The organism is Bacillus sp. GW821-FHT11D08, assembly GCF_058808515.1.
On the sequence record NZ_JBXARS010000004.1, the window covers coordinates 1 to 57,671 of the forward strand.

Below are 57,671 nucleotides of genomic sequence, written 5' to 3' on the forward strand. Positions count from 1 at the left end.
CCTTGATTAAAGAATTCGGCGAGCTGTACGCAGGCCGTTCGCTTGCGCCGATGCGCCTTCAATATAAAGACTATGCCGTCTGGCAGCGGTCATTTCAGGAGAAAGAAGGGTACCAGAAGCAGGAAGCCTATTGGCTGAAGCGGCTTGAAGGAGAGCTTCCGGTGCTTGAGCTTCCGGCTGACAAGCCCCGTCCGGCTGTCAGAAGCTTTGCGGGCGGCAGCGTATCGTGCACGCTTGACGCTGAAACGGCATCCGGCCTTCACCGCATCGCCCGGGATCACGGCTCCACTTTGTATATGGTGCTTCTCGCCGCGTACAATACGTTACTCGCGAGATTGAGCGGGCAGGAAGACATCATCGTCGGCTCGCCGATTGCCGGGCGTCCGCACAAAGACCTTGAACCGATTCTCGGCATGTTCGTCAACACGCTGGCCATCAGAACGGAGCCGAAAGGAGACAAACGGTTTACCGATTACTTGGCGGAAGTCCGCCAGGCGGCGCTTGAAGCGTATGAGCATCAGGACTACCCGTTTGAAGAGCTGGTGGAACGGCTCGGGGTGCAGCGGGACACAAGCCGCAATCCGCTGTTTGACGCCATGCTTGTCGTCCAGAATATAGAGCATGAGGAACTGCTGTTGGACGGTTTGCATATTCAGAATGCGGACGTGTCCCGTCCGGTTTCCAAATTTGATGTCACTCTGCAGGCTTCTGAAGGCGGGGGACAGATTCATTTTCTGTTTGAATATGCGGCGTCTTTATTCCGGAAAGAAACGATGCAGCGCTGGGCTTCCCACTTTATGACGATGCTTGAACACATTGTCCGTGAACCGGAAACTTCTTTACAAGCGATCAGCATGCTGACTGCTCCGGAACGGAACCGGATTCTTTCGGACTTTAACGGCATGACGGATCAACAGCTGCCTGAAAAAACAGTTCATGAACTGTTCATCACCCAGGCGCGAAAAACACCTGATGCCGCGGCCCTTATCAGCGGGGAAACATTGATCACATACAAAGAATTAGATGACTGGTCGAATAAAATCGCCAGAGCCCTGCAAAAACGGCAGATCGGACCTGATGCAGCCGTCGGCATTGTGATACCAAGATCGCCGGAACAAGTAGCGGCAGTCTTCGGGGTTTGGAAAGCCGGAGGAGCCTACGTCCCGATAGATCCTGAATATCCGGAGGAACGCAAGCAATATATCATCTCAGACAGCGGCACAGCGCTTCTCCTTACCGCACACGGTGCGATAGAACAAGTGCCTGATCGTTTTAACGGTGAAGTGCTCGCACTGGAGGATATCCAAGAACAGGATGCTTCGCCGGTCCAGTCATTATCAGCACCGGAAGATTTGGCTTACATCATTTATACATCGGGAACGACAGGCAGGCCGAAAGGGGTTATGGTCGAACATCGATCCGTCAGCCAAACCCTTCAATGGCGAAGCGGATTTTATGATCTGAATGAGAAAGATACGATTCTTCAGCTCTTTTCATTTTCATTTGACGGGTTTGTAACAAGCATGTTCACACCGCTGATTTCCGGTGCGAAAGCGGCCGTTTTAGCCGAAGATGAAGCAAGAGATATTCTTGCTATTAAACACTATCTTGCATCTTACCGCATCACTCACATGATCATTGTTCCCGTACTGTACCGTACACTGCTTGACGTACTGGAGCCGGGGGATGCAGAGTCTCTCAGAATTGTCACATTAGCCGGAGAAGCCGTCGACCAAAACATTATCAGCCGCAGTTTATCAGTTTGTCCACACACGGAGCTTGCCAATGAGTACGGCCCGACGGAAAACAGCGTCGCCACTACAGCGGCAAGACATATAGAACAAAGTGAGAACATCACGATCGGCCGTCCGATTGAGCATTCACACGTTTATATTTTAAACGGAGATCATCCGCAGCCGATCGGTGTAACGGGAGAACTTTGCATTTCGGGTTCCGGCCTTGCAAGAGGGTACCGCAATCTTCCTAAGCAAACGGCCCGAGCCTTTGTCCAAGACCCGTTCCAGAAGAACCGGCGCATGTACCGCACGGGCGACCTGGCAAAATGGCTGCCGGACGGCACGCTGCAATATATCGGCCGAATGGACGAGCAAGTCAAAATCAGAGGCTACCGGGTGGAACTGAAAGAAATTGAATCCGCCTTAACAGGCATAAAAGGTGTCAAAGAAGCAGCCGTCACCGCTCTGCCCGCATCAGCAGGCCAAACGGAACTATGCGCTTATATCGTGACAGAAGAAGGAACAGAAAGTGAAACCGTGCAGCAGGCGCTCAGAAATGAAATGCCCGCTTATATGGTGCCGGCGTTCTTTGAAACACTTGAAGCCCTGCCTGTCACACCGAACGGGAAGCTTGACCGCCGTGCGCTTCCTGAGCCGCGGAAAAAAGCGCACACCGGACGGGCATTTACCGAGCCTGAAAGCGACATGGAAAAAGAGCTTTCCGCGATTTGGAGCGAAGTGCTCGGAACTGAAAACATTGCCGCGGATCAATCATTTTTTGAACTGGGCGGCGATTCCATCAAAGCCCTGCAAGTATCAGCCCGATTACATCAGGCAGGAAAACAGATCGCCGTAAAAGATATTTTCAGCCGGCCGACAATTAGGGAGCTGGCGCCTTATGTCCGTACAGAGCGGCAGCCGGTCAGCCAAGCTCCTGCAGAAGGAGAAGTGAAGTGGTCGCCGATTCACAAATGGTTCTTCACACAAGACATGAAGGAAGCAAATCATTTTAACCAGTCCGTCATGCTGACGAGAGCAAATTCAATAGATGAAGGGGCTCTGAGGAAAACGTTAAAAGCCATTACCGTACATCATGATGCCTTGCGCCTTGTCTGCATAAAAGACGAAGAGAAAGGTCTTCTCCTCTTCAACAGACCGGCTGACCTCGCAGATGAGCAGCTTTACAGCCTGACCATATTAGAAATGGAAGGCGATGAGCATGAGAAGGAACGTTTTGTAAAACGCCGCGTCGCAGAGCTTCAGAGAAACATGGATTTAGAGAACGGGCCGCTGGTACAGGCGGGGCTGTTCCGCTCTGAAGCAGAAGATTACTTGTTTCTGACGGTCCATCATCTCGCTGTCGACGGGATATCATGGCGGATTTTATTGGAAGACTTGGCTTCTGCTTATGAACAGGCCATCTCTGGACAGGAAATCAAACTCCCTCAGAAAACCATGTCATTCAAAACATATACGGAGCAGCTGGCCGATTATGCCGAAAGTAAACAGCTTCTTCAGCAGGCGGAGTATTGGCGGGAGATTGAACACTATGAAACAGAAAGTCTTCCTTACGAACAGGCAGATTTATCTCAAACTCCTGCAAAAAAACGGAACACGGTATCCTTCACTCTGACAGAAAGTGAAACGGACGCCCTGTTGAAAGATGTACACAGCGCCTACAATACGGATACGCAAGATGTGCTTTTGGCTTCCGCCGTGCTTGCCATTCAAAAGTGGTCGCCGCGGCACGCTTTGAAAATCGCCCTTGAAGGACACGGACGCCAATCGGAGCAGGCAGGTGCGGACATCAGCAGGACAGTGGGGTGGTTCACTTCCATTTACCCGGTGCTTTTCCGGAGCGGAGCTTATGAACCTCTTGAAGAATATGAAATTCGCACATTGAAAACCGTCAAAGACACATTGCGGCGCATTCCGGATAAAGGGAACGGATACGGCGTCCTCAAATATTTAACACCGCCGAAGCTTGCCGGGATGACTTTCGGGAAAGCACCGGAGATCAGCTTTAATTATCTCGGACAATTCGATGCGCCCGGCGGGAACCCGGCAGAAACGGAACAGCCTGACGCGTTTCAGTTTTCTCCTTTGGGAGGCGGAGATGATGTGACAGATACATGGAAACGGGAGCAGTCACTTGAAATCAGCGCGATTGCGGCAAAAGGCCGGATGACCGTCAGTATTTCCTATGAAACGGAGCGCTTCCGGCAAGATACGATCGAACGGCTGTCCGAAAGCTGCCGGTATTATCTCCTGAAACTGTCGGAACACTGCCTCAGCAAAACCGATACGGAGAAGACCGTCAGTGACTTTGATGATCGGGAGCTGACTGAGGAAGCATTGCAGGATATTGCCGACTTACTCAGCTTCCACTAAACCGAGCGGGAGGAACACATGGACAAAACAAAAAATATCCAAAATATTTATCCCCTCAGCCGAATGCAGGAAGGAATGCTTTTTCATTCCTTTCTGCAAAAGGAGGGGGCTGCATATATCGAGCAATCCGTCTTCACCATAAAAGGCCGGCTTCGTCCGGAATTGTTTGAGCAAAGCGTACAGTCTGTCATCAGCCGCCACGATATTTTCAGAACGGTTTTTTTACCTCATGTCGCTCAGCTGAACGGCCCCCGCCAAGTTGTGCTGCGTGAGCGGGAATTCCGGCTGTACCGCGAAGATCTTACACATTTGGACGAAGCGGAACAGAGCATCTATTTACAGCGATTTAAGGAACGTGACCGCTTAAAAGGCTTTGACTTGCAAAAGGATATGCTGATGCGTGTTTCTTTGTTTAAAACGGCTGACGAAAAATATGTATGCGTCTGGAGCCACCATCACATCCTTATGGACGGCTGGTGCCTCGGCATCGTCCTTCAGGAATTCATGCATATGTACCGGGCGATTGAATCAGGCTCACCCGTCACACTGGCACCCGCAAAGCCTTACAGCACTTATATTACATGGCTGACTGATCAGGACAAAGACGCGGCTTCTGAGTATTGGAAAGGATATTTAGCAGGCTGCGAGACACCCTCAGGACTCCCGAAAATATCGGCCCGTCCCCAGGAAAAAGGCTACCGCAAGGAAGAGCTGCTGTTTTCTATAGATCAAAACCTGACGGACAAGCTGAAAACCATCGCCAAAGAAGAGGGCGCTACGCTCGCGGTTCTTATGCAGACTGTATGGGGCCTGATGCTGCAGCGCTACAACCGGACGGACGATGCCGTATTCGGCGCCGTCGTATCAGGGCGGCCTTCCGTCATTGACGGCGTGGAAAGCATGATCGGGTTGTTTATCAATACCGTTCCGGTACGCATTAAAACGGGTGACGAAAGCTTTAGAGAACTGCTGGGCCGCTTGCAGAAAGAAATGCTTGATTCAGAGGCGTTCAGCTATCATCCGCTTGCTGACATCCAATCGCAGACTGAGCTGAAACAGGATTTAATCGACCATATTATCGTGTTTGAAAATTATCCGATTCAGCAGCAGATGAAAGACGCGGAAAAGGAATCGGATGCACCGTTCCGGATCGGGAATGTCAACGTTTCGGAACAATCGGGCTACGATTTTAACCTCATCATAGCGCCTGGCGATGAGCTGCTCATCAAATTCAGCTACAATGCGAACGTTTATGATGAAGTATGGATAGAGAGCGTAAAAGGACACTTGGAAGAAGCTCTGCGCGGCGCCGCCTTCAATCCCGATGTTCCCGCTGATCGGCTTCCGATGCTCGGACAAAAGGAAAAATCAAGAATAATCGGCGAATTTAATGACACGAAAACAACTTATGAAAGAAATGAAAGCATCATCAGCCTGTTCAGCCGACAGGTGAAGAAAACCCCGGACCATCAGGCGCTTCACGCCGGCGGGCTGACGATGACGTACCGGGAGCTCGATGAACGGTCAACTGCATTCGCCCGCACCCTGCTGGAAAACGGTCTGGCGCCAAAGGGAATTGCCGGGATTCTGGCCGAACGCTCACCGGAATTTGTCATCGCTGTTCTCGCTGTATTGAAAGCGGGAGGGACGTACCTTCCTCTTGATGCAGAACTGCCAACCGACAGGATCGCCGATATGCTCACTGAGAGCGGAGCACAGCTGTTAACGGTACAAAAAGGAATTGAGACTGACATTGACTTTTCTCACATCATCTCTATCCCGGCTGCAGCTGAAAAACAAACACCTGATGCGGGAAAACTGAATACCGATACAGCACCTGATGACCTTGCCTATATTATGTATACATCCGGTTCAACAGGAAAACCGAAGGGCGTGATGATTTCCAACCGAAACGTCGTATCGCTCGTGTCAAACAGCAATTACACGTCGGCTGGCATGTCGGACCGTCTCATTCTGACAGGGTCCATCGGTTTTGATGCAGTGACGTTTGAAATCTTCGGAGCGCTTTTGAACGGAGCATGTCTTCATGTGGTTGACCGCTCGACAATGCTTGCCCCTGAGAGGTTCGGCAATTATCTTTCTTCCAACCGTATTACGATTCTGTTTTTGACGACGGCGCTCTTTAACCAGTTCGCCCAGGCAGATCCGGAGATGTTTTCTGGGTTGCACACCTTATATGTCGGCGGAGAAGCATTGTCCCCGGCGCTCATCAATAAGGTCAGACACCGCTGTCCGAATCTCAGCCTTTATAACATATACGGACCGACGGAAAATACGACGTTTTCCACCTTTTACGAAATCAGGCACGATTTTTCTCAGCCGATCCCGATCGGAAAACCGATCAGCAATTCAACCGCGTATATCATTGATAAAAATGGCGGACTTGCGCCGATCGGCGTGCCCGGTGAGCTTTGTGTCGGCGGTGACGGGGTTGCCAAAGGCTATTTAAACAGGCCTGACTTAACAAGTGAAGCATTTGTCAGCCACCCGGTTCATCCTGAAGAAAAGATCTACAAAACAGGCGACTTGGCACACTGGCTGCCTGATGGAAGCATCGGATACATCAGCCGTATCGACCGTCAATTCAAGATTCGCGGGAAGCGGATCGAGCCGGCCGAAATCGAAGCACGCTTGACTGAAATCGATGGAATCAGGGAATCGGCAGTCATCGTAGCAAAAGAAGGACAAGAAGCAATCCTTTGTGCGTATTATACAGGCGCACATGTTGAAGAAAGAGCCATTCGATCCCTGTTGGCCAGGTCGCTTCCCGACTATATGATTCCTCAGTATGTGATGAAGCTTGACCGTATGCCGCTTACCGCAAACGGCAAAGTGGACCGTCGCGGGCTGCCTGCGCCAGAACGGAAAAAAACGTCATCAAAAGCCGTTCCGCCACGAAACTGGGTAGAGCGTGAGCTGATCGACATTTGGACGCCGATCCTCGGCTACAGGGAGCTGGGCATACAGGATGACTTCTTTGAGCTGGGCGGCCATTCTTTGAAAGCATTGCAAGTGATTCATCAGCTGAAGACCAGGCAGCAGATGGATGTGCCGATTGAAATGATATTTGAATATCCGACAATTGAACAATTGGCTGAAAAGCTGTATTCAAACACACTGACAGAAGCTGCAGAGCAGCATATCAGCAGACTGAACCAGTCGAAAGGCCGCAATCTTTTCTGTTTTCCGCCTATCTCAGGTTTCGGCATTTTCTTTAAAGATCTTGCGGCGGCATTAAATGGACGGGCTGCTGTGTACGGTTTTAACTTTATTGAAGAAGACAGCAGAATGGAACAATACATTGATAAAATGCTGGAAATCCAGCCGGAAGGCCCTTATATACTCTTCGGATATTCGGCAGGCGGCAATACGGCATTCGAGGCGGCAAAAGCGATGGAAAAGCGCGGCTTAGAAATCAGCGACGTCATTATCGCAGACGCGTACAGAAAGCTTGACACATTGCCGCCGCAGCCAACAAACGCAACAGCCGAAAATGTCCCGGAAGCCGTCAGGGAAGCGGTCATCCGAAAAACAGAGCGCTATCAAACGTACTGGGCGGAACTGATAAATGACGGCCAAATCGCGGCAAACCTCCATTTTATCGAGGCCGGCATAAAGGAAGAGCACAGTGATAAGACCGAGCCGATGAAATGGGAAGGCGCCACAACGGGACTCTATCAGGAATATCAAGGCGGGGGCGCCCATAAAGATATGTTTGAACCCGCCTTTGCACAGCAGAATGCTGAGGTCATACTGGACATCATTGCAAACAGCGGAAGACGCTTGGCGCGGAATCTGTAACATCCGGCAGAATGGTTCAGTATGACAGAGGGCAAGATAGGGGAATCAAACCAGTTTTTTTGGAGGCTTTGACATGACGAACCTATCTTGGCTTACGTATGTAATGATCATTCTTGCCAGCTACCGGCTGACCCATTTGATCGTATTTGATAAGATTACGGAATTCATAAGAAAACCCTTTATAAAGCAAGAAAAAACCGTCGATCAAAACGGGCGCGCCGTCCAAAAAAAAGTCCCTTCCTCCGCATTCGGTTATATGCTGCAATGTTATTGGTGTGCGGGCGTCTGGTGCGCCATATTGATCGGCATCTGCTACTTGGTCTGGCCCCGCTATGCACATCCGGTTATTTTCATTTTGTCCATCGCCGGAGCACAGGCCATTCTTGAAACGTGTGTCGGCGTCGGAACGAAGGTCATTGACGTGCTCGCCGCTATGAAACATAAAAAGTCCTGAAGCGTTTTGATTCGCTTTAGGACTTTTTTCTTTCCTTTTTAGGCTGAGAGGAGCAAAGCAGGCTTTCTGATTCACCGCCCGGAATGCTTCGGAATACCGTAAAGCAGAGAGGGGGAAAAACATGAAAAGCTGCCGTTTTAGCATGATATGGTTTTTGGCCGTTGTACTGACAGCCGGCATCTTTACATTCTCAGCATCCGCACAAGCAAGCGGCACTCAGCCGGAGAGAGAAATGAGAGCCGTATGGATCGCGTCTGTCACCAATATCGACTGGCCCTCTAAAAAAGGGCTGTCACCGGAAGAGCAAAAAAGAGAATACAGCAAGCTGCTGGATGACGTTCAGGAGATGGGAATGAACGCCGTTATCGTCCAAATTAAGCCTGCGGCTGATGCTTTTTATCCATCAGATTACGGGCCTTGGTCAGAGTATCTGACAGGAACACAAGGCAAAAATCCCGGCTACGATCCGCTTGCTTTTTTAGTTGAAGAGACACATAAACGGAATCTTGAATTTCACGCTTGGTTCAATCCTTACCGGATCACGATGAATCACACAAATTTGAATGCGCTTTCAGATGATCATCCCGCGCGTTCGCATCCGGACTGGGTCGCTGCATACGGAAAACAGCTGTACTATAATCCGGGCATTCCGGAAGTAAGACAATTTATAACGGATGGAATCAAAGAGGTGGTCAGCCGTTATGACATTGATGCGGTTCATATGGATGATTATTTTTATCCTTATAAAATTGCCGGACAGGAATTCCCCGATCAGGCGGAATACGAACGGTACGGAAAAGCTCACTTTGCATCAGTTGATGACTGGCGCAGGGATAACGTCAACCGGCTTGTAAAAGAAATCAACCAAACCATCAAACGAGAAAAACCTTATGTCAAATTCGGAATCAGCCCGTTCGGCGTATGGAGAAATGCCGCAGATGACCCGACAGGCTCCGAAACGGCCGCAGGGGTGCGGAACTATGATGATTTATATGCTGATACGAGAGAATGGATCCAAAAAGGATACATTGATTACATCGCACCGCAAATTTACTGGAGCATCGGATTTAAAGCGGCGGCATATGACGTCTTAGCGGATTGGTGGGGAAAAGAAGTGAACAATCGGCCGGTGCATTTATATATCGGGCAGGCAGCTTATAAAATCAACAACAACGCTGATCCGGCCTGGGCCGACCCGGGGGAATACGGAAGGCAGATTACTCTAAACAGGGGATCAGCATGGATAAAAGGCAGCATGCATTTCAGTTTAAAGGATTTAAACCGTAATCCGCTCGATGTAAAAAACCGTTTGATCAAAGACATGTACAGCCGGCCCGCATTAATTCCCGAGATGCCTTGGCTCGGACATTCCGCTTTAAAAAAACCGGCTGTCAAACGGGCGGAGAAGAATGCTTCCGGCCATACACTCTATATCGAAGATGCGAAATCCAACGGTAAAAAAACGGCTTATTACGCCATTTACCGCGCAGAAAAGGGAAAGCAGCCTTATTTAGTGGATACAGTCAGAAAAACATCGTCACGGACGCAGACATTTTCAGATACTGATATTCGGGCGAAAGAAGCCTGCACCTATTTCGTTACTTCCGTTGACAGGCTTCACCATGAGAGCCGTCCCTCCGCAAAACGGACAATTAAATAGCCATTATTAAAAAAACTGACAGTTGCGGCGCTGTCAGTTTTTTTGCAGCGGATGAGTCCGAATGTTCAGACTTTATTTGGATGGAATGAATAAAGACCCCCATTAATAAAATGTAGAAAGCAGCAGAAGGAGGAAGGTTAATGAATTTTCAACTGACAAAAGAACAGCAGATGGTGCGCGAAATGGTCAGAGATTTCGCCAAAAATGAAATTGCCCCGAAAGCCCATGAGGTTGATCAATCGGCCGTCTTCCCGATAGACACATTTAAAAAAATAGGCGAACTCGGGCTGCTCGGAATTCCGTTTCCGGAAGAATACGGCGGGGCGGGCGGTGACACCATTTCATATGCAGCAGCGGTCGAAGAAATCGGAAAAGCCTGCGGCAGCACGGGGCTGAGCTACGCGGCGGCCGTGTCACTCGGCGCAAGCCCATTATACTATTTCGGTACTGACCAACAAAAGCAAGAACATCTTATTCCGCTTGCTTCGGGAAAAGCGCTCGGATCATTCGGGCTGACAGAGCCGAATGCCGGTTCCGATGCCGGCGGAACCCAGACAAAAGCCGAGAAAAAGGGCGATGACTATGTGATAAACGGAGAGAAATGCTGGATCACAAACGCAAATTACGCCCGCACGGTCATTGTCACCGCCGTTACGGGAAAGAACTCCGCCGGAAAACCGATCATTTCAGCTCTCATCGTCCCGACAGACACACCGGGATTTACGATCACAAATCCGTACGACAAGATGGGTGTGAGAGGGTCGGATACGGCCGAACTTGTGCTGGAGGATGTCAGGGTGCCTGCCGATAACCTGCTCGGTGATCCTGAAAAAGGTTTTAAACAATTTTTATATACATTAGACGGCGGGCGGATCTCGATTGCGGCACTGGCTGTCGGTATCGCTCAAGGCGCACTGGAGGCATCGCTGTCATATGCGAAGGAACGCAAGCAGTTCGGCAGTCCGATATCGTCATTTCAAGCCATTCAATTTAAGCTGGCCGATATGGCGATGGAAATTGACCTTGCCAGACAGATGGTGCTTAAAGCGGCATGGCTGAAGGATCAAAACCTGCCATTTACGAAAGAAGCTGCATTCGCCAAGCTTTATGCTTCAGAAATGGCCGTCAGAACATGCCTTCAGGCCATCCAAATTCATGGCGGTTCCGGTTATATGAAGGAATGCGGTGTCGAACGTATGCTTCGTGACGCAAAGCTGATGGAGATTGGCGAAGGAACGTCAGAAATTCAAAGAATGGTCATCGCAAGACAGCTTTTGAAGTGAAATGAAAACGTTTACTAAGACAGGGATGGAAGGGGGGCAGGTCATATGGCTGAACTTATCCATTTAACAGCCGGAAAGCTGCTTGAGCGGACCGCGGAGCTTTTTCCGGATCGTGAAGCGGTTGTTTACCCTGAGCGCGGCCTTCGTTATACGTATGCCGAGTTTGACCGGTTATGCCGGCAAACCGCAAAAGGGCTGATGAAGCTGGGAGTTGAAAAAGGAGATCATGTTGCCATATGGGCATCCAACATTCCGGAATGGCTCGCGGCGCAATTTGCAACGGCGAAAATCGGCGCCGTTCTGGTCACCATTAATACCAATTTTCAAATCGCAGAGCTCGATTATCTGCTGGCACATTCAGACGTCTCGGCCCTGATAATCATGGATTCCTACCGGCAGACATCTTATGTTGAGATGGTGAATAAGCTGATTCCGGAGCTGAAAACTTGTGAGCGCGGCAGGCTGCGTTCGAAACGTTACCCCTTTTTACGGACGGTGTTATATATCGGTGATAAAAGCCCGCCCGGGATGCACCGTTGGGATTCTTTGCTGAAGGATGCCGAAGCTGTAACGGATGCGGCGCTTGACGGAAGGATGGACAGCCTGAAAAAGGATGATTGCATCCATATGCAATATACATCAGGTACGACCGGATTTCCGAAAGGCGTCATGCTCTCACATTTTAATATCGTAAATAACGCGGCCAATATCGCAGAATGCATGAAGCTTACTTCATGTGACCGTTTATGTATTCCCGTGCCGTTTTTCCACTGCTTTGGGTGCGTGCTCGGCGTGCTGGCATGTGTTTCCGCGGGTGCGGCGATGATTCCGATCGAACAGTTTTCTCCGCCGGCCGTTCTGAAAACGGTGGAGCAAGAAGCCTGCACGGCTCTGCACGGTGTACCGACGATGTTTATCGCCCTCCTAAATGACAGCCGTTTTTCTGAATATGATCTTTCCCACGTCCGAACCGGGATTATGGCAGGCTCGCCATGCCCGGCGGAAGTCATGAGAGAAGTGATCGGCAAAATGGGGATGACCGACATTACAATTGCCTACGGACAGACCGAAGCATCACCTGTCATTACGCAGACAAGAACAGATGATCCGTTTGAAAGAAGAGTGGAAACAGCGGGGCGCGCGCTTCCCCATATCGAAGTCAGAATCGTTCGGCCCGGAACATCCGGAGAAGCCGCCAGGGGCGAACAAGGAGAGCTCTGCACCCGCGGATATCATGTTATGAAAGGCTATTATAAAAATCAAGAAGCGACCGAAGAAGCGATAGACAAAGACGGCTGGCTGCATACCGGTGATTTGGCGGTCATGGACGAGGACGGGTACTGCAAAATCACGGGCCGTCTGAAAGACATGCTGATTAGGGGCGGCGAAAATATCTATCCGCGCGAGATTGAGGAAATGTTATATCGGCATCCCGCGGTAGCAGACGTTCAGGTCGTCGGCGTTCCTGATCCGAAATACGGAGAAGAGGCCGCGGCGTGGATCAGGCTCAAAGACGGACAAACCGGTTCCGCAGAAGACATCAGAACCTTTTGCAAAGAACATATCGCCCGCTATAAAGTCCCCAGGTACGTTTTGTTTACAGATGAATATCCAATGACAGCCTCAGGAAAAATTCAGAAATTCAAGCTGCGGGAAAAAACGATTGAAGAGCTCAAGTTAACTTAATGAAAAAGGAGTGCTTCACATTTGTTTAAAAAAGTCCTGATTGCCAACAGAGGAGAAATCGCCTTACGAATTATCCGCACCTGCAAACGTCTCGGCATCCCCTCGGCAGCTGTGTATTCAGAAGCCGACCGGGACGCGCTGCATGTAAAAGCGGCTGATGAGGCCTATCCGATCGGTAAATCGAGAGTAAATGAAAGCTATTTACATATCGACAGAATCATAGAAGCCGCCAAATCCGCCGGAGCGGACGCCATTCATCCGGGCTACGGGCTTCTGTCAGAAAACAGCCTGTTCGCCGAACGCTGCCGGAAGGAACAAATCACATTTATCGGTCCGCCCGGTGATATCATCGCCAAGATGGGCAGCAAGATTGAAGCCCGAAAAACGATGCAAAAAGCAAAGGTCCCGATCGTTCCCGGTGTTTCAGAGCCATTGCCCGATGTTCACTCCGCCTTAGCCGAAGCCCGTGCCATCGGTTTTCCGGTCATGCTGAAAGCGTCCGCAGGAGGAGGCGGAATCGGCATGCAGATCGTACATTCAGAAGAAGAGCTGGCCAAAGCGTTCGAAGGAAATCAAAAGCGGGCCGCGTCCTTTTTTGGAGACGGCGCAATGTACATGGAAAAGGTCATTGAAAATGCCCGTCATATTGAAATTCAGATACTCGCAGATTCTTTCGGCAACACCGTTCATCTGTTTGAACGTGACTGTTCAGTCCAAAGGCGCCACCAAAAAGTGATAGAAGAAGCGCCGTCGCCGTTTGTTGACGATGAATTAAGACAAAGACTCGGTGAAACCGCCGTTAAAGCCGCAAAATCGATCGGCTACCAAAATGCAGGCACAATAGAATTTCTCGTCGACCAAAAGAAACAAATCTATTTTTTAGAGATGAACACAAGACTGCAGGTGGAGCATCCGGTGACAGAAGAAATTACAGGACTGGATCTTGTGGAAGAACAGCTGAAAATTGCCGCTGGGCAGGCGCTGCCTTTCTCGCAGAAAGATATCAACCACCGCGGTCATGCGATAGAAGTGCGGATTTATGCGGAAGATCCGGTCACCTTTTACCCGTCACCCGGTACCATCTCGTCTTTTTCCGTTTTAAGACACCCGTCAGTGCGACACGAATGCGCCGTCGAAAAGGGAAGCGTCATTTCTCCGTTTTACGATCCGATGATTGCCAAAATGGTCGTCACGGCGAATACGAGAAAACAAGCCATTGAACAACTGAAAACCGCCCTTGGCGAATATCATGTAGAAGGGATTAAAACCAACATTCCGCTGCTGACAAAAATTGCCTATTCAGAAGTGTTTGAAAAGGGCGAGGCAACAACCGGTTTTTTACAAACAATGAACGAGGGGGCGTCCAAATGAGCGTCATAAAAATTCAAATGGCGGGAAACCTGTGGAAAATTCATGTGAAACCGGGTGATGTCATTGAAGAAGGACAGGAAGTGGCCATCTTGGAATCTATGAAAATGGAAATTCCGATTATCGCTGATGCAGCGGGTACGGTGAAAGAAGTAAAAAAATCAGAAGGTGATTTCACTGATGAAGGAGAGGTCCTGATTGAACTTCAATAAAACGGGAGGTGCAGCATGAACTGTCCGAAACATGTCCGCATCAATGAAGTAGGACCGCGTGACGGCTTGCAGAATGAATCGGCGTGGGTGGATACAGAAGATAAGATTGAGTGGATCAATATGCTGTCAAAAACAGGCCTTCCCTATATCGAAGTGACATCATTCGTGCTTCCGAGATGGATTCCGGCTCTTCGTGACAGCCTGGACGTCGCAAAAGGCATTGCCAGATCTGAACATACGGTCTACGCGGCTCTCGTTCCGAACCTCATCGGACTGGAGCATGCGGCAGAGGGCGGAATCGATCAGGCATGTGTATTTTTATCTGCAAGCGAAACCCATAACCAAAAAAACGTAAACAAACCGATTGACCGGACCGTTCAAGAGCTCAGGCGGGTTATTACTGAAGCAAAAGCTGAAAAAATGGCGACGAGAGCTTATCTGTCCACTGTGTTCGGCTGTCCGTACGAACAGAACGTGCCGGTCGAACAAGTCATCCGCCTGTCAGACACCCTGCTCGAAATGGGTGTTGATGAAATATCGCTCGGCGACACGATCGGCGCGGCAAACCCCTTGCAGGTCATAGCCGTGCTTGAAGCCCTTTTGCCGAGAATTCCCGCCTCAAAAATCGCACTCCATTTCCATGATACAAGAGGAACGGCTCTAGCGAATATCATTCCCGCTCTTGATATGGGCATCACATCCTTTGATACTTCCTCAGGCGGGCTTGGCGGCTGCCCGTACGCCCCTGGATCAGCAGGAAACGCTGCCACAGAAGACGTCATTTATATGCTCGAACAAATGGGGATTGATACCGGGACGGACATGAATAAACTTCTTTATGCCGCCGGCTGGATCGCGGATAAAATAGGCAAAGACCTGCCAAGCAGAAACCTGCAGGCATTCAGAACGAAATGAGAAAGGAGAAGCCATGGGAGATTGCGTCTTGTATTCCGTCTGTCAAGAAACGATCGGTCTGGTCACGCTGAACCGCCCGCATGCGGCCAACTCGCTGTCTTCAGAAATGATTGATCATTTACAGCGTGTGATTGAAGACATCAAAAACTCGCCATCCATTCGTTGTGTCATTCTCACCGGCACCGGGAACACATTTTGCGCCGGTGCTGATTTAAAAGAAAGAGCGGGGATGAATCATGAACAAGTTAAGCAAAGCGTCAGGCGTATCGGTGAAACGGCCGCATCCATTGAAGCTCTCCCGCAGCCGGTCATTGCAGCGCTGAACGGAACCGCTGTCGGAGGAGGCCTTGAACTCGCCCTCGCCTGCGATATCAGAATCGCCGTCAGCCGGGCGGGCCTCGGCCTTCCTGAAACAGGGCTTGCGATCATTCCCGGAGCGGGCGGAACGCAGAGACTGCCCCGGCTTATCGGCCCCGGCGCGGCAAAAGAATTGATCTATACCGGCCGAAGGCTTTCTGCCGAAGAGGGAAAAGACATGAAGCTGATCGAGCATGTTTGTGAAGCCGATGAACTTATGGAAAAAGCAAAAGCACTGGCCGGCCGCATCGCCGCTAATGGACCGATCGCCGTCAGACAAGCAAAATCCGCGATAAACAAGGGTCTGGAGACAGATCTCAATACAGGGCTCGAAATCGAACGAAAAGCATATGAACAAGTCATCCCCACACTTGACAGAGAAGAGGGCCTGCGCGCTTTTAAAGAAAAAAGACCCCCTGAATACAAAGGAAAATAAAACATGGAGGGACTCGGATGGATTACGAAAAAGAACGGCAGACACGCAGCAAAACGATTGAAAAGGGAGGAGCCGCGAAATATCACGCAAGCAACGAAAAGAAGGGAAAACTTTTTGTAAGAGACAGGCTGAAGCTTTTATTCGATGACGGCATATCCGTTGAAGACGCTTTTTTCGCCGAGTGCATGTCAGACGGACTTCCGGCAGACGGGGTCGTTACCGGGATCGGCACCATCGGCGGCAGAACCGTTTGTGTGATGGCAAACGACTCAACCGTAAAGGCGGGCTCGTGGGGCGCGAAAACGGTGGAAAAAATCATCCGCATTCAGGAGACGGCGGAAAAGCTTCAGTGTCCGCTCTTGTACTTAGTCGATTCCGCAGGTGCGAGAATTACGGATCAGGTCGACATGTTCCCGGGCAGAAGGGGAGCCGGCCGCATCTTTTATAACCAAGTAAAGCTGTCGGGCCGCATTCCGCAAATCTGTTTATTGTTCGGCCCTTCCGCTGCGGGCGGCGCTTACATTCCGGCCTTTTGCGACATTGTCATTATGGTTGAGGGCAATGCATCCATGTACTTAGGTTCCCCGCGTATGGCAGAAATGGTGATTGGCGAGAAAGTATCGCTTGAAGAAATGGGCGGCGCCCGTATGCATTGTTCCGTATCAGGCTGCGGTGATCTCCTCGCCCGGACGGAACAGGAAGCAATCATGATGGCGCAGACATATCTCAGCTACTTTCCGGCAAATTATACTGAAAAAGCGCCCGTCAACAAATCTAAGAACCCGAAAGCTTTTGAAAAACCGCTCTCAGATGTCATCCCGGCACATCAAAACGCACCGTTCAACATGATGGATTTAATTGAACGTGTCATTGATGAAGACTCATTTTTTGAGATTAAACCGTTATTTGCGCAGGAATTAATAACGGGGCTTGCGCGGATTCACGGACAGCCGGTCGGCATTATCGCCAATCAGCCGCGTGTCAAAGGCGGGGTTTTATTTCTCGATTCGGCGGATAAAGCCGCAAAATTTATCGCTTTGTGCGACGCATTCCATATTCCGCTTCTGTTTTTAGCAGACATTCCCGGATTCATGATCGGAACGAAGGTTGAGCAGGCGGGCATCATCAGGCATGGCGCAAAAATGATCTCCGCAATGGCGGAAGCGACTGTTCCGAAGCTTTCCGTTATCGTCAGAAAAGCCTACGGTGCCGGATTATACGCGATGGCGGGGCCTGCTTTTGAACCGGACTGCTGTTTAGCGCTTCCGACTGCGCAAATTGCCGTAATGGGTCCTGAAGCAGCGGTGAATGCGGTCTACGCAAACAAAATCAGTGAGCTAGCCCCTGAAGAAAGGCCGGCTTTTATTCAAGAAAAGCGTGATGAATATAAGGAAGACATTAACCTTTACCGACTTGCCTCTGAAATGGTGATTGACGGCATTGTTCCTGCTGATTCCTTGCGGGAAGAACTCAATAAACGCCTCACTGCTTACATGTCCAAACAACTGACATTCACACACCGGAAACACCCCGTATACCCGGTATAAATAAAAAAAAGACTGCATAGATCCGGCTCGCAGCCGCTCTTATGCAGTCTTTTTTCATAGTCTTGATCTCATTTTCTTCACAACAAAATAAACAACAATAAATACGAGAGCCAATATAATGATCGGAGTTGTATACATTCCGGCATAGCTGTCTACGTCTTTCCACTGTCCCCCGAGCTGATACCCGAGATAAACGAAAATGACAGACCACGGAATAATGGCAAGCGTCGTCAATATGACAAACTTGGAAAGAGGCATTTTCGCAAGGCCGGCCGGGATGGAGATCGCATGTCTGACGACCGGGATAAACCGCGCCGAGAACACAACGCCGGCGCCGTAACGGCGAAACCAGTTTTCCGCAACATCAACATGATGCTTTTTCAGAAGTAAGTACTTGCCGTACTTGTCCAAAAACGGCCGTCCCCCATAACGGGCGATCCAGTAAATAAAGCACTGCGCGATCGTTCCCCCGATCACACCGGCGACAATGGCGCCGATAAAGCTGATCGTGCCTTCTGACACCATATAGCCTCCGTAAGCCAGAACGATTTCACTCGGAATGATTTCGATCATTAATCCGAGCGCAATCCCTAAATAGCCCATACTTGTCAGCCAGGATAATATTTCACTAATAAAATTGCCCACACTGTTCACAACCTCTTTATCTTTTTACCCAATTATATGACTGATTGACAAGCAAAATGGTTACAAATTATTTTTTAACGCACGATTTCTTCAGATTCTCTTTTTAACACCTCTTCTAAATAAGCTAAAAGTTTCGGTCTCATTTCTTCCCGAAGAAGCCCGATCTCCGTGCCGGCCTTAAAACAGCCGATTTTATCTCCTATATCAAACCGGCTTCCTTCAAGCTCCCGCGCGTAAATGCTTCGGGTGCGGCACACTTCGCGCAGCGCGTCTGTCAATTGGATTTCGTTGCCCGCGCCTCTTCCGATCGTCTTCAGCGTTTTAAAAATAGCAGGGGTTAATATGTAGCGGCCCATCACGGCAATATGAGAGGGCGCCTTTTCAACAGCAGGCTTCTCAATCAGATCCTCAACCTGGTACACATGACCGCTCTGCCGCCCCGTCTGTATAATACCATATTTGCTGACATCAGCAGGATCGACGGGCTGTACGCCGACCGTTTCTGTGCCGTGTTGGTTATAGACGTCTATGAGCTGTGAAAGAGCGGGAGTGTCAGATACCATAATATCATCACCTAATAGAACGGCAAAAGGCTCATCTCCGATAAAATGCTCCGCACACAGCACCGCATGTCCTAATCCGAGCGGTTCTTTCTGACGGATGTAATGAATATTGGCCAAATCGGCAATCCGCTGCATTTCCTTCAGCGTCTCCGTTTTGCCTTTTTCCTGCAGATTGAATTCCAATTCCGCCGACCGGTCAAAATGATCTTCAATCGAGCGTTTGTTTCTCCCTGTAATAATCAGTATATCTTCAATTCCTGACGCTGCGGCCTCTTCGACAATATATTGGATGGCCGGTTTGTCGACAATCGGCATCATTTCTTTCGGCTGCGCCTTTGTCGCCGGCAGAAATCTCGTTCCTAAACCGGCTGCGGGAATGACCGCTTTTCTCACTTTTTTTCTCATTCATCTTCACTCCTGATCCTGTATGTTTTTCAGCGAATCTCCAAATACCCAGATTCGGTTTCCGATAAAATTCATCATCATCCCGCCGATAGTGGCGGCGAACTTACTCACCAATAGCGAACAGCCGCCTTTTTGAAACGCGTAAAGCAGCAAAAAGGTGATTCCCGACGCGGCAAGATTAATCATGAGAAATCGCATGATCTCTTTCCCGTCAGCCTTGCGTTTTACACGAAACGTCCACTTCCGGTTCCATACATAGCTGTTGATGATCCCTGCCGAATAGGAGCAGATCTGCGCCGGAAGATAGGGGACATGACAAGCGGCGAGAAGAAAGAAGACACCAAAATCGATCAGCGTATTGCCGACGCCTACAGTGCAAAAACGGCCTGCTGTCTTTACTTTTTCTTTCAGCATAACGGTGACCTCCCCTCATAATAAGATGCGGTTCGCTGTCCTATTTGTTGATATGGATTACTTTAGCGGACAGTGTTGAATAAACAATTACTAAAATATGAACAAAACATGAAAACGTAATGAGACTTTGCAAAACTTATTAAGTTAACAGTTTGATAGTTTAGGTTGACATATTCCGCGAAGGGCACTAATATTCTGTATAAGTGTTAACCTTAAATTTATTTTGGTTAACATTAATTTTCAAAGTAAGAGAAAGGAGGGGAATATATGCGGGAAGAAACCTATTACAGCGTCAGAATGAGAGCTTCCCGAAACGCCCCCCATGAGCAGGGCGGAAAACACATTTCCGGCGGAGAACGGCTCATCACTTACAGCGGTTTACAGGAAGCGGTAGATGGCTTATTACATAAAGGCTTCTCGCACTCAAGAGGGATACCTGATTTTATGCAGATTCAGCTTGAAAGTATTAATGAACCGATCGAAACGATCCGCCCTTTGCCGGTTGCTTTCCATCAAACAGACACGCCGGAAAAAGGACAAGCAATCGCCCGCAAGCTTCTGCAAAAGGCGGGGATTCCCCCGCACATGATAGAGAAAGCGTACGAAAACATTGCGGAATATGCAGAAGCAAGAGGAGCGGTCCTGTTTGATATCCGGGCAGGAAAACGCATTGACGGCAGAGGAAATAGAGGTGTGCGGGTATCCCGAGTGGATTGGCCGTCACATGATTTTCAAAAATGGGCTTTTACTCACAATATGCCGGAACATTCACGAATAAAAGAAGCACATGCCATCGCGGCAAAAGTTTGCGCACATCCGGGGATTATTGCTGAATTGTGCTGGTCGGATGACCCTGATTACATAACAGGCTACGTTGCCGCAAAGAAGCTGGGATATCAGCGGATTGCCAAGATGAAGAATGCCGGAGATGAAAGCGGCTGCCGGATTTTCTTTACAGATGGCTCCATAGATACAGAGAGCTGTATCCATTTTTTAGAGAAGCAGCCTGTATTCATTCAGCGGGAGGAGAACATATGAAACAATCAATGATTGAAAAAAGCAAACAGCATCTTTGGCTGCCCTTCACACAAATGAAAGATTACGATGAAGATCCGTTAATCATTGAAAGCGGAAACGGGATCATGCTGAAAGACATCAGCGGCAAAGAATATTATGACGGCTTTTCTTCAGTATGGCTCAATGTACACGGCCACCGCAAAAAAGAAATGGATGAAGCGATTCAAAAACAGCTTGAAAAAATCGCTCATTCGACCTTGCTGGGTATGACGAACGTTCCCGCAACAGAACTTGCCGAGATGCTGACAGGCATCACACCGGAAAAGCTGACACGCGTTTTTTACTCCGACAGCGGAGCGGAAGCAATGGAAATCGCTCTGAAAATGGCCTTTCAATACTGGAAAAACATAGGGAAACCCGAGAAACAGACGTTTATTTCTATGCAGAACGGCTATCACGGCGATACGATCGGAGCCGTCAGCGTCGGCTCCATAGAACTTTTCCACCATGTGTACGGCCCGCTGATGTTTGAAAGCTACAAAGCCCCGATTCCGTATGTATACAGATCTGAAAGCGGCGACCCTGTACAGTGCCGGGATGAATGCCTTCACGCGCTCGAACAGCTGCTTGCAAAGCATCACGAAGAGATTGCCGCACTTACGATTGAATCGATGGTGCAAGGCGCATCCGGCATGATCGTCATGCCTGAAGGCTTTCTGGCAGGCGTACGAAAGCTGTGTACGGCATATGATGTGTTAATGATCGTTGACGAAGTGGCGACGGGGTTCGGCCGCACCGGAAAAATGTTTGCCTGTGAGCATGAAAATATCCAGCCGGACTTGATGGCGGCAGGGAAAGGCATTACGGGAGGCTATTTGCCGATCGCTGTGACGTTTGCCACAGAAGCCATTTATGAAGCCTTCTACGATGACTACGACAAAATGAAAACATTTTTCCACGGCCATTCCTATACAGGAAATCAGCTTGGCTGTGCCGCGGCAATTGAAAATCTGCGTTTATTCGAATCAGAGCGCATCGTTGAACAAGTCGCCGAAAAATCAAAAACGGCAGCGAAATTTCTTCATGATCTGAAGCAGCTTCCTCATGTCGGCGATGTCCGCCAGCTCGGTTTCATGTGCGGCATAGAGCTTGTGCAGGATAAGGGGACAAGACAGCCTTATCCGCCTGAAAAGCGGATGGGATACAAGGTGTCCTTAAAAATGAGAGAGCTTGGTATGCTGACACGGCCGCTCGGAGACGTCATCGCCTTTCTGCCGCCGCTTGCCAGCACAACCGATCAGTTACAAGCCATGATCTCCATTATGAAAGAAGCGATAGCCGAGGTGACCGGCCGTGGATTTTGACGGATGGCTCCTCGGAAGGCTCGATGCGGTGAAAAGAGACGGGCTGTATCGGACGCTGCGAACACAGGAAACCGCTCTCAAAACCAAGGGGCAAAAGCGGCAGACCTGGGCGTCCAATGACTATTTAGGCCTGTCAAAAGATGAGCGGCTGATCACAGCCGCGCAAACGGCGCTGATCCGGTTCGGAGCGGGAAGCGGCGGCTCACGGTTAACGACAGGAAATACTGTGTGGCACGAAAAACTTGAACACACAATCGCGGACTTTAAACAGACGGAAGCGGCTTTATTGTTTTCAAGCGGTTACTTGGCGAATATCGGCGTGCTTGCCTCACTGCCTCAAAAAGGCGATGTCATTTTAAGCGATCAACTGAACCATGCGAGCATTGTTGACGGCTGCCGTTTATCAAAAGCGGAAACCATCGTGTACCGCCATATTGATATGGCTGATCTTGAGAAAAAACTTGCCTCCGTCCAGGCTCGGAACCGCCGCTTTATCGTCACAGACGGCGTCTTCAGCATGGACGGCACCATTGCGCCTCTTGACCGCATAATGGCGCTTGCAAAGCAGTACCAGGCATTTGTGATAGCAGATGACGCGCATGCAACCGGTGTACTCGGGGAAAACGGCGGGGGAACCAGTGACTATTTCGGTGTTTGTCCTGATGTTGTCATCGGCACATTAAGCAAAGCTGTAGGAACGGAAGGCGGTTTTGCCGCGGGATCAAACATTTTCATTGATTTTTTGCTGAATCAGGCGCGGACGTTTATTTTTCAGACGGCCCTCCCGCCGTCAATTTGTGCGGCTTCGCATACGGCATTTGACATCATATCAGATATGCACGATACGCGCCGTGAGCTGCAGTCGTCTGTCAAAACGATAAAAACGCGTCTGGCCGATATGGGCTTTACCGTAAGAGGCGGAGATACACCGATTATCCCCGTTATCATCGGTGATGCAAAAACAGCGGTTTCAGCCGCTGCACTGCTGGAGAAAAAGGGAATCTGCGCCCCGGCCATCCGCCCGCCCGCCGTTCCGGAAGGCGAAAGCAGAATCAGGCTGACCGTTACGGCGGATCGCAGCTTACAGGATATAGACGAGCTGACAGAAGCATTTGATTCCATTAGAAAAGAGCTGAATATAAACAAATGAGAAGTTTTTTTGTTACAGGAACAGATACCGGCGTCGGAAAAACCATCGTTTCTTGCGGTCTTGCCGCGGCATTCCGGCAGAAACAGGCGGATATCGGAGTGTTTAAGCCGTTTTTAAGCGGTGTGCCGCGGACTCATCCGGAAAGTGACACCTCGCTCTTGAAAGACATGTCACAAACCGCACTGTCTCATGAAGAAATCACGCCATTTGAATGGAAAGAGCCGCTTGCCCCGTACACGGCCGCCATGCTTGAGGGGAAATCCGTGAGCATGGCGGATGTCATGGCCCACTGGAGTAAGATCAAAAATCGTCATGAGTGTTTCATCGTTGAGGGGGCAGGCGGCATTTCCGTCCCGCTTGGTGAAAATTACTTAGTCAGTGATCTGATAAAAGCCATGGAATTGCCGGCGGTGATTGTCACCAGGCCTGATCTCGGAACCATCAACCACACATATTTAACCGTTGAATATGCGAAAAACATGGGGATAGAGGTTCTCGGCATTATTATCAACGGCGTAAGGAGCCGGCCGGGGCTGGACGAAAAGACAAACCCGAGCATGATTGAAACATTATGCAAAGTTCCGATTTTGGGAATCACACCGAAGCTGGATCACGTTTCACCGGAAAACATTCAACACATGATTGAGAAACATATAGATGTTTCCTCTTTCATGAATCTGACACAAATGGGGAGATAAACATGAATCAATGGATGGATCTTGCAGAGAGAGTGCTGGACGGGGCGGAAGTAACGAATCAAGAAGCGCTGGCCATTTTAAATTGTCCTGATGAGGATCTTTTATTGCTGATGCATGCCGCTTTTCATATCAGAAAACGATTTTACGGAAAAAAAGTAAAGCTGAATATGATTATGAATGCCAAATCAGGCCTGTGTCCGGAAAATTGCGGGTACTGTTCACAATCTTCAATATCAAAAGCGCCGATTGAGTCTTACCGGCTGGTGGATAAGCATATATTGCTAAAGGGGGCAAAACGCGCCCACGACCTGAATATAGGGACATACTGTATCGTCGCCAGCGGGCGGGGACCGTCAAACAGAGAAGTAGATCAAGTTGTTGATGCTGTCAAAGAAATTAAAGAAACGTACGGTTTAAAAATCTGCGCATGTCTCGGTCTGCTGAAGCCGGAACAGGCAGAGCGGCTGAAACAGGCAGGAGTAGACCGGTACAATCATAACATCAATACATCACAAAGGAATCACTCAAACATTACGACCTCCCACACGTATGACGACAGGGTCAATACAGTGGAAACGGCGAAACAATCGGGGATGTCACCTTGTTCTGGTGTCATCGTCGGCATGAAAGAGACGAAACAGGACGTCATTGATATGGCGAACAGCTTAAAAGCGCTTGACGCCGACAGCATCCCGGTTAATTTTCTGCATGCGATTGACGGAACTCCGTTAGAAGGGGTAAGCGAATTACACCCGGTGTATTGCCTGAAAGTACTCGCCTTGTTCCGTTTTATCAATCCGTCAAAAGAAATCCGTATCTCAGGAGGCCGGGAAGTCAACCTTCGTTCGCTGCAGCCGCTGGGACTTTACGCCGCAAATTCGATTTTCGTCGGAGATTACTTAACGACAGCAGGGCAGCATGAAACAGAGGATCATCAAATGCTCCATGATTTAGGTTTTGAAGTCGAATCCGTTGAAGAAATGAAAGCCGGCCTGCAATCCGCCTGCAATACGGAGGTATAAGATGACGGCGGACCTATCGATTGCACATCCGTCTCTCCATGCGGATTCGGATTTTTGGAATGACCCTTACCCGTTTTATGACAAACTGCGATCCATTGATCCTGTTTATAAAGGAACCGTATTAAAATATCCGGGCTGGTATGTCACCGGGTATAAAGAAGCGGCAGCGATTTTGAAAGACATTCGGTTTAAAAACCGCATTCCTCTTCCGGAAGCTTCAACGAAATATCAAAATCTATCGCATATCCAGCACGATATGCTGTTATTTAAAAATCAATCAGACCATAAACGGATGCGGATGCTTATCGGTAAAGAATTTACCGCAAAGACGGCGGAATCACTTCGCCCCTGTATAAAAGAAACGGTTCATGACTTGTTGGATCAAGTCCAAATCAAAAAAACCGCGGACCTTGTTTCAGAGTTTGCCTTTCCATTGGCAAGCCTTATCATTGCGGAGATACTCGGAGTGCCGAAAGAGGAGAGATATCAATTCAGACAATGGACGGCAGACGTCATTCACGCCATTGATCTTACCCGATCAAGAAAGACGTTAGTCAGAGCAAGCGACACCGCAGGCAGGCTGACGTCATATTTCAAAGATTTGATTCACAAGCGGAAAGCGCACCCTCAGCAAGACTTGATCAGCAGGTTTATTATGGAGGAGCAGCTTTCAAAAGAGGAAGTGCTCGCGACATGTATCTTACTTGTCATAGCCGGACACGAGACGACGGTAAACCTCATAAGCAACGGTGTGTTTACTTTATTGAAACACCCTGAACAGCTTAGCGCACTGAGAGAAAACCCCTCGCTTATTGAAACTGCAGTTGAGGAATGTCTGCGCTACGACAGCCCCGCGCAGCTGACGGCACGCACCGCCTCAGAAGACTGCGAAATAAATGGGAAGACCATAAAAAAAGGAGAGCAGGTATATATCCTTTTAGGTGCAGCCAATCGCGATCCAAGCATATTCGATCAACCTCACAAAATGGATATCCAAAGAAAACCGAACCCGCATCTTGCATTCGGAAAGAACTCCCATTTTTGCATAGGCTCCTCATTAGCGCGCATCGAAGCACAAATTGCAATTCTCACACTGTTTGAGCGGATGCCTAAGCTTCGGCTGGCTGCACACCGCCTTGAATACCGCAAGCTCATTGGTTTTAGGTCGCTCAAAGAGCTCCCGGTTGTCATTGGCTGAATGACCATGCAGGAGGGCCGGATTTTATCGGTTCCTCTTGCAGGAAATAAATGAAAGAAAAAAGAATACATATTTATAAAGCAAAAATCCTCTCTGATCCATCTCACTATCCCTAAAAAAACTCACTGCTCAGCCAATCAATCTAATACAGCAAGAGTCTCCCTTTTTCGCCAAAACGGAACATTCACCATGATGCACATTTTTTCAGCCTCAGAAACTGTGCAAAACCGGCATGTTTTTGCTTTATTTTCTCGATTTTTTGTAAGCGCTTACTAATATTGAGCAGAAAAGAGGGGGATTTGTGGACATTGTTATTATTTTATTGGCATTAGGCATGCTGATGTTTGCGGCTTACCGGGGCTTTTCAGTCATTTTATTCGCCCCGATTTGTGCGCTGTTTGCCGTGCTCCTGACAGATCCAAGCTTCGTACTTCCTTTCTTCTCGAATATATTTATGGAGAAGATGGTAGGATTTATTAAGCTGTATTTTCCCGTATTTCTTTTAGGGGCCGTTTTTGGCAAGGTTGTTGAAATATCCGGGCTCGCCGAGTCGATTGCAAAAACAATCGTCAAGCTTGTGGGAGCAAAAAGAGCCATTCTCGCCATCGTCTTAATGGGTGCGATTTTAACGTACAGCGGCGTCAGTCTCTTCGTAGCGGTGTTTGCCATTTATCCGTTTGCTAAAAACCTATTTATGAAAGCTGATATTCCCAAGCGTCTGATACCCGGTACGATTGCATTGGGCGCCTTTACATTTACAATGGATGCGCTTCCCGGCACACCGCAAATTCAAAATGTCATTCCGACCGCTTTTTTTAAAACAAACATTTATGCCGCTCCCTGGCTCGGACTGATTGGTGCAGCATTTGTGCTTACGGCCGGAATGATTTATTTAGAATCCCGGCGCAAAAAAGCGGCCAATGCCGGAGAAGGCTATGCTGGATTTCAATCTGAAGTTTCCGCTGCAGAGGAATCGTCAGGTCTGGCTAATGAAACACATACGCCTGTTTTACCGCAACCCAGCCCCGCGCGGCAAGTGCTCGCCTTTGTTCCGCTTATCCTTGTGGGAGTCATGAACAAATGCTTCACGATGTGGCTCCCGCATTGGTACCCTGACGGATTTGATTTTGCGCCGCTCGGCTTAGAAGCGTTCGGGAAGATTGACCTTTCCTCCGTCACTGCGATCTGGTCAGTAGAACTCGCACTGTTCATCGGAATCATGACCACGATTTTGTTCGATTGGAAAAAAGTCCTCTTCAATTTGAAAGAAGGACTGAATGAGGGCATCGGGGGTGCCTTGCTGGCGTCGATGAATACAGGAGCCGAATACGGATTTGGCGGCATCATTGCGGCGCTTCCCGGCTTTAAAATGGTCAGCAGCGGCATATCGCAGACGTTTACTGATCCGCTCGTCAACGGAGCGGTGACGACCACTGCGCTTGCCGGGATTACAGGATCGGCATCAGGAGGAATGGGCATCGCTTTAAGCACGATGTCAGCAGCGTATACAGAAGCAATCAATACATTCCACATCCCGCCGGAGGTCATGCACCGGGTGATCTCGATGGCCTCCGGCGGGATGGACACTCTTCCGCATAATGGCGCCGTCATTACGCTGCTCGCGGTCACCGGGTTGACCCACCGCCAATCCTACAGGGATATCTTTGCCATTACCGTCATTAAAACAGCCGCTGTGTTTGTCATCATCGCCATTTACAGTCTGACAGGCCTTGTGTAGCCAAAACAGAAAGGGGAAACGAATATGGGAAAAGGAAAAGTGATGGACTCTTATCAAGATGCTGCTGCACTGATCAAGGACGGAGACACCCTCATCGCAGGAGGCTTCGGCCTGTGCGGCATTCCGGAACAATTAATTCTCGCGATCAGGGACAGCGGCGTAAAAAACTTGACCGTTGTCAGTAATAACTGCGGTGTTGATGATTGGGGGTTAGGCCTCTTGCTTGCAAACCGGCAGATCAAAAAAATGGTCGCATCCTATGTGGGAGAAAACAAAACCTTTGAACGGCAGTTTTTAAGCGGAGAGCTGGAAGTCGAATTGGTGCCCCAAGGAACGCTCGCAGAAAGAATTCGCGCGGGAGGGGCGGGCATTCCGGCGTTTTACACACCTGCGGGCGTCGGAACATCAGTAGCCGAGGGAAAAGAACATAAGACATTTGACGGACGCACCTATCTTCTGGAGAAAGGGATTACAGGGAACGCCGCCATCGTAAAGGCCTGGAAAGCCGATCCTCTGGGCAACCTGATGTTCAGAAAGACGGCGAGAAATTTCAATCCGCTCGCTGCAATGGCAGGCAAAGTGACGATTGCAGAGGCTGAAGAAATCGTCGATGCCGGAGAGCTTGATCCGGATCAAATTCATACGCCGGGTATTTTTGTGCAGCACGTGCTGCTCGGCGGGATTCATGAAAAACGGATTGAACGCCGCACCGTCCGGCAAGCATGATAAAGGAGGCTGACAGAATGAGAGATAGCAGAAAACGAATGATCAAACGGGCTGTAAAAGAAATTAAGGACGGAATGAATGTGAACTTGGGGATAGGGATGCCGACGCTTGTAGCCAATGAGATACCGAATGATTATAACGTCCTGCTTCAGTCTGAAAACGGCTTGCTCGGGATCGGGCCTTATCCGGCGGAAGGAACGGAGGACCCCGATCTGATCAACGCGGGAAAAGAAACCATCACCGAAGTAAAGGGAGCCTCGTATTTTGACAGTGCCGAATCCTTTGCCATGATTCGCGGCGGCCACATTGATGTAGCGATCCTCGGCGGGATGGAAGTGTCCGAACGGGGAGATTTGGCGAACTGGATGATCCCAGGAAAAATGATCAAAGGAATGGGCGGCGCCATGGACTTGGTCCACGGAGCAAAACGGATTATTGTCATTATGGAGCACGTTAATAAATATGGGGAATCTAAAGTGAGAACGGAATGTACGCTGCCTTTAACCGGCAGGCAGGTGGTCGATCGGCTGATCACAGATTTGGCTGTATTCGATTTTCATGATGGCCGTATGACGCTCACCGAACTGCAGGAAGGTGTAACAATGGAGGAGGTCTTTGAGAAAACAGAAGGTCATTTTACTGTCAGCCAGTCGTTAAAAAACGGGGTCAGACCAAAATGAGGAGGTGCCGTCATGCATTCATTGCTTATTGAAAAAACAGCCGTTGTAACAGGAGCAGCCGGAGGAATCGGGCTTGAAATCGCAAAAGAATTCGCCCGTGAAGGAGCAGCCGTCATCATATCTGATATAAACGAACAAGCGGGGAAAGAAGCGGCGGCAAGACTGAAAGATAAAGGCTGTGAAGCAGTCAGCATCACATGCGATGTAACAAATGAAAAGCAAGTGGCCGACATGCTGCAGACGGTCGAGAAACAATTCGGACGTCTCGATATCCTTGTGAATAATGCGGGCATTCAGCATGTCGCGCCCATCGAGGAATTTCCCACCGAACAGTTTGAACGGCTCATTCGTCTCATGCTGACTGCGCCATTTATCGCAATGAAGCATGCATTCCCCATTATGAAAAAACAGCAATTCGGTCGAATCATTAATATGGCGTCTGTTAACGGACTGATCGGTTTTCACGGGAAAGCGGCATATAACAGCGCCAAGCACGGCGTCATCGGTTTAACGAAAGTCGGCGCACTTGAAGGCGCGGGTGACGGCATCACCGTCAATGCGCTTTGTCCGGGATATGTGGACACTCAGCTTGTCCGCAATCAGTTAAAGGACATTTCCGCAACAAGGAATGTACCGTACGAGCGGGTGCTTGAGGACGTCATCTTTCCGCTCGTTCCCCAAAAACGGCTGCTGTCAGTGAAGGAAATCGCTGATTACGCCGTATTTTTGGCCAGCGACAAAGCAAAAGGGGTCACAGGTCAGGCCGTAGTCATGGATGGCGGGTATACCGCTCAATAGTTCTTATACTTTTTAAAAACAGCCGCTCTGAACGGCTGTTTTTTTATGCCTGAAAACCTTGTTCAGTCAAAAGGCCAATTTACTGCGTCAATCGGTATCCGGGCAGGGTCATTCGCATGTTCTGCGGCGTATTTCGTCCTTGCGGATTTTCCCCATCCAAATCCATCTCTTGCACCACATTTATAATCAAGCGCCATCAGTTTACAATCCTTCACAGATTACAAATGATTTTTTACAATAAACAGAAAATATGTAATTTCTGACACAATAATGCCAATAGCCCTAAAACATATGAAACATGAAGAGCGCGTCCGAAGTGAAGAAGAGCCGGTAACAGGCTCCACCCCGGCTTTCATCATCTCTCTTTAAGACTGATTTTCGGTGAAATCCCCATGTTTTATTTATGAATAAATATATCTAATTCGTTTGTGAAAACGAACAATAACTCCTCCGAAAGTATTCTATACACATTTGTTATAATCATGCTAGGATGTTAGATAAAGGGATATTTTGTAGGATATTGTATCCCCTGTTCAATATGATCGGAGGAATCTCATGAACAATCTTGCCTTTTTATTTCCTGGACAAGGGTCTCAATTTGTAGGAATGGGCAAACAATTTTGGAATGATTTTGTGCTCGCAAAGAGATTGTTTGAAGAAGCGAGCGATGCGATCTCCTTGGATGTAAAAAAACTGTGTTTTAACGGAGATATGAATGAATTGACAAAGACAATGAACGCGCAGCCCGCTATTTTAACGGTCAGTGTGATTGCTTTTCAAGTGTATATGCAGGAAATAGGGGTGAAGCCCCGCTTCCTGGCAGGCCATAGCTTAGGCGAATATTCAGCGCTTGTCTGTGCCGGCGCCCTTTCTTTTCAGGATGCCGTTACACTTGTAAGGGAGCGGGGAATTCTTATGCAAAATGCGGATCCCCAGCAGCAGGGGACGATGGCCGCCGTGACACAGCTCTCTCTCCAAACCTTGCAGGAAATATGTTCGAAAGTATCGACGGAAGACTTTCCGGCAGATGTAGCCTGCATGAATTCAGAACAGCAGCATGTGATTTCCGGACACCGGCAAGCTGTGGAACGTGTCATCAAGATGGCGGAGGAAAAGGGTGCGGCATACACTTATTTGAATGTCAGTGCGCCTTTTCACAGTTCGATGATACGATCAGCCTCCGAACAATTCCAGACTGTATTACACCGGTATTCCTTCCGGGATGCCGCATGGCCGATCATTTCAAATGTCACCGCGCGCCCTTACAGCAGCGGAAATTCGATCAGCGAACATCTCAAGCAGCACATGACGATGCCGGTTAGATGGACAGAATCGATGCATTACTTGCTTTTACATGGAGTCACAGAAGTCATCGAAATGGGTCCGAACAATGTCTTAGCCGGTCTGCTGAGAAAAACAACGAATCACATTGTACCTTATCCCTTAGGACAGACATCTGATGTTCCCCCGCTTTCCAATTCAACGGAAAGAAAGAAACATATTGTCCATTTACGCAAAAAACAACTGAATAAATTGATGATTCAATCCGTCATTGCGCGAAATTACAACAAGGATTCAGCGGATTATTCCAATAGGACGACGCCATTATTTACGCAAATCCAAGAGCTGAAAGAGAGAATGAAAAGGCATGAAGACGTGCTTTCAGAACAAGAACTCGAACATTCGATCCATTTATGCAAATTAATTTGTGAAGCTAAACAGCTTCCGGCTTGGGAAGAATTGCGGATTTTAAAATAAAGCGCCCAGGAGGGGACCTATGTATACCAGACAATTCCAAACCTTAGTAGATGTCATTCGGGAAAGAAGCAATATCTCTGATCGCGGGATCCGTTTTATCGAATCCGATAAAAACGAGACGGTTGTCTCTTATCGCCAATTGTTTGAAGAGGCGCAAGGGTATCTTGGCTATTTACAGCATCTCGGCATTAAGCCGAAGCAGGAAATTGTATTTCAAATCCAAGAAAACAAATCATTTGTCGTTGCTTTTTGGGCTTGTATATTAGGAGGAATGATCCCGGTTCCGGTCAGTATCGGAGAAGATGATGACCATAAGCTGAAGGTCTGGCGCATTTGGAATATATTAAATCATCCCTTTCTGATTGCCTCTGAAAAAGTATTGGACAAAATAAAGAAATACGCTGCAGAACACGATTTACAGGATTTCCATCATCAATTAAACGAAAAATCTGACGTCATTCAAGATCAAATCTACGATTACCCCGCTTCGTTTTATGAACCTGATGCGGATGAACTCGCCTTTATCCAATTTTCTTCCGGATCCACAGGAGATCCAAAAGGAGTCATGTTAACGCATCACAACTTAATACATAACACGTGTGCCATTGGCACTGCCCTACACGTTCATTCGAAAGACTCCTTCTTATCATGGATGCCTTTAACGCATGATATGGGGCTCATCGCCTGCCACCTTGTTCCCTTCATAACCGGAATCAATCAAAATCTAATGCCTACAGAATTATTTATTCGCAGACCTATTCTTTGGATGAAAAAAGCTCATGAACATAAAGCCAGTATTCTATCATCTCCTAATTTCGGGTACAACTACTTCCTTAAATTTCTGAAAAACGAACCAGACTGGGATTTATCCCACATCAAGGTCATCGCAAACGGGGCAGAACCGATATTGCCGGAGCTATGTGACGAATTTTTGAAAAGATGCGCAGCATTCAATCTGAAAAGATCCGCCATTTTGAATGTTTACGGTTTAGCGGAAGCTTCGGTTGGCGCAGCGTTCTCTAAAATAGGTAAAGAATTCGTTCCCGTTTATTTGCATCGTGACTATTTAAATCTTGGTGAAAGAGCTGTAAAAGTCAGCAAAGAGGACCAAAATTGCGCTTCATTCGTCGAGGTGGGACAACCTATTGACTATTGTCAGCTTCGGATCTCCGATGAAACAAATGAAAGAGTAGAAGACGGAATCATCGGCCATATCCAGATCAAAGGAGACAATGTGACGCAAGGGTATTATAACAACCCAGAGAGTACGGAAAAAGCGCTGACTTCTGACGGCTGGGTAAAAACGGGAGACCTCGGATTCATTAGTGAAAGTGGTAACTTAGTCGTAACCGGAAGAGAAAAGGACATTATTTTCGTGAACGGAAAAAATATCTACCCGCACGATATTGAACGGGTCGCGATTGAAATGGAAGAGGTTGACTTAGGAAGGGTTGCCGCCTGCGGTGTATATGATCAAAAGACACAAAGCGGAGAAATCGTGCTCTTTGTTGTTTACAAAAAATCACCTGAAAAATTCGCACCGCTTGTCAAAGAGATAAAAAAGCATTTGTACAAGCGGGGCGGCTGGAGCATAAAAGAAGTCCTTCCGATCCGAAAACTCCCTAAAACAACCAGCGGAAAGGTTAAACGCTACGAACTTGCCAGACAGTATGAGGCAGGGAATTTTTCAACAGAGTCTGCCGCCATCAATGAATGTTTGGAGAGCAGCCCGGAAACATCCGGACAGACACCCATTCATGAGATAGAAACGGAATTGCTGTCTATCTTTTCCGAAGTGCTCAACGGGAAAAAGGTTCACCTCGCTGACAGTTATTTTGATATGGGAGCAAATTCATTACAGTTATCGCAGATTGCCGAGCGCATAGAACAGAAATTCGGACGCGAGCTTGCCGTTTCAGATCTCTTTACGTATCCTTCTATCACTGATTTAGCGGCATATCTGTCTGAAAGCCGGGCTGAAATCAAACAGGACGCGGCAGCGAAACCAAGCCATGTGACACCGAAAGATATCGCCATTATCGGAATGTCGCTCAATGTCCCGGGAGCGTCAACGAAAAGTGATTTTTGGAATCTGCTTGAAAAAGGTGAGCACAGCATTCGAGAATACCCCGAATCCCGGCTGAAAGATGCGGCGGATTATTTAAAGTCCATCCAAAGCGAGTTCAATGAGAGTCAGTTTGTGAAGGGCGGCTATTTAGATGAAATCGACCGCTTTGATTATTCGTTCTTCGGTTTAGCTCCTAAAACGGCTCAGTTTATGGACCCTAACCAAAGACTGTTTTTGCAGTCTGCATGGCATGCGATTGAAGATGCGGGCTATGCCGGCGGCAGCATGAACGGGAGCCGTGTCGGGGTATATGCGGGGTACTCGAAGGTGGGCTACGATTATGAACGTCTCCTTTCTGCGAATTATCCGGAGGAACTTCATCAATATATCGTGGGCAATCTCCCTTCCGTGCTAGCCAGCCGAATCGCTTATTTCTTAAATTTAAAAGGGCCGGCGGTCACAGTGGATACGGCATGCTCCTCATCGCTTGCCGCCGTTCATATGGCATGCAAATCTTTAATATCCGGCGATTGTGAAATGGCTCTTGCCGGAGGTATCCGAACATCGATCTTGCCGATCTGTATCGGGCTTGATATGGAATCTTCGGACGGATACACCAAAACGTTCAGCAAAGATTCAGACGGCACGGGCACAGGTGAAGGCGCGGCCGCAGTCCTGCTAAAACCTTTGCAGGATGCTGTTCGCGACGGAGACCATATTTACGGCGTAATCAAGGGAAGCGCGATGAATCAAGACGGAACAACCGCCGGGATTACAGCACCGAATCCGGCAGCTCAGACTGAGGTCATTGAGACGGCCTGGAAAGACGCGGGCATTGCTCCTGAAACACTGTCTTTCATCGAAGCGCATGGCACCGGAACGAAGCTCGGCGATCCGGTTGAATTTAACGGGCTTTGTAAAGCGTTTGAAAAGTATACGGCAAAAAAACAATTTTGTGCGATTGGTTCTGTTAAATCGAACATCGGTCATTTGTTTGAAGCGGCAGGCATCGTCGGGCTGATCAAATCTGTCCTCATGCTGAATCACAAGAAAAATCCGCCGTTAGTGCACTTTAATGAACCTAATCCGCTCATTCATTTTCACTCATCACCATTTTATGTGAATCAGGAAGCTGCAGCGTTCACATCCGGTGATGAGCCGCTGCGAGGCGGAATCAGCTCGTTCGGTTTTAGCGGAACGAACGCTCATGTGGTATTGGAAGAATATATTTCTCAAAGTGAGTATGCACCCGAGGATGAACATGGGCCGCACCTATTTGTTTTATCCGCTCATACTGAAAAATCACTCTATGAACTCGCACAGCAGTACCGGCAATATGTATCGGATGACAGCCAAGCTTCATTAAAGTCCATTTGCTATACAGCAAGTACGGGCAGGGCTCATTTGGATCATGGCATTGCCATGATTGTATCCGGTAAACAAGAACTATCGGATAAGCTGACCCGCCTGATTCAGGGAGACAGAAACCTTCCCGGTGTATACATCGGTTACAAGAATATGAAGGAAATGCTGCCTGCTCATAAAGAAGAGCTGAATCAACAAGCAGCCGCTCTGATTAAGCAGCGTTTACGTACGCAAGATGAACGGATCACATGGCTGAATCGCGCAGCCGAATTATTTGTGCAAGGAGCCGTTATCGATTGGCGCGCGCTTTATTCCGGTGAAACTGTACAAAAGACGCCATTGCCCCTGTATCCGTTTGAACGGAGCCGATGCTGGGCTGAAGCTGACCAATTGCGCTTAAACGAGGGCGAAAAGAAAGGAGGAGCAGCATTGAATATCAATCAATCGAAAGCGCACATTGAATCCTTCCTGAAAACTGTAATCAGCAACGCTTCAGGGATCAGAGCGGAGGAACTCGATCTGAATGCTCATTTTATCGGGCTCGGAATGGATTCTATCATGCTGTCACAGGTCAAAAAAGCCATTGCGGACGAATTTGGGGTAGACATCCCGATGGATCGTTTTTTTGATACGATGAACAACCTTCAAAGTGTCATAGATTACTTGGCTGAGACCGTTCCATCGTCCTTTGCATCCGCTCCCCCTCAAGAGAATGTTCCGGCGCAGGAAATACAGGTCATTTCAGAAGCGCAGTCTGAATCGGATCGCAGAGAAGGTCATCAAGAGCATATGCTCGAAAAAATAATCGCTTCTCAGAATCAATTAATTCAGGATACCTTGCAAGCTCAATTAAATAGTTTTAATTTGTTGAGAAACAGCGGACATCATTCCGATGAGAAAGAATACGCTAAAGCGCAAAAGAAATCAATTCCTTCTGTCGAGCAGGGGCCTCCGACCGTCACTGCAGAAAAGAAAGCGGCTCAAGAAGCGAAACCCTATGTTCCTTTTCAGCCTCAGAACCTGAATGATCAGGGACACTATACCGCACGGCAAAAACAATACTTAGAAGATTTCATCAAGAAATACGCCGATAAAACGAAAGGTTCCAAACAATATACGGACAACACCCGATTTGCTCATGCAAACAACCGCAATTTGTCCAGCTTCCGTTCGTATTGGAAGGAAATCGTATACCCGATTATCGCCGAACGTTCTGACGGTTCTAAAATGTGGGATATTGACGGAAATGAATATATCGATATCACCATGGGATTCGGGGTTAACCTTTTCGGGCATCATCCTTCCTTTATTACACAGGTTATCGATGATTCAACCCGTTCATCATTGCCTCCGCTCGGCCCGATGTCAGATGTCGCCGGTGAAGTTGCCGACCGGATCCGCACATGTACCGGAGTGGAAAGGGTCGCTTTCTATAATTCAGGAACAGAGGCCGTCATGGTTGCCCTGCGTTTGGCGCGGGCGGCAACAGGAAGAAAGAAAGTCGTGGCGTTCTCCGGATCTTATCACGGCACGTTTGACGGCGTATTAGGGGTTGCCGGCACAAAAGGCGGGGCTGCGTCTGCGAATCCGCTGGCTCCGGGCATACTGCAGAGCTTTATGGATGATTTGATTATTTTACATTACAACAATCCCGATTCGCTGGACGTGATCCGCAGTCTTGGTGATGAATTGGCAGCCGTACTGGTGGAACCGGTACAAAGCCGCAGACCGGATTTGCAGCCGCAGGCATTTTTGAAAGAATTGCGGGCGATCACGCAGCAATCCGGAACAGCTCTGATTATGGATGAAATTATTACCGGATTTCGGATCGGTCTTGGCGGCGCACAGGAATGGTTCGGCATTCAGGCTGATTTAGTGACCTACGGAAAAATCATCGGCGGCGGACAGCCGTTAGGGGTAGTTGCCGGAAAAGCTGAGTTCATGAATGCGATCGACGGGGGTACCTGGCAGTATGGGGACGATTCCTACCCGCAAGACGAGGCGAAACGCACGTTTGTGGCCGGCACCTTCAATACCCACCCGCTTACCATGAGGATGTCATTAGCCGTCCTTCGCCATTTACAAACCGAAGGAGAACATCTGTATGAGCAGCTTAATCAAAAAACAGCCTACCTGGTCGATGAGCTGAATCGCTGCTTCGAACAAGCGCAAGTGCCTATCCGCATGGTTCGATTCGGTTCTTTATTCCGGTTTGTCTCATCGCTTGATAATGACTTGTTCTTTTACCATCTCAACTATAAAGGGGTCTATGTATGGGAGGGACGCAACTGCTTCTTGTCTGCGGCGCATACCGCGGATGATATCGAAAATATTATTCAAGCGGTGAAAGACACGGTGGAGGATCTTCGCCGAGGCGGATTTATTCCGGAAGGCCCGGATTCCCCTGATGGCGGAGGCCGTAAAAAGTCCGGGACGCGCGAGCTTTCACCTGAACAAAAGCAGTTGGTTATGGCATCCCATTACGGGAATGAAGCTTCCGCCGCTTTAAACCAGTCCATTATGCTGAAAGTGAAGGGCGAACTGCAGTATACATCATTAAAACAAGCCGTCCGGCATATCGTTGACCGTCATGAAGCTTTACGTACGGTGATTCATCCCGATGACGAGGTACAGCAAGTGCAGGAACGGATGAATATAGAAATACCTGTCATTGATTTTACCGGTCACCCGCATGAACATCGGGAGCCGGAAATCCAAAAATGGCTGACAGAAGATGCCAAGCGGCCGTTTCATTTCCATGAACAAAAACCTTTGTTTAGAATCCATGTGCTTACATCGGCTCACAATGAACATCTGATTGTGCTCACGTTCCATCATATCATTGCCGATGGATGGTCAATCGCCGTTTTTGTTCAAGAACTGGAGAGCAACTACGCGGCAATCGTACAAGGAAAACCGATTTCGCCGAAAGAGGCAGATGTTTCGTTTCGCCAATACTTAGACTGGCAGCAGGCACAGATTGACAGCGGCCATTATGAAGAAGGGGTCCGTTATTGGCGGCGTCATTTCTCTGAACCGATACAGCAGCCAATTCTGCCAAGCACAGATTCTGTCCGTTATCCGAACGGGTATGAGGGAGACCGGTGTACCGTCAGGCTTGGACGGCCATTGAGCGAGGCTTTAAGGTCATTAAGCATTCAGATGAAAAATAGCGTATTTGTGACGATGCTGGGTGCATTTCATCTTTTTCTGCATCAGCTTACCAAACAGTCAGGCCTTGTGATCGGGGTCCCCGCAGCAGGTCAATCGCATATGAAACAGCATGATCTGATTGGAAATTGCGTCAATATGATTCCGGTGAAGAACACGTCTTCTTCAGAAAGCACTTTATCCGGTTATCTTGGCAGTATGAAAGAAAGCGTGAATCTTGCAATGCGGCACCAAGCCGTCCCGATGACACTGGTGGCCAGAGAGCTTCCGCACGATCAAGTGCCGGATATGCGTATTATCTTTAATTTAGACAGGCCTTTTCGAAAGCTGCATTTCGGAAAGGCGGAGGCGGAGCCCGTTGCATACCCGGTAAAATGCACCCTATACGATTTATTTCTGAACATAACAGACGCGCATCAAGAATATGTTCTTGATTTCGACTTTAATACGAACGTCGTCAGTCCGGAAATCATGAAAAAGTGGGGAGCGGGTTTTACAAAATTGCTGCAAAAAATGGTTGAGGGAGATTCAATCCCTCTTGACGCCATGATGATGTTTTCCGATGAAGAACAGCATGATTTACAAGCACTTTACGCCGAACACCAGAAGCGGATCTCTTCAATAGGAAGCAATACGGCAAATTTTACTGAAGCCTATGAGGCGCCGGTAAATGAAACGGAACGGCAGCTGGCGCGGATTTGGGAGGAACTTTTCGGCCTTGAACGGGTTGGCAGATCAGATCGCTTCCTGGCTCTGGGAGGAAACTCACTCCAGGCAACGCTTATGCTTTCCAAAGTTCAGAAGACATTTCATCAAAAGGTTTCCATTGGACAATTTTTCAATCACCAGACTGTTAAGGAATTAGCACGTTTCATTCAGAACGAAACGAAAGTCGTGCACCTCCCAATGAAGGCTGCCGAGAAAAAAGCGTATTACCCGACATCGCCGGCACAGCAAAGAGTATATTTCCTGCACCAGCTGGAAACGGATCAGCTGGCGCAAAATATGTTCGGCCACATATCAATAACAGGGAAGTACGATGAGCAAGCCCTGATCTCATCTCTTCAACAAGTGATGCAGCGGCACGAAGCGTTTCGCACGTATTTCGACATTATAGATGGCGATATCGTTCAGAAACTTGAAAACGAAGTTGATTTTAACGTTCATGTCCGGACAATGAGCCGGGATGAATTTGATGCCTATTCAGACCGGTTTGTAAAACCGTTCCGCCTGGACCAAGCTCCGTTAGTTCGTGCGGAGCTGATCAAGATTGAAAACGAGCAGGCCGAACTGCTCATCGATATGCATCATATCATTTCGGACGGTTATTCCGTCAACATCCTTACAAATGAATTGCTGGCTTTATATCATCAGAAACCATTACCGGACATTGAATTTGAATATAAAGATTTCGCAGAATGGCAAAACCAACGGCTGAATGAGGATGCCATGAAGCGGCAGGAGACATATTGGCTGGAACAATTTCAAGACGAAATTCCCATTCTCGACCTGCCGACAGACGGTTCAATAGCGGCAGAACGGTCTTCTGAGGGACAGCGTGTGACATGCTCCTTACAGCCGGATGTCATCCGTTCGCTTCAAGATTTGGCGCAAAAGGCGGAAACGACTCTCTATACGGTGCTTCTGGCCGCCTATAATGTGCTGCTTCATAAATATACGGGACAAGAAGACATTGTCGTAGGCACGCCTGCTTCAGGAAGAAATCATCCGGATATCGAAAAGATCATCGGTATTTTCATACAAACCATTGGAATCCGGACGAAGCCGCACGCCAATAGAACGTTTACGGATTATCTGGAAGAAGTAAAGCGGCAGACGCTTGACGCTTTCGAAAACCAAGACTATCCATTCGACCGGCTTGTGGAGAAATTAAATGTACAGCGGGAAACAACCGGAAAGTCTCTGTTTAATACGATGTTTGTGTTTCAAAACATTGAATTTCATGAAATCCGGCACAATGAATGTACATTTAAAGTGAAAGAACGAAATCCAGGGGTCTCTTTATATGATTTGATGCTCACGATCGAAGATGCCGGTCAACAGATAGAGATGCATTTTGATTATAAACCGGGACGATTCACAAAAGACACCATTGAACAGATCACCAGACACTATACCGCCATTTTAAACAGCCTTGCTGAGCAGCCGGAGATGACATTGTCTTCTGTTCCTATGCTGTCTGAAACCGAACGGCATCAACTGCTGACGGAGTGTAATGGCACAAAGACGCCGTATCCGCATAAGGAAACGGTATATCGGTGGTTTGAAATGCAGGCGGAACAGAGTCCCGATCATGAAGCCGTTATTTTTGGCAATGAGCGGTATACGTACAGACAGCTCAATGAACGGGCGAACCGATTGGCGCGGACGTTACGGACAAAAGGCGTACAAGCGGATCAATTCGTTGCCATCATCTGCCCGCATCGGATCGAGCTGATTGTCGGAATTTTGGCTGTTCTGAAAGCCGGCGGCGCATACGTGCCCATTGATCCTGAATATCCGGAAGATCGGATCCAATATATGCTGAGAGATTCAAGAGCGGAGGTTGTGTTGACACAGCGCAGCCTGCTGGATCAATTACCGTATGATGGTGACATTGTGCTTTTGGATGAGGAAAACTCATACCATGAGGAGCACTCGAATCTTGAATCGGACAGCGATGCGCATGATTTGGCCTACATGATCTATACGTCAGGTTCGACGGGAAATCCAAAAGGTGTACTCATTGAGCATCAGGGGCTGGCTGATTATATTTGGTGGGCGAAAGAGGTTTATGTAAGAGGTGAGAAAACCAACTTTCCATTATACTCTTCCATCTCTTTCGATCTGACTGTGACCTCGATATTTACACCGCTGGTTACGGGAAATACCATCATTGTCTTTGACGGCGAAGACAAAAGCGCTGTGCTTTCTGAGATTATGCGGGACTCAAGAATAGACATGATCAAATTGACCCCGGCACATCTGCACGTCATCAAGGAGATGAATATCGCTGGCGGCACCGCCATACGGAAAATGATTGTCGGCGGAGAAAATTTAAGCACCCGTCTGGCCAAAAGTGTCAGCGAGCAGTTTAAAGGCCGGCTGGACATTTTCAATGAATACGGACCGACGGAAGCTGTCGTCGGATGTATGATTTATCACTTCGACGCAGAACGGGACAAGCGGGAATTTGTACCGATCGGCACTCCTGCTCTCAACACGGATATTTATGTGGCCGATGCAAGCAGAAACCTGGTTCCGATCGGGGTAATCGGCGAAATATATATCAGCGGACCGGGTGTTGCCAGAGGGTATTGGAACCGCCCGGATTTAACGGAAGAGAAATTTGTTGAAAACCCGTATGTCCCGGGAGCGAAAATGTACAAATCAGGGGATTTGGCTAAGCGATTGAAGGACGGAAATCTTGTATATATTGGGCGCGTTGATGAACAAGTCAAAATCAGGGGACACCGAATCGAGCTTGGTGAAATTGAAGCAGCGATGCATAACGCGGAAGCGGTGCAAAAAGCCGCGGTAACAGTGAAAGAAGAAGAAGACGGCTTAAAACAATTATGCGCGTATTACGTAAGCGACAAGCCTATAGCGGCTGCGCAGCTTAGGGAACAATTGTCATCGAAGCTTCCGGACTACATGGTTCCGTCCTATTTTGTCCGTCTGGAGCATATGCCGTTAACATCCAACGGGAAAATAAACCGTAAGGCACTGCCTGCACCAGAAGCGAGTCTGCAGCAGACAGCTGAATATGTTCCGCCGGGTAATGAGACGGAGTCCAAACTTACAGATTTATGGAAGGAAGTGCTCGGAATAAGCCATGCGGGGATCAAACATAATTTCTTTGATCTCGGAGGCAACTCCATCCGAGCGGCAGCCTTAGCCGCCAGAATTCACAAAGAGCTGGATGTGAATCTGTCTCTCAAAGACATATTCAAGTTTCCTACCATTGAACAATTGGCTGACAAGGCGTTACACATGGACAAAAATCGATATGTACCGATTCCGGCTGCAAAGGAAATGCCATATTATCCGGTTTCTTCAGCTCAGAGGCGGATGTATTTATTAAGTCACACAGAAGGCGGCGAGCTGACTTACAATATGACGGGTGCCATGAAAGTGGAAGGGACGATCGATCCCGAACGGTTAAACGCCGCTTTCCGAAAATTAATCGCGCGTCATGAAGCGTTGCGTACCAGCTTTGATTTATATGAAGGCGAGCCGGCACAGCGTATTCATCAGAACGTCGACTTTACGATAGAACGAATTCAAGCAAGCGAAGAAGAAGCGGAAAACCGTGTGCTTGATTTCATCAAAGCGTTTGACTTAGCCAAGCCGCCGCTGATGCGGGCCGGACTGATTGAAATTGAACCTGCGCGGCACGTGCTTGTGGTTGATATGCATCATATCATTTCTGACGGCGTGTCCGTCAATATTCTGATGAAAGATTTAAGCCGAATCTACGAGGGGAACGAACCGGACCCGCTCTCTATTCAATATAAAGACTTTGCAGTTTGGCAGCAATCGGACATTCAGAAACGGAACATCAAGAGCCAGAAAGCGTATTGGCTGGATCAGTTTCACGGTGATATTCCTGTACTGGATATTCCTGCGGATTATGAGCGACCTGCCATACGCGATTACGAAGGCGAATCATTTGAATTTCTTATACCCGAACACTTGAAACAGCGTTTAAGCCAAATGGAAGAAGACACAGGAGCAACACTGTATATGATTTTATTGGCAGCCTATACGATTCTTTTATCCAAATACAGCGGACAAGAAGATATTATCGTAGGAACGCCATCTGCCGGGCGGACTCATCTGGATGTAGAGCCGGTCGTGGGAATGTTCGTCAATACGTTAGTCATTCGCAATCACCCGGCGGGCCGTAAAACATTTGATGCCTATTTAAACGAAGTAAAAGAAAACATGCTGAACGCCTATAAAAATCAAGACTATCCGTTGGAAGAATTAATTCAGCATCTGCATCTTCCAAAAGATTCAAGCCGCAATCCTTTATTCGATACGATGTTTGTGCTGCAAAATCTTGATCATGCTGAATTGACTTTCGATTCCCTTCAACTCAAGCCGTATCCATTTCATCATCCGGTTGCCAAATTCGATTTGACCTTGTCGATTCAGGCGGACCGCGACAACTATCACGGACTGTTTGAATATTCGAAAAAACTGTTTAAGAAAAGCAGAATCGAGGTTTTATCAAACGACTACTTACACATCCTATCGGCGATTTTGGAACAGCCAAGCATTCTAATCGAACATATCGGATTGAGCGGCAGCAATGAGGAAGAAGAGAACGCGCTTGATTCTATTCAATTGAACTTTTAGGGAAAAGCATTATTTCTTTAAAATATATAAAATGAGGTGCTCCAATGTCGGTATTTAAAACTCAAGAAACGTACTGGGAAAACCTGTTTGATGAAGAAGACGGTCTAAGCGCATTCCCTTACTTTAAAGCAGCGGATAAAGCGTCGTTGGCCCGTACCGGCTACCAGGAAAAATGCATCTGCCGTTCCTTATCTCCGGAAGTATCTCAAAGAATCATGACAATGGCGAATCATTCCGATATGGCGGCCTATCTGATTTTATTGGCGGGTATTGAGTGCTTGTTATATAAATATACGGATCGAACGAGCCTGATTCTTGGCATTCCAACGGTATCGAAGCAAAAAGCCGGCCAGTCAGCCGTTAACAACATTGTCCTCTTAAAAAATACGCTTTCAAACGAGAGCACATTTAAAACCGTATTCGGGCAGCTGAAAGAAGCCGTTAATGATTCTCTGAAAAATCAAAACCTGCCGTTTAGAAAAATGGCCCGGCATCTGAGCGTGCAATACAATGACGAGCATATGCCTTTGATTCATACCGTCGTTTCGCTCAACGAAATTCATTCCTTGCAATGTAAAGAAGATACTGCAACCGATACGCTGTTTCACTTTGATTTGGAGAACAACGGGATTCATTTGAAGCTTTTTTATAACGGCAATCTGTACGATGAGCGCTATATCAATCAAATTGTATCCCATTTGGATCAGCTGCTGTCTGTGATCCTGTTTCAGCCTCAAGCCGCGATCCATACGGCAGAGATCTTACCGGAAGCGGAAAAACAGAAGCTATTGTTTGATTTTAACGACACCGTCAGAGATTTCTCCGGGAGCAGAACAGTCTATCAATTATTTGAAGAGCAGGCAGAAAGAACGCCTGAGCATGCGGCCGTCAAGTTTAAAAACGACCATTTGACGTACAGGGAACTGAATGAGAAGGCGAGCCGTTTGGCAAGAACATTGCGTAATTGCGGGGTTCAACCCGATACGTTAGTCGCCATTCTCGCTGATCGTTCATTAGAGATGATCGTATCCATTATAGCTGTTTGGAAGGCAGGGGGCGCTTATGTGCCCCTGGATCCTGAATATCCAAAAGAGCGGCTTCAATATTTGCTTCATGATGCGGACGCAGACGTTCTCCTTGTTCAGCAACATTTAAAAAACAGTCTCGCCTTTGACGGCCCGGTGATTGATTTGAATGATGAAACATCATACCATGCCGATTGCTCATTGTTATCACCAGTAGCGGAACACAGCCATTTAGCCTATGTCATTTATACGTCGGGTACAACAGGAAAGCCGAAAGGGGTCATGGTTGAACACGGCGGCATTGTGAACTCGCTTCAGTGGAAGAAGTCGTTTTTCAAGCATTCTCCGGCGGATCGCGTGCTTGTCTTGTACCCGTATGTTTTTGATGCGTTCATTTTAAATTTCTTCGGCCCGCTCATCTCAGGAGCAACTTTGCACCTTTTGCCTAATGAAGAGAATAAAGAAACTTTTGCCATTCAAAATGCCATAAAACAAGAAAGAATTACCCATTTTTCAACTTCTCCCCGTCTTCTGAAAACGATGATCGAACAGATGAAGAGAGAGGATTTCATCCATGTTCAGCATGTTGTTGTAGGCGGTGAGCAGCTGGAAACAGATACAGTTGAGAAGCTGCATTCTCTGCAGCCTCGCATTCGGATCAATAATGAATACGGACCGACAGAAAACAGCGTGGTATCTACATTTCACCCTGTTCAGTCCGCTGATGAACAGATCACAATCGGCAGCCCGGTGGCCAACCATCAAGCTTATATTTTAGGAGCGCACCATCAAATCCAGCCGATCGGCGTACCGGGAGAGCTGTATGTCGGAGGAGCAGGAGTGGCCCGCGGCTACCTCAATCGGCCTGAATTGACGGAGGAAAAATTTGTGGAGCATCTGCATGTCCCTGGTCAAAAGATGTATAAGACAGGGGATCTCGCCAGATGGCTGCCGGATGGAAGAATCGAATATTTAGGGCGGATTGATCATCAAGTGAAAATTCGCGGCTACCGGATTGAGGTCGGCGAGGTAGAGGCAGCCATGTTCAATCTGGAAAACGTTCGTGAAGCCGCAGTCGTCGCGCGGGAAGACGCAGACGGGGCCAAACAATTGTATGCCTATTATGTCGGCGAGCCTTCTTTGACCGCTGCGCAGTTCAGAGAAGAATTATCCCGGGAACTGCCGAATTATATGATTCCCTCCCGCTTTATCCCATTGGAACGCATTCCGCTCACTTCCAATGGGAAGATTGATCTGAAAGCTTTGCCTGCTGCTGACGAAAATACGCGGGCGGAAAACGAATACATAGCCCCGCGGAACACAATAGAAGAACTGCTGGCGTCTATCTGGCAAGAAGTATTAGGGGCAGAACGTATAGGAATTTTGGATAATTTCTTTGATTTTGGCGGAGATTCGATTAAATCAATTCAGGTGTCATCCAGATTGTATCAAGCCGGATACAAGGTTGATATGAAGCATTTGTTTAAACACCCCTCGATTGCTGAACTCAGTCAGTTTGTAGCACCGGTCAGCAGGGTGGCTGATCAAGGAGAAGTGAATGGCGGAACCAAGCTGACCCCGATACAGCATTGGTTTTTTGAGCAAAAAATGCCGCATGCACACCATTACAATCAGGCCGTCATGTTATATTCGGCGGAAGGCTTTAAAGAGGGCCCGCTTCGCCGGACGATGGAACGGATCGCGTCGCATCACGATGCCTTGAGGATGATTTTTGAAAAAACGCCGGACGGATACGCTCCGCGAATTACAGGAACAGATGAAAGTGAACTATTCCATCTGGAAGTGATGAATTATAAAGGGGAAACCGATCCGGCTCAAGCGATTGCCGATAAAGCGAATGAGATTCAAAGCAACATGGTATTAGACAAAGGGCCATTGATGAAGCTCGGTTTGTTCCAATGTCCGGACGGAGATCATTTGCTGATTGCAATTCATCATTTGCTGATTGACGGAGTATCCTGGCGTATTTTGCTCGAAGATTTTGCAAGCGGTTATGAGCAGGCAGAACGCGGACAAACGATCCAGCTCCCGCAAAAAACAGACTCGTTTCCATTCTGGGCCGATCAATTGTCCAAATATGCGGCGGAAACCGATATGGAAGAGGAGATTGCGTATTGGACTGAGCTTTCAAGTATAAAGCCTCAGCCATTGCCTAAGGACACTATCAGCGAAGGGTCGTTATTAAGAGACAGCGAAGAAGTGACGATTCAATGGACAAAAGAGGAAACGGAGCAATTATTAAAACAAGCGAACCGCGCCTACAACACGGATATCAACGATCTGCTGCTGACTTCGTTAGGGCTGGCTGTTCACAAGTGGACAGGCACGGAAGACATTGTCGTGAATTTGGAAGGCCACGGGAGAGAACCGATTATTCCGGATGCTGACATTTCCCGCACGATAGGATGGTTCACAAGCCAGTACCCTGTCGTCCTGAGGATGGAAGCCGGAAAAAACCTGTCGCAGCGGATCAAGATCGTAAAAGAAGGGCTGCGCCGCATCCCTGACAAAGGAATGAATTACAGCATCATCAAATATATATCCGGGCATCCGGAAGCCGACAGCCTGCAGCTGAATCCGGAGATATCGTTTAATTATTTGGGACAATTTGACCAAGACCTGAAGCATCAGGCTTTACGCATCTCGCCTTTTTCCACAGGGTTATCAATGAACGAAAACCAAGAGAGAACGGCCGTGCTTGATTTGAACGGCATGATTGCCGAAGGGACATTATCACTGACACTGAGCTACAGCAGCAAACAATACGAAAGATCTACTATGGCTCAATTTGCCCGGGGGTTGAAAGAAAGTCTGCAAGAAGTCATTGCACATTGCGTAAGCCGGCAGCAGACTTCTCTCACACCAAGTGACATCCTGTTAAAAGACATCTCAATCGACGAACTGGAACAGCTTTTGGAGCAGACGCGTGAATTAGGCGAAGCGGAAAATATTTATCCATTAACGCCGATGCAGAAGGGCATGCTGTTTCACAGCTTATTTGATCCGAATTCAGGTGCTTATTTTCAGCAAACGATGTTTGATCTGCATGGAGATCTGGAAATTGATTCATTTTCAAAAAGCTTGGACGGCTTATCGCAAAAATATGATATTTTCCGCACGAATTTTTACAGAGGCTGGAAAGATCAGCCGCTCCAAATCATATTCAAAACGAAAAAAATCGGTTTTCAATTCAATGACTTACGAGAGATGAAGGAATCACAAAAAGAAGCGATGATTCAGAAATATGCCAGAGAAGATAAGATGCGGGGGTTCGACTTAGAAAAAGGCGCGTTAATGCGGTTATTCATCCTTCGTACGGATGAAAAGACATACCGTTTTATCTGGAGTTTCCACCATATTTTGATGGACGGCTGGTGTCTGCCGCTGATTACAAAAGAAATTTTCGAGAATTACTTTGCTTTGCTTCAGCAAAAGCAGCCTGAACAATCGTCAATTACTCCGTACAGTCAATATATTGAATGGCTCGGCCGGCAAGATGCGAAAGAGGCCGCGGCTTATTGGGATCAGTACTTGGAGGGATATGAGGAGCAAACCGGCCTTCCTAAGGATCACCATGCAGCGGAGGACGGACGATACGTTCCTGAAAAAGTGACGTGTGACATAAGCTCCGATCTCACTTCGAAAATGAAGCGGACGGCAGGCAAGCATCATGTCACGCTGAACACGCTGCTGCAGACGGCATGGGCGGTTTTGCTGCAGAAATATAACCGTAGCCGGGACGTTGTGTTTGGAAGTGTTGTATCCGGAAGACCCGCTGGAATTCCAAACGTGGAAACCATGATCGGCTTATTCATTAACACCATTCCCGTCCGGTTCCGATGTGAAGCCGGGACAACGTTTGCTGAGCTTATGAAAGAGGCGCAGGAAAGGGCTGTAGCGTCCCAAAAATTTGAGACGCACCCACTGTACGATATTCAAGCGCGTACAACGCAAAAGCAAGATTTAATTACACATTTAATGATATTCGAAAATTATCCGGTTGATCAGTATATGGAAAGTATAGGCCGCCAAAACGGAACATCCATCACGATTTCCAACGTACAAATGGAAGAACAGACCAACTACGATTTTAATTTGACCGTTATACCGGGCGACGAGATGAACATCTCTTTTGAATACAATGCAAATGTGTATGAGCGGGCAAGCATAGAGCGGGTTCGGGAACATTTCATGCAAATCCTGCATCAAGTCGTGACAGATGCGGATATCCGGGTGGATCAAGCGGAATTGTTAACGGAAGGCGAAAGAAGAGCCCTTCTGCAGACGCTGAACGACACGGCTGCGCCGTTCCCGCAGACGCCGGTTCATCAATTATTTGAAGAGCAATCGCAGCGTACGCCCGATCAAGCAGCCGTCATTGATAAGGACAGGCAGCTCACGTACGGAGAGCTCAATAAGCGGGCCAACCGCCTGGCGCGAACGTTAAGAGCGAAAGGAGTGCAGACGGATCAGCCTGTAGCCATCATCACAAGAAACAGCATCGAATCGGTGGTCGGAATCCTTGCCGTTTTAAAATCAGGCGGAGCCTATGTACCTATAGATCCGGAATATCCGCAAGACCGCATCCGGTATATGCTGGATGACTCCCAAGCCGGAATCGTTTTAATGCAGCGGGACGTCAGGAAACAGCTTGCCTATGAAGGCGTCACGGTTTTACTTGATGATGAAAGTTCTTATCACCAAGATGGCTCTGACCTTGCTCCGATAAGTGATGTGAGCCATTTGGCATATGTCATTTATACGTCAGGTTCCACAGGCCGGCCAAAAGGCGTACTAATCGAGCACGGAGGCTTGACCAATTATATTTGGTGGGCGAAAGAAGTTTATGTAAAAGGCGAGAAAGCCAACTTCCCATTGTATTCGTCAATTTCTTTTGATCTGACGGTGACTTCTATTTTCACGCCGCTTGTCACAGGCAATGCAATCATCGTCTATGACGGAGAGGATAAAACAGCTCTGCTTGAATCAATTGTGCGGGACCCGAGGGTGGATATCATTAAATTGACCCCGGCCCATTTGCAGGTCTTGAAAGAAATGAACATTGCCGATCAAACGGCTGTCCGAAGAATGATTGTGGGCGGGGAAAACTTAAGCACCCGGTTAGCCCGCAGCATTCATGAACAGTTCGAAGGCCGGATTGAAATATGCAATGAGTACGGACCGACGGAAACCGTTGTCGGCTGCATGATTTACCGTTACGATGCCGCAAAGGACAGGCGGGAATCAGTACCGATCGGAACCGCTGCGGCAAATACGAGCATTTACGTTCTTGATGAGAATATGAAACCCGCGCCGATCGGTGTCCCGGGAGAGATCTATATCAGCGGCGCCGGTGTGGCAAGAGGATATTTGAACCGTCCCGAATTAACGGCAGAGAAATTTGTCGATGACCCGTTTGAACCCGGAGCGAAGATGTATAAGACCGGAGATTTGGCGAAGTGGCTGGCGGACGGAAACATTGAATATGCGGGCAGAATAGATGAACAAGTGAAAATCAGAGGCTATCGTATCGAATTAGGCGAGATCGAGGCGGCACTGCTTCAAGAAGAAGTGATTAAGGAAGCTGTCGTTACAGCCAGAGAGGACGTCCACGGGTTTAAACAATTGTGTGCATATTACGTGAGCGGCGGGCAAACAACGGCAGCCCGGCTCCGGAAACAATTGTCTCAAACCCTTGCAAGTTATATGGTTCCGGCTTATTTTATCGAGCTTGATGAAATGCCTTTAACTTCTAACGGAAAAATAAACAAAAAAGGGCTGCCGGCTCCGGATTTCGAACTGCAGGACAGAGCAGAGTATAAAGCTCCCCGAACAAAAGCTGAAGAAATATTAGTTTCTGCCTGGGAATCGGTATTAGGCGCTGAAAACGTCAGTATTCTTGATAATTTCTTCGATCTTGGCGGAGATTCCATTAAATCCATTCAAGTATCCTCCAGATTAAATCAGCAAGGATACAAAATGGAAATCAAAGACTTGTTTCAATATGCAACAATTGCAGAATTGAGTCCGCATATCAAGCAGAATCTGCGTATAGCCGATCAAGGTGAGGTCAAAGGAAAAGTCAGCCTGACTCCTATTCAGCATTGGTTTTTCGAACAAACAACAACAGATCAGCATTATTACAATCAAGCCGTCATGCTGCATGCGCCGGAAGGTTTTCAGGAAACGCAGCTTCGTCAAACCCTGCAAAAGCTTGCTGAACATCACGATGCGCTCCGCATGACGTTCCGGACTACGGAAAATGGCTGTGAGGCACAGAATGAAGAAATCGCCCAAAGCGGACTGTACCGCTTAGAAGTCATGAATCTGAAAGAAGATCCCGATCCGGGACGTACAATTGAAGCCAAAGCTGATGAGATACAAAGCAGTATGCATTTAAGTGATGGGCCGTTAATGAAAGCCGGGTTGTTTCAATGCGCAAATGGAGATCATCTGCTCATTGCCATCCATCATTTGCTGATTGACGGAGTATCCTGGCGTATTTTACTCGAAGATTTTGCAAGCGGATATGAGCAGGCAGAACGCGGACAAACGATCCAGTTCCCGCAAAAAACAGACTCTTTCCAATTATGGGCTAAGAGACTGTCAGAATATGCGCAAAGTGAAACCATAAAACAAGAACAGGAATATTGGACAAAAATCGAACAAACCGAAGTCAAACCGCTGCCTAAAGATTTTCATGAAACCCATACAACTGCAAAAGACAGCGAAACAGCAACTGTGGAATGGACGAAAGAGGAAACGGAGCTCTTATTAAAACAAGCGAATCGCGCTTATCACACGGAAATAAACGATTTGCTTTTAACTTCTCTGGGTCTTTCCATATCGCATTGGTCAGGACTGGAACAAATTCCGATTCATTTAGAGGGACACGGCCGAGAACAGATTATACAAGATATAGATATCTCCCGCACGGTCGGGTGGTTTACAAGTCTGTATCCGGTTGTGCTGCACGCGCAGCCGGGCAAAGAAATCTCTGATTATATCAAGACGACCAAAGAAGGATTGCGCCAAATTCCGTATAAAGGGATCGGATATGGAATAGCAAGGTACTTAAGCGGCGGAATGCCATCGAAACTCAATCCTGAGATCAGCTTTAACTACCTGGGACAGTTTGACCAAGATTTACAGCAGCATGGGGTTCAGTTATCTTCTTATTCTTGCGGTTCAGACTCAAGCGGAAATCAAGAAAGACCGTATGTATTGAATATAAACGGAATGATCACCGAGGGCCGGCTGAAGCTTACGATCAGCTACAGCAGCAAACAGTACGCAAAAGAAACGATCATGCGGTTATCGGAAACGATTCAAAGCCGCCTGCGGACAATCATTACGCATTGCGTTCATAAAGAACAATCGGAACTGACGCCAAGCGATATTTTGTTAAAAGGCATATCCATTGACGAATTGGATCAGCTCCTCATTCAACTGCCGCATGCAGGTGAGGTTGAAAACGTGTATCCGCTCACTCCGATGCAGAAAGGAATGCTCTTCCACAGCCTGCTGGACGAGGCCTCAAGTTCTTATTTTGAACAAGCATCGTTCGATTTGCAGGGAGAGTTAAAGATTGATTGGTTTAAAGCAAGCCTTGAACGATTATTTGAAACATACGCCGTGCTCAGAACCCGTTTTTACAGCGGCTGGAACGATACTCCTTTACAAATTGTCTATAAAACGCAAACACCGCAAATTCATTTTGCAGATTTGCGTGATATAGAGGAGCACCTGAGAGAGGATGCAATCGCAGCCTATCAAAGAGAAGACAAGGCAAAAGGATTTGACTTGGCTCGGGATCCGCTGATGCGCATAGCGATTTTCCGTATGGAAGACCGCAAATATCATTTGATTTGGAGCTTCCATCATATTGTGATGGATGGCTGGTGCCTGTCTCTTATCACGAAGGAAGTGTTTGATCATTATAGCGCCTTACAGGAAGGCAGGGAACCAGAACCGCCATCGGCAGCTCCTTACAGCGACTATATCGAGTGGCTTGACCGCCAAGATCAGGGAGCGGCAAAGCGGTACTGGAGCGGGTATCTTGAAGGATATAAAGGTGAAACCACGCTTCTTCATAAAATAGCGCAGCATGAACAAAAAGAATACGCTTATGCCAATGTGATCTGCCGATTTGATCACGAACAGACAAAACAATTACAGCAGATCGCAAATCAGCATCAGGTTACGTTAAATACGTTGATCCAAACGTTATGGGGGATTTTGTTACAGAAATACAGCGGGTCCGCAGACGTTGTCTTCGGCAGTGTCGTGTCGGGAAGGCCGGCGGAAATTCCTGATGTGGAACAGATGATCGGTCTGTTCATCAATACGATTCCGGTTCGCATCCGCTGCGATGAGGACAGCACTTTTGCTGATACGATGCAAATGGTTCAACAAAACGCGCTGGCTTCCCAATCGTACGATACCTATCCTTTATACGAAATTCAGGCCCAAACGGAACAAAAGCAAAACTTAATTGATCATATCATGATCTTTGAAAATTATCCGATAGGGCAGCAAGTTGAAGAGGGCCATGATGCTGCGGATTTAAATATCGTGAATTTCCATATAGAAGAACACACCCATTACGATTTTAATGTAGTTGTCATCCCTGGCGAACAACTCACTGTTCATTTTAGTTTTAACCGAAATGAATATGAACAATCAGAGGCAGAGCGGATTCGCGGACATTTTGAACAGCTTATGCAGCAAGTATTGCAGCTGCCGTCTGTCAAAGTAGAAGAAATGGAACTTCTGACGCAGCAAGAAAAAGAACAGCTGCACAGCCGTTTTCAGTCTAACGAAATGCATTACCCACGTGAACAAACGATTCATCAGCTGTTCGAGGAACAAGCACTCCGGACGCCGGACCATGAGGCGGTTATATTCGAGGAGCAGCGTATGACATACCTTGAGTTAAATGAACGGGCCAATCAACTAGCACGCACTTTACGAGCTGAAGGCCTACAGGCCGACCAGCTTGTTGCGATCATGGCTGAGCGTTCTCTAGAAATGATGGTCGGGATTTATGCAATCCTGAAAGCGGGAGGCGCTTATGTGCCAATCGACCCGGATTACCCGGAGGAACGCATCCGCTACATCCTTGAAGATTCAGGAGCGACCCTGCTGCTGTCACAGCGTCACGTGAAAGAACGGGTTGCTTTTGCAGGAACGGTCATCGATCTCGATGATACTTCCGTTTACGATGATGACGTTTCTAACTTGGATCCGCTGTCCGGTGCGGGCGATAGGGCATATGTAATCTACACGTCCGGATCGACCGGCAAGCCCAAGGGGGTTATGGTTGAACATCGTCCGGTTATAAACCGGCTGATGTGGATGCAAAAGGCTTATCCGATCGGCAGCGGCGATACGATTTTACAAAAGACAGCGATCACCTTCGACGTCTCGGTATGGGAGCTGTTCTGGTGGGCTTTGACCGGTGCGAAGGTGTGCCTGCTTCCGCTCGGCGGAGAGAAAGACCCTGAAGTGATTTGGAACACAATAGAAGAGCAAAGTATCACGACAATGCATTTCGTCCCGGCGATGCTGCACGCCTTCCTGAAGTTTGCGGAAACACAGACGGCGAGCGGACAGACAAGCAAGCTGCGTACGTTGCGGCAAGTGTTTGCAAGCGGTGAGGCATTAATGCCGGCACATACGGCAAGATTTCATCGCCTTATTACGCCTGTGAACGGCGCCCAACTGATCAACCTGTACGGCCCGACGGAAGCAACGGTCGATGTGTCGTACTTCAACTGCGAAGCAAACCAAGCGTATGCATCGGTACCGATCGGCAAGCCTATCTCGAATATACAGCTGTATATGATGGCACCGGGATCAATGCGTCTACAGCCAGTCGGAGTACCGGGAGAGCTTTGTATCGCGGGCGACGGACTGGCGAGGGGGTACCTGAACCGTCCTGAGCTGACTGCGGAGAAGTTCGCGGATCATCCGTTCGAGCCCGGCAAACGGATGTACCGGACGGGCGATCTGGCGAGATGGCTGCCGGACGGTAACATCGAATATTTGGGCCGGATCGATCATCAAGTGAAAATTCGAGGATACAGGATCGAACTCGGCGAGGTGGAAGCTCAGCTCTTAAAGATAGAGTCGGTACAGGAAGCAGTAGTCACCGCTCTTGAAGACGGAGACGGAGAAAAGCAGCTATGCGCATACTTTTCAGCGAACACCGAGCTGATGGTGAGCGAGCTGCGAATAGCGCTGTCGCAGGAACTGCCGGGGTATATGATCCCGTCGTACTTTATCCAACTGGAGCGTTTGCCGTTAACGGCAAACGGAAAAATCGACCGCAAAGCATTGCCAGCATCAGAAGGAGGCGTGCAAACAGGGATCGAATACGTTGCTCCCCGTACAGCGGCGGAAGCGCAGCTGGCGCATATCTGGCAAGAGGTGCTTGGACTTCCGCGTATCGGCGTGAAAGACAATTTCTTCGACATCGGCGGTCACTCGCTGCGGGCAACGACGCTGACAGCGAAGCTGCACAAAGAGATGGGGGTCAGCCTGCCGCTGCGGGAAGTGTTCCGATCGCCAACAATTGAAGAAATGGCAGAAACAATTACCGGAATGAAACACACAGCATATACATCTATCCCGACCGTTGAAGCAAAAGAATACTATGCCGTCTCCTCGGCGCAAAAACGGCTGTACATTTTGAATCAGCTGAAAGGCGGAGAGCTGAGCTACAACATGCCGAGTGTCATGAGAGCCGATGGAGCTCTGGATCGGGAACTTGTCGAGAAGGCGATCCGCAAGCTGATTCAGCGCCATGAAACGCTGCGTACCGGCTTTGAACTGATAGATGGAGAACCGGTGCAGCGGATCTATGACGACGTCCAATTTGCAGTGGAATTCACTCAAGCGAAAGAAGAACAGGCGGAAGCCCTCGTTCATGGTTTTGTGCGTGCATTTGACTTGGAGAAAGCACCGCTGCTGCGGGTAGGATTGATCGAGCTTGCAAAAGACCGCCATTTGCTGCTGTTTGACATGCATCATATCATTTCCGATGGCGTATCTATCAAGAATTTGATTGAAGAGTTCGTTTCATTATATGAAGGAAAAGAATTCCCGCCATTGCGGGTTCAGTATAAAGATTATGCGGCGTGGCAGCTGTCGGATATGCAAAGCGAACGGATGAAGAAACAGGAAGCGTACTGGCTGGATGTGTTCAGCGGAGAGGTTCCGGTGCTGGATATGCCAACCGACTACGGAAGACCGGCTGCGCGGAGCTTTGAAGGAGGACAAATCGAGTTTGTCATCGGACCGGAGTTGACGGAACAGCTGAAAGGCTTGGCGCTGAAGAGCGAAAGCACGCTGTACATGGTCCTGCTGGCTGCTTATACGACCATGCTTGCCAAATACAGCGGGCAAGAAGACATCGTAGTAGGCAGCCCGATTGCCGGAAGAACCCATTCGGATTTGGAAAGCTTAATCGGCATGTTTGTGGGCACACTCGCGATACGAACGAATCCGGTCGGGGAAAAAACATTCCGGGAATACGTGCAGGAAGTCAAAGAGCATACATTAAAAGCGTACGAAAACCAGGAGTATCCATTCGACGAACTGGTGGACAAGCTGAATGTGTCCCGGGATTTCAGCCGCCATCCGCTGTTTGACACGATGTTCATATGGCAAAACACAGAACAGGGAGAATTGAGCCTCGATGATGTGCGTTTTACCCCTTATCCGGACAACCATGCGATGGCGAAGTTCGACCTGACGTTCCAAGCGGCAGAAAATGAAGACGGAATTACAGGTATGATCAGTTACGCGGCAGCGCTGTACAAGCAGGAAACTGCGGAACGCATGGCAAAGCACTTTATCCAATTGATCGAGGCGATTGCGAATGATCCGCAGGCGCCGCTTTCATCGCTGGAGATGATCACCGCGCAGGAGAAAGAACAGATTGTGGAAAGATGGGGTCAACCGGCGATAGACTGCCCAAGGGACAAAACAATTCACCAATTGTTCGAGGAGCAGGCGGAGCGCACGCCGGAACATACGGCCGCAGTTTACGAGAAAAGCCGATTCACATACCGTGAGCTGAATGAGCGGGCCAACCGCCTGGCGCGGATTTTAAGAAGCGAAGGCGTGCATCCTGACCAGCCTGTGGGTATTCTGGCAGAACGTTCTCTGGAAATGATCGTGGGGATTATGGCGATCCTGAAAGCCGGGGGCGCGTATGTGCCGATGGATCCGGACAGTCCGCAGGAACGCCTCCGCTATATTCTGGAGGATTCAGGAGCAAAGGTTCTGCTGGCACAGCCCCATTTACAAGATCGTGTATCCTTTGCCGGAGAGATTTTACTGCTGAATGACGAACGAATGAACAGCGGGGATGGCTCGAATCTGGTGACGGCAGCCGGACCGGATCACTTGGCGTATGTGATTTACACATCAGGCACAACCGGCAAGCCAAAAGGCACGCTGATCGAGCATCGCCAGGTCCTTCATTTGATGGAGGGGCTCCGCGGACAAGTGTACGGTGCTTATGATTCGGGATTGCGTGTGTCTCTGTTGGCACCGTACTATTTCGACGCATCGGTCAAGCAAATTTTCGCGGCACTGTTAGGGGG

General features: G+C 48.3%; 26 protein-coding genes and 1 pseudogene (1 of these 27 running past the window's edge). 24 read left to right on the top strand and 3 right to left on the bottom strand.

Annotated elements, in window-relative coordinates; genetic code table 11:
* The 11 genes from AC1RRX_RS09695 to AC1RRX_RS09745 form a co-directional block, all read left to right on the top strand.
* Positions 1 to 4,127, top strand: a 4,127-nt coding sequence (locus AC1RRX_RS09695) for an amino acid adenylation domain-containing protein (RefSeq protein WP_492870898.1), incomplete at its 5' end; no start/stop codon positions are given.
* Between the two features lie 18 nt (positions 4,128 to 4,145).
* Positions 4,146 to 7,949, top strand: a complete 3,804-nt coding sequence (locus AC1RRX_RS09700) for a non-ribosomal peptide synthetase (RefSeq protein ID WP_020955911.1) — start codon at positions 4,146 to 4,148, stop codon at positions 7,947 to 7,949.
* 73 nt (positions 7,950 to 8,022) lie between these two features.
* The gene (locus AC1RRX_RS09705; protein ID WP_007410116.1) at positions 8,023 to 8,403 is read left to right on the top strand and encodes a DUF1360 domain-containing protein; all 381 of its coding nucleotides are present in this window, start codon (positions 8,023 to 8,025) and stop codon (positions 8,401 to 8,403) included.
* Positions 8,404 to 8,524: 121 nt separating this feature from the next.
* Positions 8,525 to 10,063, top strand: a complete 1,539-nt coding sequence (locus AC1RRX_RS09710) for a glycoside hydrolase family 10-like protein (RefSeq protein WP_007410117.1) — start codon at positions 8,525 to 8,527, stop codon at positions 10,061 to 10,063.
* 140 nt (positions 10,064 to 10,203) lie between these two features.
* Positions 10,204 to 11,346 carry an acyl-CoA dehydrogenase family protein gene (locus tag AC1RRX_RS09715; protein WP_007410118.1) on the top strand — a complete coding sequence of 381 codons (1,143 nt, stop codon included), beginning with the start codon at positions 10,204 to 10,206 and terminating at the stop codon, positions 11,344 to 11,346.
* A gap of 45 nt (positions 11,347 to 11,391) precedes the next feature.
* On the top strand, positions 11,392 to 13,032 hold the full coding sequence (locus AC1RRX_RS09720; RefSeq protein WP_144464255.1) for an AMP-binding protein: 1,641 nt from the start codon (positions 11,392 to 11,394) through the stop codon (positions 13,030 to 13,032).
* A 21-nt stretch (positions 13,033 to 13,053) separates the two neighbouring features.
* Positions 13,054 to 14,403 (top strand): acetyl-CoA carboxylase biotin carboxylase subunit, encoded by a 1,350-nt coding sequence (locus AC1RRX_RS09725; protein WP_144464257.1) that lies wholly within the window; start codon positions 13,054 to 13,056, stop codon positions 14,401 to 14,403.
* The gene (locus AC1RRX_RS09730; protein ID WP_007410121.1) at positions 14,400 to 14,612 is read left to right on the top strand and encodes an acetyl-CoA carboxylase biotin carboxyl carrier protein subunit; all 213 of its coding nucleotides are present in this window, start codon (positions 14,400 to 14,402) and stop codon (positions 14,610 to 14,612) included. Before AC1RRX_RS09725 ends, AC1RRX_RS09730 begins: the two co-directional genes overlap by 4 nt.
* A 15-nt stretch (positions 14,613 to 14,627) precedes the next feature.
* Positions 14,628 to 15,527 (top strand): hydroxymethylglutaryl-CoA lyase, encoded by a 900-nt coding sequence (locus tag AC1RRX_RS09735; RefSeq protein WP_144464259.1) that lies wholly within the window; start codon positions 14,628 to 14,630, stop codon positions 15,525 to 15,527.
* Positions 15,528 to 15,540: 13 nt separating this feature from the next.
* The gene (locus AC1RRX_RS09740) at positions 15,541 to 16,320 is read left to right on the top strand and encodes an enoyl-CoA hydratase (RefSeq protein WP_020955908.1); all 780 of its coding nucleotides are present in this window, start codon (positions 15,541 to 15,543) and stop codon (positions 16,318 to 16,320) included.
* Between the two features lie 17 nt (positions 16,321 to 16,337).
* Positions 16,338 to 17,867 carry an acyl-CoA carboxylase subunit beta gene (locus AC1RRX_RS09745; protein WP_032865964.1) on the top strand — a complete coding sequence of 510 codons (1,530 nt, stop codon included), beginning with the start codon at positions 16,338 to 16,340 and terminating at the stop codon, positions 17,865 to 17,867.
* A gap of 54 nt (positions 17,868 to 17,921) precedes the next feature.
* On the opposite strand, the gene uptA is transcribed toward AC1RRX_RS09745, so the two are convergent.
* From uptA to AC1RRX_RS09760, 3 genes and pseudogenes are all read right to left on the bottom strand, one after another.
* Positions 17,922 to 18,512 (bottom strand): undecaprenyl phosphate transporter UptA, encoded by a 591-nt coding sequence (gene uptA, locus AC1RRX_RS09750; RefSeq protein ID WP_007410125.1) that lies wholly within the window; start codon positions 18,510 to 18,512, stop codon positions 17,922 to 17,924.
* A gap of 74 nt (positions 18,513 to 18,586) precedes the next feature.
* Entirely contained in the window at positions 18,587 to 19,480 is an 894-nt protein-coding gene (gene galU / locus AC1RRX_RS09755) for a UTP--glucose-1-phosphate uridylyltransferase GalU (protein ID WP_032865966.1), read from the bottom strand.
* A gap of 6 nt (positions 19,481 to 19,486) precedes the next feature.
* A pseudogene (locus AC1RRX_RS09760) lies at positions 19,487 to 19,938 on the bottom strand (GtrA family protein).
* 223 nt (positions 19,939 to 20,161) lie between these two features.
* Between AC1RRX_RS09760 and AC1RRX_RS09765 the strand changes: the two are divergent.
* The 13 genes from AC1RRX_RS09765 to AC1RRX_RS09825 all read left to right on the top strand — a co-directional run.
* Positions 20,162 to 20,932: a 6-carboxyhexanoate--CoA ligase gene (locus tag AC1RRX_RS09765; protein ID WP_144464261.1), complete on the top strand. Its 771-nt coding sequence runs from the start codon at positions 20,162 to 20,164 to the stop codon at positions 20,930 to 20,932.
* On the top strand, positions 20,929 to 22,275 hold the full coding sequence (gene bioA, locus AC1RRX_RS09770) for an adenosylmethionine--8-amino-7-oxononanoate transaminase (RefSeq protein WP_144464263.1): 1,347 nt from the start codon (positions 20,929 to 20,931) through the stop codon (positions 22,273 to 22,275). The genes AC1RRX_RS09765 and bioA overlap by 4 nt, the downstream gene beginning before the upstream one ends.
* The gene (gene bioF, locus AC1RRX_RS09775; RefSeq protein WP_144464265.1) at positions 22,265 to 23,425 is read left to right on the top strand and encodes an 8-amino-7-oxononanoate synthase; all 1,161 of its coding nucleotides are present in this window, start codon (positions 22,265 to 22,267) and stop codon (positions 23,423 to 23,425) included. Before bioA ends, bioF begins: the two co-directional genes overlap by 11 nt.
* The gene (gene bioD / locus AC1RRX_RS09780; RefSeq protein ID WP_064107337.1) at positions 23,422 to 24,123 is read left to right on the top strand and encodes a dethiobiotin synthase; all 702 of its coding nucleotides are present in this window, start codon (positions 23,422 to 23,424) and stop codon (positions 24,121 to 24,123) included. Before bioF ends, bioD begins: the two co-directional genes overlap by 4 nt.
* A gap of 2 nt (positions 24,124 to 24,125) precedes the next feature.
* Positions 24,126 to 25,145, top strand: a complete 1,020-nt coding sequence (gene bioB, locus AC1RRX_RS09785) for a biotin synthase BioB (RefSeq protein ID WP_144464267.1) — start codon at positions 24,126 to 24,128, stop codon at positions 25,143 to 25,145.
* A 1-nt stretch (position 25,146) separates the two neighbouring features.
* Complete coding sequence (locus AC1RRX_RS09790; protein WP_144464269.1) at positions 25,147 to 26,343, top strand: cytochrome P450; 1,197 nt, start codon at positions 25,147 to 25,149, stop codon at positions 26,341 to 26,343.
* A gap of 301 nt (positions 26,344 to 26,644) precedes the next feature.
* The gene (locus AC1RRX_RS09795; RefSeq protein ID WP_064107339.1) at positions 26,645 to 28,081 is read left to right on the top strand and encodes a GntP family permease; all 1,437 of its coding nucleotides are present in this window, start codon (positions 26,645 to 26,647) and stop codon (positions 28,079 to 28,081) included.
* A gap of 24 nt (positions 28,082 to 28,105) precedes the next feature.
* Positions 28,106 to 28,807: a CoA transferase subunit A gene (locus tag AC1RRX_RS09800; protein ID WP_007410135.1), complete on the top strand. Its 702-nt coding sequence runs from the start codon at positions 28,106 to 28,108 to the stop codon at positions 28,805 to 28,807.
* A gap of 17 nt (positions 28,808 to 28,824) precedes the next feature.
* Positions 28,825 to 29,487: a CoA transferase subunit B gene (locus AC1RRX_RS09805; protein ID WP_007410136.1), complete on the top strand. Its 663-nt coding sequence runs from the start codon at positions 28,825 to 28,827 to the stop codon at positions 29,485 to 29,487.
* A gap of 12 nt (positions 29,488 to 29,499) precedes the next feature.
* Positions 29,500 to 30,285 (top strand): 3-hydroxybutyrate dehydrogenase, encoded by a 786-nt coding sequence (locus AC1RRX_RS09810; protein WP_144464271.1) that lies wholly within the window; start codon positions 29,500 to 29,502, stop codon positions 30,283 to 30,285.
* A gap of 555 nt (positions 30,286 to 30,840) precedes the next feature.
* Positions 30,841 to 32,043, top strand: coding sequence for a bacillomycin D biosynthesis malonyl-CoA transacylase BamD (gene bamD, locus AC1RRX_RS09815; RefSeq protein ID WP_007410138.1), 1,203 nt, complete (start codon positions 30,841 to 30,843; stop codon positions 32,041 to 32,043).
* 19 nt (positions 32,044 to 32,062) lie between these two features.
* Positions 32,063 to 44,011 carry a bacillomycin D hybrid PKS/NRPS BamA gene (gene bamA / locus AC1RRX_RS09820; protein ID WP_144464273.1) on the top strand — a complete coding sequence of 3,983 codons (11,949 nt, stop codon included), beginning with the start codon at positions 32,063 to 32,065 and terminating at the stop codon, positions 44,009 to 44,011.
* 44 nt (positions 44,012 to 44,055) lie between these two features.
* On the top strand, positions 44,056 to 57,671 hold the 5' portion of the coding sequence (locus AC1RRX_RS09825; RefSeq protein ID WP_144464275.1) for a non-ribosomal peptide synthase/polyketide synthase. It continues 2,509 nt past the right edge of the window; only the first 13,616 of its 16,125 coding nucleotides appear in the window; its start codon is at positions 44,056 to 44,058; the stop codon falls past the right edge of the window.

Coding starts and splice junctions, on each gene's coding strand:
- AC1RRX_RS09715 (WP_007410118.1), top strand. CDS start 10,204: ATGAATTTTCAACTGACAAAAGAACAGCAGATGGTGCGCGAAATGGTC.
- bamD (WP_007410138.1), top strand. CDS start 30,841: ATGAACAATCTTGCCTTTTTATTTCCTGGACAAGGGTCTCAATTTGTA.
- AC1RRX_RS09700 (WP_020955911.1), top strand. CDS start 4,146: ATGGACAAAACAAAAAATATCCAAAATATTTATCCCCTCAGCCGAATG.
- bioB (WP_144464267.1), top strand. CDS start 24,126: ATGAATCAATGGATGGATCTTGCAGAGAGAGTGCTGGACGGGGCGGAA.
- AC1RRX_RS09765 (WP_144464261.1), top strand. CDS start 20,162: ATGCGGGAAGAAACCTATTACAGCGTCAGAATGAGAGCTTCCCGAAAC.
- AC1RRX_RS09720 (WP_144464255.1), top strand. CDS start 11,392: ATGGCTGAACTTATCCATTTAACAGCCGGAAAGCTGCTTGAGCGGACC.
- bioA (WP_144464263.1), top strand. CDS start 20,929: ATGAAACAATCAATGATTGAAAAAAGCAAACAGCATCTTTGGCTGCCC.
- bioD (WP_064107337.1), top strand. CDS start 23,422: ATGAGAAGTTTTTTTGTTACAGGAACAGATACCGGCGTCGGAAAAACC.
- AC1RRX_RS09740 (WP_020955908.1), top strand. CDS start 15,541: ATGGGAGATTGCGTCTTGTATTCCGTCTGTCAAGAAACGATCGGTCTG.
- AC1RRX_RS09710 (WP_007410117.1), top strand. CDS start 8,525: ATGAAAAGCTGCCGTTTTAGCATGATATGGTTTTTGGCCGTTGTACTG.
- AC1RRX_RS09810 (WP_144464271.1), top strand. CDS start 29,500: ATGCATTCATTGCTTATTGAAAAAACAGCCGTTGTAACAGGAGCAGCC.
- AC1RRX_RS09705 (WP_007410116.1), top strand. CDS start 8,023: ATGACGAACCTATCTTGGCTTACGTATGTAATGATCATTCTTGCCAGC.
- AC1RRX_RS09800 (WP_007410135.1), top strand. CDS start 28,106: ATGGGAAAAGGAAAAGTGATGGACTCTTATCAAGATGCTGCTGCACTG.
- AC1RRX_RS09745 (WP_032865964.1), top strand. CDS start 16,338: ATGGATTACGAAAAAGAACGGCAGACACGCAGCAAAACGATTGAAAAG.
- bamA (WP_144464273.1), top strand. CDS start 32,063: ATGTATACCAGACAATTCCAAACCTTAGTAGATGTCATTCGGGAAAGA.
- galU (WP_032865966.1), bottom strand. CDS start 19,480: ATGAGAAAAAAAGTGAGAAAAGCGGTCATTCCCGCAGCCGGTTTAGGA.
- AC1RRX_RS09805 (WP_007410136.1), top strand. CDS start 28,825: ATGAGAGATAGCAGAAAACGAATGATCAAACGGGCTGTAAAAGAAATT.
- AC1RRX_RS09735 (WP_144464259.1), top strand. CDS start 14,628: ATGAACTGTCCGAAACATGTCCGCATCAATGAAGTAGGACCGCGTGAC.
- AC1RRX_RS09790 (WP_144464269.1), top strand. CDS start 25,147: ATGACGGCGGACCTATCGATTGCACATCCGTCTCTCCATGCGGATTCG.
- AC1RRX_RS09730 (WP_007410121.1), top strand. CDS start 14,400: ATGAGCGTCATAAAAATTCAAATGGCGGGAAACCTGTGGAAAATTCAT.